This is a genomic window from Pseudomonas sp. YQ_6 (genome assembly GCF_043103245.1).
Classification (GTDB): Bacteria; Pseudomonadota; Gammaproteobacteria; order Pseudomonadales; family Pseudomonadaceae; genus Aquipseudomonas; species Aquipseudomonas alloputida.
This window is the reverse complement of the sequence record NZ_JBICJR010000047.1, coordinates 113,450-170,080: the sequence shown is the minus strand read 5'-3', so window position 1 is coordinate 170,080 and position 56,631 is coordinate 113,450. Positions and strand designations below refer to the sequence as shown.

Annotated in this window: 50 protein-coding genes, 1 tRNA gene and 2 pseudogenes (1 of these 53 running past the window's edge); 29 read left to right on the top strand and 24 right to left on the bottom strand. The window is 61.9% G+C overall.

Annotation, left to right across the window (positions count from 1 at the left end; all coding sequences use genetic code 11):
* Positions 1–32: 32 nt before the first annotated feature.
* Positions 33–179, top strand: a pseudogene (locus ACF8FG_RS15680) (integrase); the annotation flags it as partial.
* Between the two features lie 76 nt (positions 180–255).
* Here the strand turns inward: ACF8FG_RS15680 and ACF8FG_RS15675 are convergent.
* Both ACF8FG_RS15675 and sohB read right to left on the bottom strand, forming a co-directional pair.
* Positions 256–329: transfer RNA gene (locus ACF8FG_RS15675), tRNA-Cys, on the bottom strand.
* Between the two features lie 154 nt (positions 330–483).
* Positions 484–1,503, bottom strand: a complete 1,020-nt coding sequence (sohB, locus tag ACF8FG_RS15670) for a protease SohB (RefSeq protein ID WP_019438253.1) — start codon at positions 1,501–1,503, stop codon at positions 484–486.
* A gap of 197 nt (positions 1,504–1,700) precedes the next feature.
* Here sohB and ACF8FG_RS15665 point away from each other — a divergent pair, with 197 nt between their 5' ends.
* The 4 genes from ACF8FG_RS15665 (at position 1,701) to ACF8FG_RS15650 (ending at position 4,840) form a co-directional block, all read left to right on the top strand.
* Positions 1,701–2,411 (top strand): histidine phosphatase family protein, encoded by a 711-nt coding sequence (locus ACF8FG_RS15665; RefSeq protein WP_010954748.1) that lies wholly within the window; start codon positions 1,701–1,703, stop codon positions 2,409–2,411.
* A gap of 56 nt (positions 2,412–2,467) precedes the next feature.
* Positions 2,468–2,785, top strand: coding sequence for an SCP2 sterol-binding domain-containing protein (locus ACF8FG_RS15660; RefSeq protein ID WP_003251077.1), 318 nt, complete (start codon positions 2,468–2,470; stop codon positions 2,783–2,785).
* Positions 2,786–2,968: 183 nt separating this feature from the next.
* A complete protein-coding gene (locus tag ACF8FG_RS15655; protein WP_134697521.1) occupies positions 2,969–4,036 on the top strand; it encodes a phosphotransferase family protein in 1,068 nt (355 codons plus the stop codon).
* A 36-nt stretch (positions 4,037–4,072) separates the two neighbouring features.
* On the top strand, positions 4,073–4,840 hold the full coding sequence (locus ACF8FG_RS15650) for an SDR family oxidoreductase (RefSeq protein ID WP_021782185.1): 768 nt from the start codon (positions 4,073–4,075) through the stop codon (positions 4,838–4,840).
* Here ACF8FG_RS15650 and ACF8FG_RS15645 read toward each other — a convergent pair whose 3' ends face one another.
* Together ACF8FG_RS15645 and ACF8FG_RS15640 are read right to left on the bottom strand one after the other, a co-directional pair.
* Positions 4,841–5,662 carry a class I SAM-dependent methyltransferase gene (locus ACF8FG_RS15645; protein WP_318078353.1) on the bottom strand — a complete coding sequence of 274 codons (822 nt, stop codon included), beginning with the start codon at positions 5,660–5,662 and terminating at the stop codon, positions 4,841–4,843. It lies immediately after the preceding gene.
* Positions 5,663–5,831: 169 nt separating this feature from the next.
* A complete protein-coding gene (locus ACF8FG_RS15640) occupies positions 5,832–6,182 on the bottom strand; it encodes a hypothetical protein (RefSeq protein ID WP_012051882.1) in 351 nt (116 codons plus the stop codon).
* A 117-nt stretch (positions 6,183–6,299) separates the two neighbouring features.
* On the opposite strand from ACF8FG_RS15640, the gene ACF8FG_RS15635 reads away from it, so the two are divergent.
* The 5 genes from ACF8FG_RS15635 to ACF8FG_RS15615 all read left to right on the top strand — a co-directional run bounded on the left by ACF8FG_RS15635 (position 6,300) and on the right by ACF8FG_RS15615 (position 11,011).
* A complete protein-coding gene (locus ACF8FG_RS15635; protein ID WP_318078346.1) occupies positions 6,300–6,590 on the top strand; it encodes an RcnB family protein in 291 nt (96 codons plus the stop codon).
* A gap of 245 nt (positions 6,591–6,835) precedes the next feature.
* Complete coding sequence (locus ACF8FG_RS15630; RefSeq protein ID WP_318078345.1) at positions 6,836–7,027, top strand: hypothetical protein; 192 nt, start codon at positions 6,836–6,838, stop codon at positions 7,025–7,027.
* 73 nt (positions 7,028–7,100) lie between these two features.
* The gene (locus ACF8FG_RS15625; protein WP_003251091.1) at positions 7,101–7,493 is read left to right on the top strand and encodes a glycine zipper domain-containing protein; all 393 of its coding nucleotides are present in this window, start codon (positions 7,101–7,103) and stop codon (positions 7,491–7,493) included.
* 126 nt (positions 7,494–7,619) lie between these two features.
* Entirely contained in the window at positions 7,620–9,449 is a 1,830-nt protein-coding gene (locus ACF8FG_RS15620) for an SLC13 family permease (protein ID WP_014590423.1), read from the top strand.
* A 137-nt stretch (positions 9,450–9,586) separates the two neighbouring features.
* Positions 9,587–11,011: a GGDEF domain-containing protein gene (locus ACF8FG_RS15615; protein ID WP_014590422.1), complete on the top strand. Its 1,425-nt coding sequence runs from the start codon at positions 9,587–9,589 to the stop codon at positions 11,009–11,011.
* A gap of 1 nt (position 11,012) precedes the next feature.
* Here ACF8FG_RS15615 and ACF8FG_RS15610 read toward each other — a convergent pair whose 3' ends face one another.
* Positions 11,013–11,774 carry a TSUP family transporter gene (locus tag ACF8FG_RS15610; protein ID WP_014590421.1) on the bottom strand — a complete coding sequence of 254 codons (762 nt, stop codon included), beginning with the start codon at positions 11,772–11,774 and terminating at the stop codon, positions 11,013–11,015.
* Between the two features lie 98 nt (positions 11,775–11,872).
* Between ACF8FG_RS15610 and ACF8FG_RS15605 the strand changes: the two genes are divergently transcribed.
* Positions 11,873–12,778: a LysR substrate-binding domain-containing protein gene (locus ACF8FG_RS15605; RefSeq protein WP_392518943.1), complete on the top strand. Its 906-nt coding sequence runs from the start codon at positions 11,873–11,875 to the stop codon at positions 12,776–12,778.
* A gap of 848 nt (positions 12,779–13,626) precedes the next feature.
* On the top strand, positions 13,627–13,812 hold the full coding sequence (locus tag ACF8FG_RS15600) for a hypothetical protein (RefSeq protein ID WP_274147262.1): 186 nt from the start codon (positions 13,627–13,629) through the stop codon (positions 13,810–13,812).
* 170 nt (positions 13,813–13,982) lie between these two features.
* Here ACF8FG_RS15600 and ACF8FG_RS15595 read toward each other — a convergent pair whose 3' ends face one another.
* The 6 genes from ACF8FG_RS15595 to nicC all read right to left on the bottom strand — a co-directional run bounded on the left by ACF8FG_RS15595 (position 13,983) and on the right by nicC (position 20,310).
* A complete protein-coding gene (locus tag ACF8FG_RS15595) occupies positions 13,983–15,275 on the bottom strand; it encodes an OprD family porin (RefSeq protein ID WP_318080683.1) in 1,293 nt (430 codons plus the stop codon).
* A gap of 138 nt (positions 15,276–15,413) precedes the next feature.
* Positions 15,414–16,727 carry an MFS transporter gene (locus tag ACF8FG_RS15590; RefSeq protein ID WP_134697519.1) on the bottom strand — a complete coding sequence of 438 codons (1,314 nt, stop codon included), beginning with the start codon at positions 16,725–16,727 and terminating at the stop codon, positions 15,414–15,416.
* A 208-nt stretch (positions 16,728–16,935) separates the two neighbouring features.
* Complete coding sequence (locus ACF8FG_RS15585) at positions 16,936–17,577, bottom strand: N-carbamoylsarcosine amidohydrolase (protein WP_003251109.1); 642 nt, start codon at positions 17,575–17,577, stop codon at positions 16,936–16,938.
* 15 nt (positions 17,578–17,592) lie between these two features.
* Positions 17,593–18,345: a maleate isomerase gene (locus ACF8FG_RS15580; protein ID WP_003251112.1), complete on the bottom strand. Its 753-nt coding sequence runs from the start codon at positions 18,343–18,345 to the stop codon at positions 17,593–17,595.
* Between the two features lie 13 nt (positions 18,346–18,358).
* The gene (nicD, locus tag ACF8FG_RS15575) at positions 18,359–19,165 is read right to left on the bottom strand and encodes an N-formylmaleamate deformylase (protein ID WP_318080684.1); all 807 of its coding nucleotides are present in this window, start codon (positions 19,163–19,165) and stop codon (positions 18,359–18,361) included.
* On the bottom strand, positions 19,162–20,310 hold the full coding sequence (nicC, locus tag ACF8FG_RS15570; protein ID WP_014590414.1) for a 6-hydroxynicotinate 3-monooxygenase: 1,149 nt from the start codon (positions 20,308–20,310) through the stop codon (positions 19,162–19,164). Before nicC ends, nicD begins: the two co-directional genes overlap by 4 nt.
* A gap of 321 nt (positions 20,311–20,631) precedes the next feature.
* On the opposite strand from nicC, the gene ACF8FG_RS15565 reads away from it, so the two are divergent.
* From ACF8FG_RS15565 to ACF8FG_RS15550, 4 genes are all read left to right on the top strand, one after another.
* Positions 20,632–21,684 carry a 2,5-dihydroxypyridine 5,6-dioxygenase gene (locus ACF8FG_RS15565; protein WP_004577272.1) on the top strand — a complete coding sequence of 351 codons (1,053 nt, stop codon included), beginning with the start codon at positions 20,632–20,634 and terminating at the stop codon, positions 21,682–21,684.
* A 70-nt stretch (positions 21,685–21,754) separates the two neighbouring features.
* A complete protein-coding gene (locus ACF8FG_RS15560; RefSeq protein ID WP_003251120.1) occupies positions 21,755–22,231 on the top strand; it encodes a MarR family winged helix-turn-helix transcriptional regulator in 477 nt (158 codons plus the stop codon).
* A gap of 437 nt (positions 22,232–22,668) precedes the next feature.
* The gene (locus ACF8FG_RS15555; protein WP_014590413.1) at positions 22,669–23,142 is read left to right on the top strand and encodes a (2Fe-2S)-binding protein; all 474 of its coding nucleotides are present in this window, start codon (positions 22,669–22,671) and stop codon (positions 23,140–23,142) included.
* Complete coding sequence (locus tag ACF8FG_RS15550) at positions 23,139–26,702, top strand: molybdopterin cofactor-binding domain-containing protein (protein ID WP_392518940.1); 3,564 nt, start codon at positions 23,139–23,141, stop codon at positions 26,700–26,702. Before ACF8FG_RS15555 ends, ACF8FG_RS15550 begins: the two co-directional genes overlap by 4 nt.
* 3 nt (positions 26,703–26,705) lie before the next feature.
* Here the strand turns inward: ACF8FG_RS15550 and ACF8FG_RS15545 are convergent, their stop codons facing one another.
* A complete protein-coding gene (locus ACF8FG_RS15545; RefSeq protein WP_070383640.1) occupies positions 26,706–27,344 on the bottom strand; it encodes a TetR family transcriptional regulator in 639 nt (212 codons plus the stop codon).
* A gap of 105 nt (positions 27,345–27,449) precedes the next feature.
* Between ACF8FG_RS15545 and ACF8FG_RS15540 the strand changes: the two genes are divergently transcribed.
* Both ACF8FG_RS15540 and ACF8FG_RS15535 read left to right on the top strand, forming a co-directional pair.
* Positions 27,450–28,412: an XdhC family protein gene (locus ACF8FG_RS15540; protein ID WP_070383639.1), complete on the top strand. Its 963-nt coding sequence runs from the start codon at positions 27,450–27,452 to the stop codon at positions 28,410–28,412.
* A 90-nt stretch (positions 28,413–28,502) separates the two neighbouring features.
* Positions 28,503–28,628: pseudogene (locus ACF8FG_RS15535) on the top strand (LysR family transcriptional regulator); the annotation flags it as partial.
* On the opposite strand, the gene ACF8FG_RS15530 reads toward ACF8FG_RS15535, so the two are convergent.
* Positions 28,588–29,316: a FadR/GntR family transcriptional regulator gene (locus tag ACF8FG_RS15530; RefSeq protein WP_014590409.1), complete on the bottom strand. Its 729-nt coding sequence runs from the start codon at positions 29,314–29,316 to the stop codon at positions 28,588–28,590. The pseudogene ACF8FG_RS15535 and the gene ACF8FG_RS15530 sit on opposite strands and share 41 nt — an antisense overlap.
* A 96-nt stretch (positions 29,317–29,412) precedes the next feature.
* On the opposite strand from ACF8FG_RS15530, the gene ACF8FG_RS15525 reads away from it, so the two are divergent.
* Positions 29,413–30,159 carry a FadR/GntR family transcriptional regulator gene (locus tag ACF8FG_RS15525; protein ID WP_012051868.1) on the top strand — a complete coding sequence of 249 codons (747 nt, stop codon included), beginning with the start codon at positions 29,413–29,415 and terminating at the stop codon, positions 30,157–30,159.
* Here the strand turns inward: ACF8FG_RS15525 and ACF8FG_RS15520 are convergent.
* The 8 genes from ACF8FG_RS15520 to ACF8FG_RS15485 form a co-directional block, all read right to left on the bottom strand.
* On the bottom strand, positions 30,144–31,964 hold the full coding sequence (locus ACF8FG_RS15520; protein ID WP_014590408.1) for a glycosyl hydrolase family 28 protein: 1,821 nt from the start codon (positions 31,962–31,964) through the stop codon (positions 30,144–30,146). The genes ACF8FG_RS15525 and ACF8FG_RS15520 overlap by 16 nt on opposite strands.
* Before the next feature lie 28 nt (positions 31,965–31,992).
* Positions 31,993–32,769, bottom strand: a complete 777-nt coding sequence (locus ACF8FG_RS15515) for an ABC transporter ATP-binding protein (RefSeq protein WP_014590407.1) — start codon at positions 32,767–32,769, stop codon at positions 31,993–31,995.
* A gap of 11 nt (positions 32,770–32,780) precedes the next feature.
* The gene (locus ACF8FG_RS15510) at positions 32,781–33,620 is read right to left on the bottom strand and encodes an ABC transporter ATP-binding protein (protein ID WP_012051865.1); all 840 of its coding nucleotides are present in this window, start codon (positions 33,618–33,620) and stop codon (positions 32,781–32,783) included.
* A gap of 11 nt (positions 33,621–33,631) precedes the next feature.
* A complete protein-coding gene (locus ACF8FG_RS15505) occupies positions 33,632–34,546 on the bottom strand; it encodes an ABC transporter permease (RefSeq protein ID WP_012051864.1) in 915 nt (304 codons plus the stop codon).
* 61 nt (positions 34,547–34,607) lie between these two features.
* On the bottom strand, positions 34,608–36,218 hold the full coding sequence (locus tag ACF8FG_RS15500; RefSeq protein ID WP_070383638.1) for an ABC transporter substrate-binding protein: 1,611 nt from the start codon (positions 36,216–36,218) through the stop codon (positions 34,608–34,610).
* Positions 36,219–36,266: 48 nt separating this feature from the next.
* On the bottom strand, positions 36,267–37,280 hold the full coding sequence (locus ACF8FG_RS15495; RefSeq protein WP_017148229.1) for an ABC transporter permease subunit: 1,014 nt from the start codon (positions 37,278–37,280) through the stop codon (positions 36,267–36,269).
* A gap of 68 nt (positions 37,281–37,348) precedes the next feature.
* Positions 37,349–38,959, bottom strand: a complete 1,611-nt coding sequence (locus ACF8FG_RS15490) for an ABC transporter substrate-binding protein (RefSeq protein ID WP_070383637.1) — start codon at positions 38,957–38,959, stop codon at positions 37,349–37,351.
* 69 nt (positions 38,960–39,028) lie between these two features.
* On the bottom strand, positions 39,029–40,183 hold the full coding sequence (locus ACF8FG_RS15485; RefSeq protein WP_014590404.1) for a mandelate racemase family protein: 1,155 nt from the start codon (positions 40,181–40,183) through the stop codon (positions 39,029–39,031).
* Positions 40,184–40,525: 342 nt separating this feature from the next.
* Between ACF8FG_RS15485 and ACF8FG_RS15480 the strand changes: the two genes are divergently transcribed.
* The 3 genes from ACF8FG_RS15480 to ACF8FG_RS15470 all read left to right on the top strand — a co-directional run bounded on the left by ACF8FG_RS15480 (position 40,526) and on the right by ACF8FG_RS15470 (position 43,065).
* On the top strand, positions 40,526–41,251 hold the full coding sequence (locus ACF8FG_RS15480; RefSeq protein ID WP_012051859.1) for an oligogalacturonate-specific porin KdgM family protein: 726 nt from the start codon (positions 40,526–40,528) through the stop codon (positions 41,249–41,251).
* Between the two features lie 75 nt (positions 41,252–41,326).
* Entirely contained in the window at positions 41,327–42,145 is an 819-nt protein-coding gene (locus ACF8FG_RS15475) for an NAD(P)-dependent oxidoreductase (protein ID WP_014590403.1), read from the top strand.
* 26 nt (positions 42,146–42,171) lie between these two features.
* Entirely contained in the window at positions 42,172–43,065 is an 894-nt protein-coding gene (locus ACF8FG_RS15470; protein WP_070383636.1) for an SMP-30/gluconolactonase/LRE family protein, read from the top strand.
* Positions 43,066–43,279: 214 nt separating this feature from the next.
* Here ACF8FG_RS15470 and ACF8FG_RS15465 read toward each other — a convergent pair whose 3' ends face one another.
* A complete protein-coding gene (locus ACF8FG_RS15465; protein ID WP_371923993.1) occupies positions 43,280–43,930 on the bottom strand; it encodes a methyl-accepting chemotaxis protein in 651 nt (216 codons plus the stop codon).
* A gap of 1,905 nt (positions 43,931–45,835) precedes the next feature.
* Here ACF8FG_RS15465 and ACF8FG_RS15460 point away from each other — a divergent pair.
* The 6 genes from ACF8FG_RS15460 (at position 45,836) to ACF8FG_RS15435 (ending at position 52,426) form a co-directional block, all read left to right on the top strand.
* A complete protein-coding gene (locus ACF8FG_RS15460; RefSeq protein ID WP_010954768.1) occupies positions 45,836–46,531 on the top strand; it encodes a 3-oxoacid CoA-transferase subunit A in 696 nt (231 codons plus the stop codon).
* 8 nt (positions 46,532–46,539) lie between these two features.
* On the top strand, positions 46,540–47,181 hold the full coding sequence (locus tag ACF8FG_RS15455; RefSeq protein WP_003251131.1) for a 3-oxoacid CoA-transferase subunit B: 642 nt from the start codon (positions 46,540–46,542) through the stop codon (positions 47,179–47,181).
* 267 nt (positions 47,182–47,448) lie between these two features.
* Positions 47,449–48,903, top strand: coding sequence for a TrkH family potassium uptake protein (locus ACF8FG_RS15450; protein WP_019438240.1), 1,455 nt, complete (start codon positions 47,449–47,451; stop codon positions 48,901–48,903).
* A 104-nt stretch (positions 48,904–49,007) separates the two neighbouring features.
* Positions 49,008–49,958: a TAXI family TRAP transporter solute-binding subunit gene (locus ACF8FG_RS15445; RefSeq protein WP_076402840.1), complete on the top strand. Its 951-nt coding sequence runs from the start codon at positions 49,008–49,010 to the stop codon at positions 49,956–49,958.
* Positions 49,959–49,985: 27 nt separating this feature from the next.
* Positions 49,986–52,013 carry a TRAP transporter permease gene (locus ACF8FG_RS15440; RefSeq protein ID WP_392518939.1) on the top strand — a complete coding sequence of 676 codons (2,028 nt, stop codon included), beginning with the start codon at positions 49,986–49,988 and terminating at the stop codon, positions 52,011–52,013.
* Positions 52,010–52,426 carry a DUF1850 domain-containing protein gene (locus ACF8FG_RS15435; protein ID WP_014590397.1) on the top strand — a complete coding sequence of 139 codons (417 nt, stop codon included), beginning with the start codon at positions 52,010–52,012 and terminating at the stop codon, positions 52,424–52,426. The genes ACF8FG_RS15440 and ACF8FG_RS15435 overlap by 4 nt, the downstream gene beginning before the upstream one ends.
* A 27-nt stretch (positions 52,427–52,453) precedes the next feature.
* On the opposite strand, the gene ACF8FG_RS15430 is transcribed toward ACF8FG_RS15435, so the two are convergent.
* Positions 52,454–54,427, bottom strand: a complete 1,974-nt coding sequence (locus ACF8FG_RS15430; RefSeq protein WP_010954773.1) for a choline BCCT transporter BetT — start codon at positions 54,425–54,427, stop codon at positions 52,454–52,456.
* A 303-nt stretch (positions 54,428–54,730) separates the two neighbouring features.
* Between ACF8FG_RS15430 and nhaA the strand changes: the two genes are divergently transcribed.
* Complete coding sequence (gene nhaA / locus ACF8FG_RS15425) at positions 54,731–56,092, top strand: Na+/H+ antiporter NhaA (RefSeq protein ID WP_014590396.1); 1,362 nt, start codon at positions 54,731–54,733, stop codon at positions 56,090–56,092.
* Between the two features lie 310 nt (positions 56,093–56,402).
* Here the strand turns inward: nhaA and ACF8FG_RS15420 are convergent, their stop codons facing one another.
* Positions 56,403–56,631: the final stretch of a TetR/AcrR family transcriptional regulator gene (locus tag ACF8FG_RS15420; protein WP_076402838.1), read on the bottom strand. It continues 377 nt past the right edge of the window; the window shows 229 of its 606 coding nt (coding positions 378–606); the start codon falls outside the window, past its right edge — the gene reads right to left on this strand; the stop codon is at positions 56,403–56,405.

Sequence of the window (56,631 nt, the reverse complement as noted above, 5' to 3'; positions counted from 1 at the left end):
ACCCGATCTACGAGTCGATGGATCACTCGCTATTTCAGTTCCGCGATATTCGGCCGAAGGCCGCACCGGAGATCAACGACCTGAACGAGACAAGCGTGCTGCTGGGTCATTCGAAAGAGGGTATTACCAAGCATGTTTACCGGCGCGTCGGCGCGATCGCAAAGCCCTCGAAAGGCTGAAGTTTCGGAACTCTTGCCTTTTTTCGACCCATAAAGAAAAACCCCGCAGACGTTAATCTGCGGGGCTTTCGAATGGTGGAGGCCGAGGTCGGAATCGAACCGGCGTAGACGGATTTGCAATCCGGAGCATAACCACTTTGCTACTCGGCCTCAAAGGTCGGATCTAGCTGCTTGCGCTTTGCTATCTCCTTGAAACGCTGAACCTTTTTCAAAGTTTGCTGCGTTTCGATGGGCGCCATTATGTCTTCATTCTTTTAACCTTGCAACCCCCTGAACGAAAAAAAATTTCAACGGGTTCAAGGTGTTAGCGCAGGCGGCTGAGTTTACTCCACAAGCCTACCACCGCGTTCTCCACGGTACCGCTAGCGGCCATGCCAATGCGCTCCTGCAGGCTCTTGCGTTCGGCATAGTGCAGGTGGAACAGGTTGGCGTTGCGCGCGCGCTCGCTCAGGTACTCGTCACTGGTCTGCAGTTCGTCCACCAGCTTGCGATTCAAGGCGGCCACGCCCAGCCAGACTTCGCCAGTGGCCACTTCATCGATGTGCAACTGCGGACGATAGCGGGAGACGAAATCCTTGAACAACTGGTGAGTGATGTCCAGGTCTTCCTGGAACTTCTCCCGGCCCTTCTCGGTATTTTCGCCAAAGATGGTCAGGGTGCGCTTGTACTCGCCAGCAGTCAGCACTTCGAAGTCGATGTCGTGCTTTTTCAGCAGGCGGTTGACGTTGGGCAACTGTGCCACCACGCCAATAGACCCCAGTACGGCGAATGGGGCACTGACGATCTTCTCGCCGATGCACGCCATCATGTACCCACCGCTGGCAGCCACCTTGTCGATGCACACGGTCAACGGGATGCCCGCCTGACGAATACGTGCCAGTTGCGACGCCGCCAAGCCGTAACTGTGCACCAGGCCACCGCCGCTTTCCAGGCGCAGTACCACTTCGTCACGCGCGGTGGCGAGCGTCAGCAGCGCGGTGATTTCATTGCGCAGGCTTTCGGTGGCCGAGGCTTTGATGTCGCCATCGAAGTCCAGTACGAATACCCGGCTCTTGTCCTCGGCCTTGCCCTTCTTCTGCTGTTTTTCCGCCTTGGCCTGCTGCTTGCGCAGGGCCTTGAGCTGGGCCTTGTCGAGCAGGCCGGACTCCAGGCGCTCACGCAGGTCCTTGTAAAAATCGTTCAGGCGGGTGACCTGTAATTGCCCGCCCGGTTTGCGCCGACCTTTGCCACGCAGACCGGCGATGGCCGACAGCACCACCAGGATGGCGATGACCAGGGTGGCGGTTTTGGCGAGAAAGCTTGCGTATTCGGCAAGAAACTCCACGTTGACTCCTTAAATGCCTGCGCCACTACGGCGCGTCACTGTTGCAAGCATACCGTTGCGTCTGTGGTGCTGCCAGCCGGTGTAAACGCTGGCAACATCTTTCAAACAACCTTTTCAAACGCTTGTATGTTTTTTCGTTGACAGCCCGTGAGCCGCATCCTAACCTCGCAGCAACCTCCAACAGGCCGGAACCTTTCGTGGGCAATCTCTACCTGATTCGACATGGCCAAGCCTCCTTCGGTGCCGATGACTACGACGTCCTCTCGCCCGTGGGGGTACGCCAGAGCCAGGCCCTGGGTGAGCACCTGGCCCAGTTGGGCGTGCGGCTGGACCGCTGCGTGGCTGGCGACCTGCGCCGCCAGCAGGATACCGCACGGCTGGCGCTGCAGGCGCTGCACGCCAACGGCTGCCCGGTGCCGGCGGTTGAGACCGACGCCGCATTCAATGAGTTCGATGCCGACGGTGTGATCCGCGCCCTGTTGCCCGACCTGCTGCCGGAAGAGCCCGATGCCCTGCATGTGCTGCGCAATGCTGCGCAGCACCGCAGCGAGTTTCAGCGTCTGTTCGCGTTGATGGTGCAGCGCTGGCACGATGGCGAGCATGCCGATAATGGCCTGGAAACCTGGCATTCGTTTACGTCACGCGTACAAGGGGGCTTGCAACGCGTGCTGGACAGCGCCGGCAGCGGCGATCATGTTGCTATCTTCACCTCGGGTGGCACCATTGCCGCCCTGCTCCACCTGGTTACCGGTATTACCCCCAGCCAGGCGTTCGCGCTGAACTGGCAGATCATCAACACGTCGCTCAGCCAGCTGAAGTTTCGCGGCCGCGACGTGGCACTAGCCTCCTTCAACAGCCAGGCCCATGTGCAGCTGTTGAGGGCGCCGGAGCTTGTCACCTACCGATAAGCCCGGCTTGTTGTGTCCCTGCGGGGACGTGTAAATCACTCTATAAGGAATGCGCCATGACCTCCGTAGCTGATGCCGTCAAAAAGATGCAAGAGAAATTCAACCCATCCGCTGCCGCCGGCCTGGACCTGGTGTTCGGCTTCAACATCACCGACGAAGACAAGCACTACGCGCTGATCGTCAAGGACGGCACCTGCGACCTGCAGGAAGGCGAAAACCCGGATGCCAACTGCACCCTGGTGATGGACGCCGAAACCCTGAAGGGTATCGTCAGCGGCGAAACCGACGGCATGCAGGCCTTCATGGGTGGCAAGCTGCGGGTTGAGGGCGACATGATGCTGTCGATGAAACTCAGCGAGCTGTTCCCGTCCTGAGGGCTGGGAATACCGGATGATCGAAAAACCGAAGCCTGACGGCTTCGGTTTTTTTTGCCCTGCATTCGGTGCAGTGATCCAACAGCAACACCCTCACCTATTTGGCACATGGGACGATTGTTCCAATCCTGACGGGCCATTAGATTACCCAATAGTACTTGCTATCGAGAATAAGGAAGACGCATGACGCTCACCGACCAGTCCACCCAGGTACGCCCCGGCGAAGAACTCGACGCGGCCGTCATCGACCCTTACTTCAAAGCCAATATCCCCGGCCTGCACGGCCTGCCGAGCATTAGCCAGTTTCCTGGCGGCGCCTCCAACCTCACCTACCTGGTCAGCTACCCGGGCCGCGACTTCGTGCTGCGCCGACCACCCTTCGGGCAAAAGGCCAAGTCGGCACACGACATGGGCCGCGAGTTTCGCATCCTCAACCAGCTGAACAGCGGCTTCCCCTACTGCCCCAAGGCCTACGCACACTGCACCGACACCGGCCTGATCGGCGGCGAGTTCTATGTGATGGAACGGGTCAAGGGCATCATCCTGCGCTCGGACATCCCGGCCGAACTGAACCTGGACGCCAGCCGGACCGAAGCCCTGTGCAAAAGCTTCATCGACCGCCTGGTCGAGCTGCACCAGGTGGACTACACCGCCTGCGGCCTGGCCGACCTGGGCAAGCCTGAGGGCTACGTGCAGCGCCAGGTCGAGGGCTGGACCAGCCGTTATGAAAAAGCCCTGACACCGGATGCGCCACGCTGGGAAACGGTAACCGCCTGGCTGCACGAAAAAATGCCCGCCGACCACCCGCGCCCAGGCATCGTGCACAACGACTACCGGTTCGACAACGTCATCCTGGACGCGGACAACCCCATGCGCATCATCGGTGTGCTGGACTGGGAAATGGCCACCCTGGGCGACCCACTCATGGACCTGGGCAACTGCCTGGCCTACTGGATCGAAGCCGGCGACCCGGCGCCAGTGCAGTTGATGCGCCGCCAGCCAAGCAACGCGCCAGGCATGCTCAGCCGTCGCCAGTTCGTCGATTACTACGCCGAGCGCGCCGGCATCCGCCTGGACAACTTCGATTACTACTATTGCTATGGCCTGTTCCGCCTGGCAGGCATCGTTCAGCAGATCTACTACCGCTACTACCATGGCCAGACCCAGGACAAGCGTTTCGCCCAGTTCATTCACATGAACCGCTTGCTGGAACAAATGACCTTGCAGGTCATTTCCAAGTCCAGCCTCTGAGCACAGCCCACGACGACGGATAACAAGGAAAACAGCATGTCCAAGACCCACCTGTTCGACCTCGACGGCAAGATTGCCTTTGTTTCCGGCGCCAGCCGAGGCATCGGCGAGGCCATCGCCCACTTGCTCGCGCAGCAAGGGGCCCATGTGATCGTTTCCAGCCGCAAGCTTGAAGGGTGCCAGCAGGTGGCCGACGCCATCATTGCCGCCGGCGGCAAGGCCACGGCTGTGGCCTGCCATATTGGTGAGCTGGAACAGATTCAGCAGGTGTTCGCCGGCATTCGCGAACAGTTCGGGCGACTGGACGTGCTGGTCAACAACGCCGCCACCAACCCGCAATTCTGCAATGTGCTGGACACCGACCCAGGGGCGTTCCAGAAGACCGTGGACGTGAACATCCGTGGGTACTTCTTCATGTCGGTGGAGGCTGGCAAGCTGATGCGCGAGAACGGCGGCGGCAGCATCATCAACGTGGCGTCGATCAACGGTGTTTCACCCGGGCTGTTCCAAGGCATCTATTCGGTGACCAAGGCGGCGGTCATCAACATGACCAAGGTGTTCGCCAAAGAGTGTGCACCCTTCGGTATTCGCTGCAACGCGCTACTGCCGGGGCTGACCGACACCAAGTTCGCTTCGGCACTGGTGAAGAACGAAGCCATCCTCAACGCCGCCTTGCAGCAGATCCCCCTCAAGCGCGTGGCCGACCCCAAGGAAATGGCGGGCGCGGTGCTGTACCTGGCCAGCGATGCCTCCAGCTACACCACCGGCACCACGCTCAATGTCGACGGTGGCTTCCTGTCCTGATCAGGCTTTGACGGCGACCAAGGTGTAACTCAGGGGCAGGCGTGCAGGCTGCTCGCGCAGGCGATATTCGCCGTCTTCGCCCTTGACCATCTGCCCCGGCAGCGCCTCCCAGGGGATGCTCTGGTGCTCGACCAGCGCTGTCAGCTGCAGGCCGTGAGCCAGCAAGGCGGTGATCACTTCACCCAGGCCGTGGTTCCATTCGTGGGTTTCGGTGTGGGTCAGGCGTTGATCGGTTTCGACGTAGGTCTGGTCGGTGTGCCACACCGTCGGCGCTTCGTGTTCGAAATACGGATATTCGAGCTGCAGGCGGTCCTGATGATCTTCGTTGACAGCCATCAGTATCGGGTGCCCGTCGCGCAGGAACAGCCGCCCGCCCGGTTTCAGCAGTGCCGCGACGGTGCGCGCCCACGGCTCGATGCGGGGCAGCCAGCACAGCGCGCCAATACCCGTGTAGACCAGGTCGAAAGTACCCGCCGGCAGTACCTTGTCGGCGGCATAGACGTCAGACTCGACATACCGGATGGGCAGCGCGCAACGCTCGGCCAATGCCCGTGCCTCGGCCAGCGAAGCCTTGGAATAATCCAGGCCGCAAACCTTGGCGCCAAGGCGCGCCAGCGACAGGGTGTCGGTGCCGATGTGGCACTGCAAGTGGACCGTATCAAGCCCGTCGATGTCACCGAGCAATGGCAGGTCGAAGCGTACGGTTTCGGACAAGTGCCCGTGTTGCTGGACCAGGCGTTCGACCTCGTAGTCCTTCGAAGCGGCGTGCAACGGGGCACGCTCATCCCAGCTGATGCGGTTGAGTTGCAGTGAACGGTCCATGGTGTCGTCCTTGCGTGGAAGCACCTTATGCTAGTCGTCACCGCGCGCCCTGCGACACAACTGCCTTGATAAAAATTGTAAAGCCCGCGCGCCTCTGCTGCGGCAACAACTGCCTTGCTCAATACCCTGAATGTACGGGCCCTTACAGGAGCGGCGATAGCGCCAGCCGTTACAGGCAGGTTGCAGCAGCCGCTCGGCGTTGCAGGGCCACGCCGTCGTTCTGCTTCGCGTAGTAATCCACACGCGTCCCGCCCGACTGCGGGTAAACGTCCACGAACGCTTCGGCCTCACGGGTAAACACGGTGAACCCGCCCTGCTTGCGTGGTTCCAGGTAGCCGCTGGCGTCATCACCGAACACCTTCTCTTCCTGCCAGCTGAACTGGATGCACTGGGCGACCAGCTCTGGCGCCTTGTGCGAGTCGAGCTGCGCAGTCGGCTTGCCGCCACGCGCCGTTTCCATGGTCGCAGAAGCACAACCGGCCAGCATCAGCACCGCAGCCAACGGCAGAATCGCACGCATGTTCCATCCTCGGGGTCGCGAAAAAGAAGGCGACTCTAGCACTGGCAGGCATCCCGAGTGAATTGCCGCGCACTTGCCGCTGTCGCAGATAAAACATGCCATCACGAGGAACGCCTCATGAAACTGCACTATCTGCTACTCGCCGCCCTGCCTTGCCTGCCCCTGAGCGTCAGCGCCACCCCATCAAGCGAAGAAAGCATCACCGCCCCCGAAACCCACAACCGTGAACTGAACGTCGGCGACAAGGCCCCGGACCAGTACAAACGCGATGACCAGGCCATCCAGGACTGGAAAGCCAAGGGCCTGCCCGAACCGGAAAAGGAAAGCCACTGGGTGCGCATGGGCAGGCATTATGTGCTGGTGCAAATCACCAATGGCGTGGTGCTGGCGATTCAACCGGCATCCTGATTCGACACGCCCTGGCCAAGGCGACCCATTGCACAGCACCTCGCCGCCGGCCAAGTGCGCTTGGAACGCGTCGAGACGCCAGGGCTGGTCGATGCCGGTCAGTGCCACAGCCCATTGTTGCAGGCGGGCGCATTGGCGCTGATCGCTGGAACGCACAATTTTTTTTGCCCGCCCGGGAAACCAAATCGATCGGCCCCAGTCTTAAAAGGTGCCCCGTAAACCTATGCGGATCAAGGACCTATATCGTGCTCACGCGTCTTGCAAGCCTTTCCCTGGTTGCTGTTGTTCTGCTGACCGCAGGTTGCCATAGCCATCGCTACCATGATGACGACGGCTGGCGTGACCGCGACCGTGACCGTGACCATCGCCACCACCACCGCCATGACCGCGACGGCGATGACGATCGGCAATACCGCGGTGACCGCTACTACCGCTGAAGCGTCCTTTCAGCCCTGACCTGCCGCCCGTTGCGCGGCAACTTATCCTGATGATTCCTTTGAGGTTCGTATCATGCGTCTGACTCTGCCTTCCCTTGCCCTCGGCCTGCTGCTATGCCAGGGCGCTTTCGCCGGTGACGGTACTGCCGCCATTGGCGGTGGCCTGGGGGGTGTCCTGGGCAACGTTGTTGGTCAACAGCTCGGCGGCAAGACCGGCGCAGCCATCGGTGCCGGCGTTGGCGGCGCAGCCGGCAGCGCTGTCGGTGCGCGCAAAGGCAACCGTACCGAAGCCGCCATTGGCGGTGGCCTGGGCTCAGCCGGCGGCTCGCTGCTGGGCGGCGCAGTAGGCGGCAAGACCGGTTCGACCGTGGGTGCCGGCCTGGGCGGCGCGGCCGGTGGTGCCCTCGGCAACCATCTGGGCGACGACAACCGCGGCAGCAAGAAGCACCACCGCCACCGTCACTGACCCCGTGACCGGAGGGCCGCATAGCGGCCCTTTTTGTTGCAGCACATCAACACCCCCTTCACTACAAGCTGGCACACTGACTGCTACTGTCTATCGTGCCCCCGTGTGAAGGAACACCCCCTATCCATGAACCAAGAGTTGCTCTGGGTCCTCGGCCTGCTGGCCATCGTGATCATCCTGTTCGTCATCAACCGCCCACGCATGGACGTGGTCGCGCTGCTGGTGATTCTCGCCCTGCCACTACTCGGCATCCTGACCGTGGAACAGGCCCTGGCCGGGTTCAGCGACCCCAACGTGGTGCTGATCGCCGCCCTGTTCGTGATTGGCGAAGGCTTGGTGCGCACCGGCATTGCATATCGCATCGGCGAATGGATGAGCGAGCGGGCCGGCAATAGCGAAGCGCGCCTGCTGGTACTGCTGATGGTGGCGGTGGCCGGGCTGGGATCGATAATGAGCTCCACCGGCGTGGTGGCCATTTTTATCCCGGTGGTGCTGAGCATCGCTGCGCGCCTTCAGCTCTCACCCAGCCGCCTGATGATGCCACTGGCTTTTGCCGGCCTCATCAGTGGCATGCTCAGCCTGGTCGCCACACCGCCCAACGTGGTGGTGCACAGCGAACTGGTCCGCCATGGCGAAGCGGGGTTCAGCTTCTTCAGCTTTACCCCGTTCGGCCTGGTGGTACTGGTGCTGGGCATTGGCTACATGCTGCTGACCCGGCACTGGCTCAACGGTGAAGTGCGCAAGGACGGCCGGGTGGAAAGCCGCCGCACCTTGCTGGACCTGGTACTGGACTACAAGCTCAACGGCCGTGAACGACGCCTGCGCATCCGCCCTCAGTCGCCGCTGATCGGCCACAACCTTGGCGAGCTGCAACTGCGCACCAGACACGGCGCCAACGTGATCGGTATCGAGCGCCAACACAAGTTCACCACGCGCGTGATCGCGGCCGACTCGGGCACCGTGCTGCATCAGGGCGACGTGCTGCTGCTCGACCTGTTCGCCAAGCATGACGACCTGCGCAGCCTGTGCCAAACCATGCACCTGGAGCCGCTGCACTTCAAGGCCGCCTACTTCATCGATCAATCCCAGGATTTGGGAATGGCTGAGGTCTCGCTGCCACCCGGCTCGCAGTTGATCGGCAAGAGTATCCTCGAACTGGCGTTTCGCACCCGCTATGGCCTTAACGTGGTTGGCCTGCGCCGCGATCAGGCCGCTATCGAAGAGCAACTGGTGGAAGAAAAGCTGCGCCTTGGCGACACGCTGCTGGTAGTCGGCCCGTGGAAGGCAGTACGCCAATTGCAAAGCAAGCCCAAAGACTTCCTGGTCCTGAGCTTGCCCGCCGAGATCGACCTGGTCGCACCAGCCCGCACTCGCGCGCCGCAAGCGTTGCTTAGCCTGGCGGTAATGGTCGGGCTAATGGTCAGCGGCGCCGTACCCAATGTCATAGCAGCGTTGATCGGCTGCTTGCTGATGGGCGCAGGCCGTTGCATCGACATGAACAGTGCCTACCGCGCCATCCACTGGCAAAGCCTGGTGCTGATCGTGGGCATGCTGCCCTTCGCCCAGGCGCTGCAGAAAACCGGCGGCATCGACCTGGCGGTAGGTGGGCTGGTGAACGTGCTGGGTGGTGCCGGCCCCAGCGCCATTCTTGCCTGCCTGTTCGCCGTCACCGCAGTGATCGGGCTGTTCATTTCCAACACCGCCACCGCCGTTCTGATGGCGCCGGTGGCGGTCAGCACTGCGGCGCAGCTGGGCATGTCGCCCTACCCGTTCGCCATGACCGTCGCACTGGCCGCGTCGGCGGCATTCATGACGCCGGTGTCATCACCGGTCAACACGCTGGTGCTTGGGCCCGGGCAATACCGTTTTGCTGACTTCGTCAAGATTGGCGTGCCGTTCACCGTGCTGGTGATGCTGGTTACCGTCGTGATGGTGCCGTGGTTCTTCGGGCTGTGAGGAAAGTGGCCAGAAATAGAGGCAATTTGACATTATCGCAACCAATCGCGGCAGATTGACATCAGCCACCCTGAGCCAACACACTGCAGGTAATTGCCCCAGGTGCTCTATCGCGTTGTCCTGGATTTCGTTTCCGCTTGCCGGTCGAGTTCATGGTTTTTCCAGCCCAATCGCGCGTGTTGCCTTATGTCGTTGTACTTGGCGTAACCTTCGCCCTTACCCTGGGCGGCATCCTGGCACGCCCGATCGAATCGCTGTCGCTGTTCTGGCCAGTCAATGCGGTACTGGCCGGCGTACTGCTGCGCTACCCCCGTCAAGCCACTTTTACGGGCTTCAGCCTGGTGTGGCTGGCCATGGTCGGGGCCGACCTGCTGTGTGGCAGCGCCTGGGTACCGGCTCTGTGGTTCAACCTGTGCAATCTTGGCGTGGTGGTCACCCTCTGGCAGCTGCTGTCCCGCTTGCCACGCATGCACCGGCGAATGCGCAGCCCGCACGGCGTACTCAGCGTGTTCGCCGCCTGCGCCGTCGCTGCCATGGTGGCGGCCAGCATGGCAGCGGCAATGGCCGCCCCCTGGTTCGAACAGTCGTTGCGCGCCACCTGGCTGGCCTGGTTCAGCGAACAGTTCTCGACCGGCGTGCTGGTGCTGCCGGTGCTGCTTACAGCGCCCTCGGTGCGGGCCTTGATGCGCGGCGGCGCGCAATCCATCCGCCTGGCGCCGTTGCTGGTGCTGATGGCCTCGCTGGCATTCAGCATCGCCTTTGGTGGCCCTGGGGCCATTGCCTTCCCGATTGCCGCGTTACTGTGGTGTGCCTGGACCTACTCACCGTTCCTGGTTTCATTGCTGACGCTTACGGCCGGCAGTACGCTGATCGTGGCCGTGGCGCAAAACCTCATGCACTTCAGCGTGCCGCAGAGCGAGCCTGGGGTTACCACGCTGATGTCGGCGCGCCTGGGCATCGCAATGCTGGTGCTCGGGCCGCTGGTGGTGGCCTGCGTCAGCCAGGCCAACCGTAGCCTCATGGCCCGCCTGGCGCACCAGGCCACCGTCGATCATCTCACCGGTGTGCTCACCCGCAGCGCCTTCACACGCCGCGCCAACGCGTTGCTGGAGAGCCGCCAGCAGCACGCCCAGGCGCTGCCGCTGACCCTGATGATGCTGGACATCGACCACTTCAAGTCGATCAACGATGCCCACGGCCATGCCGTCGGTGACCAGGTGCTGCGCCAATTCGCCAGCACCCTGCAGGACCAACTGCACAACGATGAACTGATCGCACGCCTGGGTGGCGAAGAATTCGTTGTCATCCTGCCCGGACTTGCGCCAGAGCGGGCCAACTTCACCGCCGAACGCCTGCGCCGCGCCATCCAAGACCTTCACGTGGTACAGGCCGATCAGCGCCTGCAGATTACCGTGAGTATCGGTGTGGCAGGCTGCGACGCAGACATGCCGGCCCCCAGCCTGGACGAACTGCTGGCGAGTGCCGACCAGGCGCTGTACCGGGCCAAGGCCCGGGGCCGCAACCGCGTTGAACAGGCCGAAGTACAGCGCCTGGTCATCTGAACTAGCCAACCAGCAAGTCCCACGACAGCTTGGCGATCAGCACACACAACAGCACCAGGAACAGTCCGCGGACAAAACCGGCACCCTTGCGTACCGCCAGCCAGGTACCGGTCAGCGCGCCGAGAATGTTACACACCGCCATGGGCAAGGCTATGGCGTACAGCACGTTGCCCGTCGGCACGAAGAACACCAGCGCCGCAAGGTTGGTGGCAATGTTCACCACCTTGGCCGAAGCCGAGGCGTGCAGGAAGTCCAGGGCAAAGAAGCGGATGAACAGGAAGATCAGGAAGCTACCGGTACCCGGGCCGAACAGGCCATCGTAGAAGCCGATAGCGCCGCCGATCAGCACTGCCAGGCACTGCTCCTTGCGGCCGACCCGCGCAGGTGTGTGCAAGGTGCCGAAGTCCTTCTTGCAGAAGGTGTAGACCGCCATCAGCACGATCAGCACCAGCACTGCCGGGCGCATCACGCTGGGGGGTACCAGTGACACCGTGGCGGCCCCTGCGAACGACATGACAAAGGCACTGAGTGCCGCCGGTACGATCAACCCCCAATCCAGCGTCACTTTACGGATGAACGAGCGGGCCGCGAAGGCCGTGCCGCACACGGACGCCAGTTTATTGCTGCCGAGCAATGCGGCCGGTTGCGCGGAGGGCAATACGTTGAACAAGGCCGGGATCTGGATCAGCCCGCCGCCACCCACCGCAGCGTCGATCAACCCAGCGGCGAAGGCGAACACAGAAAGCACAGCAATATCCATCATGACGCGGTTCCAGGCAGTGAAGACGCCTGCAAGGCTAATCAAAGTGGCACACTTGTGTTGAAATGCCATATTGCGATAACTGCAACGAGGAGCAGGCCATGGCACTGGACATGCTGCGGGAAATCCAGGCGTTCGTCAGCGTGGCGCACAAGCGCAGCTTCGTTGCTGCCGCCCGCGCCCTGGGGCGTTCACCCAGCGCAGTTACACGCGCGGTACAAACCCTGGAAGACAATGCGGGAAGCAAACTGCTCAACCGCAACGCCAACGCCGTCACCCTGACCGAGGCCGGCGAGCGCTTGCTGCCGCATGCCGAACGCTTGCTGGATGTGCAACGCGATGCTGCCGACGAACTGGCCGCGCTCAGCGGCAGCGCCCAAGGCTGGATTCGCTTTGCCGCGCCGCAACTGCTGGGAGAGCATGTGCTACCGCAAGTGCTTGCCGAGTTTTCCCGCCGCCACCCCCAGGTGACCCTGGACGTGCAGTACAGCGACGAAGCCCTTGACCCGCTGCAAGGTAAATTCGACTTCGTGGTGCGCGGTGCCTTCCCGCAATCGAGCGAGCTGATCGGCTATCCGCTTTGGCCCTACCAGCGCCACCTGTATGCCAGCCCGGCATATCTGGCCCTGGCTGGCACACCGCAACATCCGGAAGACCTGGATGGACACACCTTGATCCTGCATACCGCGCCACGCATCCTCAAGGCCTGGCACTTTTGCCACGATGACCAGATCACCAGCCTTCGCCCCAGGCCCAGGCTCCGCCTGGGCTCAGGAGGCGCGGTGTACCACAGTGCCCTGGCCGGCGCCGGCATCGCCCGCCTTGCCGCCTGGGTCGGCGAAGCACAGGTCAAGGCCGGGCGCCTGGTGCGGGTGTGCCCGCAGTACCGCTTGACGTCCAGTAGCGGCCAGGACCCACAGATGCATGCTGTATACCCTGCCGGCGAGTTGCCGACGCGGGTGCGTGACTTGCTGGCCGCCCTGCGCCGTGCCGGCCCGCTACGCTGAAACAGGCCATGAAACGACTGTTCAATTTCTGCTCAATTTAACAGAGCCCGCCGCGGGTCTGGCTTGCAGCACTTTATCCACAGACCTACCCACGTTTTTTGTGGACAGATTTCCCAGCGTAAAGAACGACTTATCGCACAAGGAGAAAGGCGAATTGGCCAACTTGACCAGCTCGATCCGCTCCTGCCCTGAGAATGACTTGCACCTGATGCTGATCCAACAGTGCGATGAAGAAGATGACCGGCCATTGGCCAATAGATTGGGCCCGTCGCTTGAAGTGGACGGGCCGCGCAGGGGAAAACGCAGTTGAACTCAGCTTGGCGGAATGGTGCCAAGAATACCAATCAGAATGGTCAGCAGCAGAAAACCACCCAGGAACAGCGCCAGCTTGCCCATTGGAACCTCTACAGTTGTGATGCGGGAATGGGCATATTGTCGAGCTTGGGCTGATACGGTTACAGATTCAGGTTTATGGAAAAAAAGCGGATCAGATGTGATGCGCAGATGCCGCTGGGCTGGATTCAGCCGCAGTGGTTGACGCTGAGCACGTGTCGCTCGCGGGCCGGCAATTGATACATGAAGTTTCTAAACACGCCTCCAGCTTTGCGCAGTACCTGCGTTGGGTGCGCTGCCCCTCGAAAGCGCCCGAACCCAGCCAATACGGTAGATTGAGCTTGCTTGGGAGGACACGATCTGAAACACGACTTGTAGGATTATTTACCGCACTCCGTAGGAAAGGTCGCGGCAATGAGTATTGCCTGTATGAAACATCAGTTTCTCCGGCAAATTCGAGCTGCTACGGTCCATTTTTCCTACAACGGTACGGAAGCCTACAGCGTGAGAAAAGCATGGACTCGTTCAAAACCTCTGCACTGAAGTTGCAGAAAAATCTGCTTAACCTGCGCGTTGAGCGTGAGCGCTTAAGAGGTGAAGGCAAGGACAAGGAAGCGGATCAACTCACTGGGCCGATCGCGCGGCTTGAGGAGGCCATTCGGCAACTGCCAGATAGCCTGAAGCCCGACACCTTGCAGTGACCTGCAAGAGCCATTGTCATGCTCCACAGCTCAAACCTACCCAGCACGTGCAGGAGCAGCCTTGCGCTGCGAAGAGCGCGGTAAGGCAAACGACTGCCTTAGGCAGTTATTGCTTCTTCGCAGCACAAGGTTGCTTCGGGAACCGAGCTGGCGCCGGGTCACCTACCCCCTCAGAACAACTTGATCGTGTAACTCAGAATCAAGCGGTTCTCATCTATATCTGTCCGGTAGTTGGAGCGCGCCATCACGTTGCGCACCCGTATCCCAAGCCCGGCCAACGGCCCGCTTTGCACCACGTAGGCCAGGTCCAGGTCACGCTCGCGGTCACGCCCTTCAAAGCCCAGCCCTGTTTCCACGTCTCGCCCCTTTACATAACGCAGGGTCGACGTCAGCCCCGGAAGCCCCAAGGCGACAAAATTGTAATCATGGCGCACCTGCCACGAGCGTTCACCCGGCGCCGAGAACTCATAGGTCGGCAGCGTATTACCCATCGGGTTGGTGTTGGCGCCTACCTGGATAAAGCCGTCATCCCCGCCGATCTGCTGATAGCCCACATAGAAGGTATGCCCGCCGGTCTTGGCCGAGAACAGGCTGAACAGCGCATGGTTATCGTAGTCGCCAGCCACCTTGCTCCCGTCCTCGCGGGCATCGAAGTAACCGGCATTGACCCCCAGCGTCCAGCCCCCGATCGGCTCGGCATGCTTGAAGCTATAGAAGCGCTGCTGGTAGATATCCTCCAACTGCGCCTGCCAGACACCGACGCTGGTACGGTTGTCGTTGAAGGCATAGTCGGCACCCACGTAGTTGAACCGGTCGCTGGTAAAGCGCGCCAGCCGCGCCGGGTTGATCGGATCGTTGACCAGCGCGTACATCTTCTGGCTGTTGGACGAGTCGCGCAGGCTGGTGGAGCGGAACTGGCCGGCGCTCAGGGTCAACCCGGCGAACTCGCGCGACTCCAGCATCGCGCCCTGGTAAGTCGGCGGCAACAGGCGCAAATCGCTGAACAGCAGCACCGGCAGGTTGGGCATCAACTCGCCCACCTTCAGCTCGGTTTGCGACACCTTGAACTTGATCGCCGCACCCAGGCGGCTGTATTCGTCCGCCGACTTGCCGCTGTCCAGGCTGGGCAGCAACCCGGACCGGGCATGTTCCGGGCTGCTGTCGAGCTTGAAACCCAGCAGGCCGGTAACATCCACACCCACGCCAACGGTGCCCTGGGTATAACCGGAGCTGGCATTGAGGATAAACCCCTGCGCCCATTCCTGGGTACGCGACTGGGTGCTGGCGCCCTTGATATCGGCATAGTCGCGGCTGAAGAAGTAATTGCGCGCCTGCAGCGTGGCGCGGGCACGTTCGATGAAACCGGGCTCGTCTGCCGAGGCTTCCGCACACAAGGCGGCGGCAATACAACCGCCGGCCAGTCGTGCAGATGAAGAAAAACGCGGCGCAGTGAAACCTTGCATAGGGCTACTCCTGGATTTGGGCAACAGCAACCCGGCGCGGCGGCACTGCATGGCCACCGGCGTGCGGGTTGCATCGAGAGAGGTCGGCAGGCGGGCCCCCGGCCCGCCTGCCCTGCCGTTGCGTGAAGCGCTGGGCCGCTAGCGGTTGACCAGCTTGGCCGGCAAGGCGATGACCAGGAAGCAGCTGAGGATCAGGCAGCCGGCAAACACCCACAGCGCAGCGTGCGAGGTGCCGGTGAGGTCGGTGACCACGCCCATCAGTGAGTTGCTCACCAGGCCGGCGATGTTGGCTACCGAACAGGCCAGGGCAAAACCGGTGGCGGCTGCGGTGCCTTTGAGGAAGGTCGCCGGCAGGCTGAAGAACACCGGCACCGCGCCGATGATCGCCGCCGAGGCAATGGCGAACAGCACCACGGTCATCACCAGGTTCTGGCTGAACAAGGTGCTGCTGGCCATGGCGATTGCACCAATGATGAACGGCACGATGATGTGCCAGCGGCGCTCGCGGTGGCGGTCGGAGCTGGCCCCGATCATGAGCATGCCGGCCAGCGCGGCCAGGCTTGGAATGGCCGTGAGCAGGCCGATATGGAAGGTATCGCTGACGCCCGCATCGCGGATGAAGGTCGGCATCCAGAAGCCCATCGCATAGGCGCTGAGCAGGATCGAAAAGTCGATACCACCGAGCATCCACACCTTAAGGTTGAAGAAGCCATCACGGAAGCTGTGTTTGCTGTCCTTGCCCTCGGCATCGTCCGCGGCCAGGTCTGCCGCCAGTTGTGCCTTGTCGTCAGCCGACAGCCATTTGGCCTGCTGGAAATGGTTAGGCAATGCCCAGAACGTGAGGATGCCGAGTAAAACGCTGGGGATCGCCTCCAGCAGGAACAGCCACTGCCACCCATGCAAACCGTGAACCTGGTCGAAATGCCCCATGATCCAGCCAGAAATCGGCCCGCCAATCACGCTCGACAACGGCAGCCCGATCATGAACAGGGCAATGATGCGCCCGCGGCGATAAGTGGGGTACCACATGGTCAGGTAGAACAGCACGCCTGGCAGGAAGCCGGCTTCGGCCGCACCCAGCAGGAAACGCAGGATATAGAACTGGGTGGTGCTGGTGACGAACATGGTGCAGGCCGAAAGCAGGCCCCAGGTGATCATGATGCGGGCGATCCACAGCTTGGCGCCAACGCGCTGCAGGATCAGGTTGCTCGGCACTTCGAAGATGATGTAGCCGACGAAGAACAGCCCGGCACCCAGGCCATAGGCCGCTGTGCTGAACTGCAGGTCTTCGAGCATCTGCAGCTTGGCGAAGCCGACATTGATGCGGTCCAGATAAGCTGCGAGGTAGCAGAAACACAAGAAGGGGATGAGCCTCCAGGTGATCTTGCTGTACAACGCTTTCGTGCCATGGTCGATGTCACTGTGGACCGTGGTTGCATTCGCAATTGGCATTTCCTGTCTCCTGGCGGGCGACTTTGTGGTTGTTTTAAGGCCAGCAGTTTTCGACGCGCCGGGCACGCCGCGCATTCTACGCGGCGGGCCTGGACAGCGCCTGAAGACCCCGAGTGCTCCTGCGGGGCGACCACCCGGACAGCAGGCGGTCATGGACGGGCTTCCCGCACCGGTCCTTGATTGTTATTGGGTAGGCGCTGCCCGGCGTTCAGCCGGCCAAGTGCCTGAGTTGCTGCATGGCATCCTGCCGGGTGACGACATCGCCGTACTTGCTGTCGATGTCGAACAGGTTGGCTTCGTGCGGGTCGCTGTGGCGGTCACCGACACACTCGCGCACCACGATGGTTCGAAACCCGTGCTGCATGGCATCCACCGCACTGGCGCGGATGCAGCCGCTGGTCGAGCAGCCAGCCAGCACCACGGTATCCACCCCTTGTGCATGCAGCAGCGGGGCCAGGCTGGTGGCAAAGAAGGCGCTGGCGTACTGCTTACTCAGCACCACCTCCCCTGCCTGTGGCGCAACGGCCTCGCAAAAGGCTGCCAGCGGGTTACCTTCGACCATGTCCTTCATCACCGGCGCCTTGCGCACCCACACGCCGCCGTCAGCAAAATGCGGCGGCTGGTAGCGGATGTTGGTATGCACCACCAAGGTACCGCAGTCGCGCGCCAGCGCCAGCAGGCCGGCGGCCTGCTCGACCGCCGCGACCACGCCTGGGGCGTACAGCGGTGCGCCCGGGGTGGTGTAGCCCTGCATGAAGTCGATCATCAGCAGGGCCGGCTTGCGGCCAAAGCCGATGCGCTGGCCCCACACACCCTGGTAGTTGTCACGGGCGCTTTGTGCGTCGCTCATGTCCACCTCCCGATTTCAGTAGGCGCCAGACAGCAAGGCACCGGCGCCCGGTACGATCGGCTCCAGGTCCAACGCCTTGAGCATGGCGTAGGTGGTGGCGATGGCAGCGGTGACCACAGGCTTGCCGGTTTGCGCCTCGACCTTGGCCACTGCCGGCAGCGATTGCATCTGCACGCACGCCGACAGCACCACCACATCGACACCTTCAAGGTCCATGCCGGCGACGATGCCTGGCAGGTTGGCCGGGTCGTGACGGGCCACGGCGAGGTTGTCGGGGATTTCCAGCGCGCGCCAGTCCTGCACCTCGAAGCCTTCCTCGCGGATGTAGTTCACCACCAGCTCGGTCAGCGGCTTCATGTACGGCGCAACGATGGCAATGCGCTTGGCCTTCATCACATGCAAGGCCTCGACCAGCGCCCCGGCGCTGGTGATCACCGGCGCCAGTGCATCATTGTCGGCGGTGGCCTGCTGCAGGCGTTTTTCAGATTGACGGTGATAGCCCAGCCCCATGGCCATGATCGCCACAAGGCAGGCATAGCCCAGCACATCGACCTTGGCGTCGGACAGCTCCACTGCGCAGCGGTCGGACTCGGCGTCCATCGCGGCCAGCTCTTCCTTCTTCACCTGCTTCATGCGCATGCGGCTGGAATGGAAGGTGAACCGCTCGGGGCGGATCGCCTGGCGTGCGTTGAGCATCGCCGGAATTTCGGTTTCCATGGTGGTGTTCGAACTCGGCACGATCTGGCCGATGCGGTATAGCTGGGTCATGTCTCGTGCTCCGTCAGACGAGGGGGTGGTCGAGGAAGTCGCCAAAGGCGGCGAAGAAACCGTCCAGGTCATCCCAGGGGATCATGTGGCCGGCGTTGTCCACGTACGCGACCTGGATATCCGGCTTGAGCTCGCGCATTTCAGCAATGTCACGGGGCTCGATCACCCCACCCCGCCCGGCCACCATCAGCAATGCCGGCTGGCGCACCGCGGGCAGGTACTGGTGGATATCGACCCCGTGGAAATCATCGAAGGCCCGCACGATCGCCGGCTCGTAGCAGGTGTGCAGCCACTCGGCACGCAGGGCCAGTTGCTCGTCGCTCCAGGTGGCGCAGAAGGCGCGCATGTCATCGCCGCTCATGCCAACCGTGGCTTGGCGGATCGAATCTACGTACCACGGCAACTTGCTCGGGTAGGCGCGGCGGCCCGGCCCGGACACCGGTGGGTCGACCAGCACCAGCCGCTGCAGCCCCGGCGCCCCTTGGGCGGCAGCGCGGATGGCAAAACGCGCCCCCATCGAGTGCCCGACAAGATGGTAGCCATCCAGGCCCAGCGCGGCGGCAAAGGCGGGAATATCCGCAGCACAAGCGTCGGTGCCGTAGTCCAGTTCGGGGCCGCTTGAAGACAAGCCGCGCCCGCGCACATCCAGCACATAGGTGTCGAAATACTGCCCAAGGCGCTCGGCGACAAAGCCCCAGGTGATCGCTGGGCTGGTGATGCCTGGCACCAGGATCAGCGCATGGCCCTTGCCGCCATAGTGCAGGTAATGCTGCCGGATGCCATTGGCGCTGACGTTACCACCAGCGACGAAGGTGCTCATGCCGCCTCCCCGCTATTAAGCTGCTGCTCATAGAGGTCGTAGCCGTAAACCCAAGCTGGGTCTTCCTGGGTGTAGAGCCAGGTGTTGGCGTTGGATACCGATTGCACCTGCGATGCCCGCTCTTTACGGTTGGCCTCGTACAGGGCGAACGCCGTGCGGTGGTCCGACACCCCGGTCTCCTGCAGGCAGCGGGTCAGCATGGCCGCGTCCTCGATGGCCATGCACGCGCCCTGGGCCATATGTGGCTTCATCGGGTGGCAGGCGTCGCCCAGCAGCACCAGGCGACCACGGCTCCACAACGGCAACGGGTTGCGGTTGCGCAGCGGCCACTTGGTAATCGATTCGGTAGCGTCGATCAGCTTCTGTACGGTGGGGTGGTAGCCTTCGAAGGCTGCGCGCATTTCTTCCTGGCTGCTGTCGACGAACGCACCCTGGAAGTCCCAGGCCTCATGTGGCACGCCGGTGACGAAGTAATACTCGTCGCGCTTGCCGGTGGTGTAGTAGACCATCATGTGGCGGTCTTCGGACCACCATTTGACGCAGGGCTCGAACACATCGGCATGCTGTGCCAGGTTCACCCCGCGAATCAGTGCACGGTGCGCGACCCAGCCGCTGTAGATCGGCGCTTCAGCCCCCAGCAACTCTTCACGGATCTTCGAATGGATGCCGTCGGCCCCAATGACGATGTCGGCCACGGTGTGGGTGCCGTCGGCGAAGTCCAGGCGCACCTGGTCACCTTCGTCGACGATCTTTTCCAGACGCTTGCCGAAGTGCACGGTGCCCGGCTGGATGGCCTCGATCTGCAGGGCGTGCAGGTCGCCACGGTGGATGGTGATGTACGCGGCGCCGTATTCGCGGCGGGCAAACTCGCCCAGCGGAATGCGCGACAGGTAATCACCGGTATTGCCGTCGCGGCTGAACCAGAAGTCCGGGTGCGAGCCCATCAGCTCCAGCTTCTGCTCCAGCCCCATGCGGCGGAAGATTTTCATCACGTTAGGGCCGATATGAATGCCCGCGCCCAGGCGGGTGAACGCCGGAGCCTGTTCGAATACCTCGACATCGAACCCGGCCTGTTGCAGCAACGTGGCGGCGGCTGCCCCACCCAGACCTGCACCGACGATTGCGATTTTCTGCCTACCCCGCATGGGTATGTCTCCTCTTGTTCTGATAGGTGGCCAGCGGTTCAACCGCCTGACTATTTAGAGCGTATACGCTACAAATGACTTTTGAAAAGAGCCAGCTTAAAATATTTTTCAAACAGCTGAACGAAACGAAAACCGGCTGACTGTTACCGTAAATACTGGACTATGTGTGGATAGGTAACGCTTGAACAGATAACTTGCGCTCGCTGGCAGGATGCGTTTTCATCTGCATAAGTAGGGTGTACACACTATTATTTTGCACCGAGATGAAGCACCAGGCACTGCCATGGTGCGCCCCTGTCAACGCCACCCAGGAGAACCCCGATGCCGGTGAGCAATGCACAACTGACCCAGATGTTCGAGCACGTACTGAAGCTGTCTCGCGTGGACGAAACGCAGAGCGTGGCCGTGCTCAAGAGCCACTACTCCGACCCGCGCACGGTCAACGCCGCCATGGAGGCCGCCCAGCGTTTGAAGGCCAAGGTGTATGCGGTAGAGCTGCCGGCGTTCAACCACCCGACCGCCATGGGCAACGACATGACGGCCTACTGCGGCGACACCGCGCTGACCGGCAACCTGGCGGCGCAGCGGGCGCTGGAAGCGGCCGACCTGGTCGTCGACACCATGATGCTGCTGCACTCGCCCGAGCAGGAGCAGATTCTCAAGACCGGCACGCGCATCCTGCTGGCCGTAGAGCCACCCGAGGTGCTGGCGCGCATGCTGCCGACCGAAGACGACAAACGCCGGGTGCTGGCTGCCGAAACCCTTTTGAAACAGGCGCGCAGCCTGCATGTGCGGTCCAAGGCCGGTAGCGACTTCCATGCCCCGCTCGGCCAGTACCCGGCCGTGACTGAGTACGGCTATGCCGACGAACCGGGGCGCTGGGACCACTGGCCCAGCGGCTTTCTGTTCACCTGGCCGAACGAGGACAGCGCCGAGGGCACGCTGGTGCTGGACGTGGGCGACATCATCCTGCCGTTCAAGAACTATTGCCGCGAGCGCATCACCCTGGAAATCGAAAAAGGCTTCATCACCGGCATACATGGCGGCTTCGAGGCCGAGTACCTGCGTGACTACATGAAGTACTTCAACGACCCCGAGGTATACGGCATCTCGCACATAGGCTGGGGCCTGCAGCCGCGCGCGCAATGGACGGCCATGGGCCTGCACGACCGCAACGACGGCATGTGCATGGATGCCCGTGCGTTCTACGGCAACTTCCTGTTCTCCACTGGCCCCAACACCGAGGTCGGCGGCAAGCGCAAGACTCCGTGCCACCTGGACATCCCGCTGCGCAACTGCGATATCTACCTGGATGACAAGGCGGTAGTGCTGGCCGGCGACGTGGTTGCACCAGAGGAGTCGCGAGCGCGATAGGGGTTATACTGGCCGGGCGCTCCGCTATTGGCGGCCGGCCAGCCTCTTTCCACCCAGCCCAAGCCATCCTATGTCGAAAAAAACCACCCCCAGCAGCGCCCCGCTCGACAACACCCCCTACGACGTTACCGAACAGGTCGGGCACTTGCTGCGCAAGGCCTACCAGCGGCACACGGCGATCTTCCAGCAGCAGGCCTGCGACCCGCAGCTTACCTCGATCCAGTTCGTCACCCTGTGCGCCCTGCGCGACCACGGCCCCAGCTCCCAGGCCGAACTGATCAAGGCCACCGCGGTGGACCAGGCAACCATCCGCGGCATCGTCGAGCGCCTGAAGGCGCGCGAGCTGGTGCAGCTTTCGCCAGACCCGGGCGACCGGCGCAAGGTCATCGTCGAACTCACCGAAAGCGGCGCGGCCTTGCTCGATGCAATGATCCCCTGCGCCCGGCAGATCAGCGAATTGAGCATGGGCAGCCTGAATGCCGGGGAGCGCGTAGCCATTTTGTACCTGCTGCGCAAGATGATCGACAGCGACGAGAACGCGGGCTGAAAATTGTTGTGACTGCCGCGGTGGCCGTCACAGATACGCGGCCTGAGAGATCAAGCACATCGCGAGCAAGCTCGCTCACATTGGACACGCATCGGTGGTTGGACACAGGCCGTCGTAGGAGCGGGTTCACCCGCGAATGGGCCGGTCCTGCTAGCCAATCTCCACCTGCCGATCACCGTTGCCGCCACCACCGTATTCGCGGGTAAACCCGCTCCTACACACGCATCGGGGGTTCGGCACAGCGCGATGCGCCGCGCGGGCGGCGCTCGATTTCTCAGACGCCGACAATCTTCCTCCCTGCCCCCCACCACAGCTCTCTGCAAATTCATCTCTGGCCTGCTTCTTGCTCACTCATTTCATGTAGTGAGTACTTACCGAAACGCTCGCGTCATTTGAGTCCTTTGGTAGCGCAAGCAACCTCCAGAGATGAGCCAACAATGCAAATAACCATCTCCCTGCAGGTCAACGGCCAGCCCGTCGAAGTCAGCGCCATGCCTGACACCCCGCTGCTGCTGATCCTGCGCAACGACCTGTGCCTGAACGGCCCCAAGTACGGCTGCGGCCTGGGCGAGTGTGGGGCGTGTACGGTGATCATCGACGGCGTGGCCGCCCGCTCCTGCGTCATCCCCTTGGCCGGCGCCGCTGGCCGCGATATCACCACCCTCGAAGGGCTGGGCAGCAAGGCCGCGCCGCACCCCGTACAACAGGCGTTCATCGACGAGCAGGCGGCCCAGTGTGGTTACTGCATGAACGGCATGATCATGACTGCCAAGGCCCTGCTCGATCGCATTACCGACCCCAGCGACGAACAGATTCGCAATGAGCTGTCCGGCAACCTGTGCCGCTGCGGCACCCACGTCGAAATCCTGCGCGCCGTGCGCCGCGCTGCCGAGACCCGGAGAAAGCCATGAACCACTCACAACAGGTGCCCAGCCGCGACCAACTGCTGGCCAAGACCGGCGTGTTGCTGATCGTCGACCAGATCACCCCACCCTCAGGCCCTGTGGCCAAGGGCGTGACACCTATAGTCAAGGAACGTGAGCTGGCGTTGTTCATCGCGGTCAGCGACAACGGCATGGTCTACGCCTTCAATGGCCATGTCGACCTGGGCACTGGCATCCGAACCTCGCTGGCGCAAATCGTCGCCGAAGAGCTGGACCTGCGCATGGACCAGGTGCACATGGTGCTGGGCGACACCGAGCGGGCACCCAACCAGGGCGCGACCATTGCCAGCGCCACCCTGCAGATTTCCGCGGTACCGCTGCGCAAGGCCGCAGCCACAGCGCGACGCTATCTGTTGCAACAGGCCGCCCTGCGCCTTGGCTGCCCGCCCGAAATGCTGCGCATTGAAGACGGCACGGTTATCGCCAGTAACGGCAGCACGCTGAGTTTTGCCGAACTGGTGCAAGGCGAGAACCACCGGCTGCACATTGCCGACGACGCCCCGCTCAAGGCCATCGAGAACTACCGCCTGGTCGGGCGCAGCGCCCCTCGGGTAGACATCCCTGGCAAGGCCACCGGCGAGCTGACCTATGTGCACGACATGCGCCTGCCCAACATGCTTCACGGTCGGGTCATCCGCCCACCCTATGCCGGCCATGACAGCGGCGACTTTGTCGGCAACAGCCTGCTGGCGGTGGATGAATCCTCCATCGCCCATCTACCCGGCGTGGTCGCCGTGGTGGTCATCCGCGACTTCGTCGGCGTGGTGGCAGAGCGCGAAGAGCAAGCCATCCGTGCAGCCCATGAGCTGAAAGTCAGCTGGAAGCCCTTTACAGGCAAGCTGCCCGACCTTAGCGATGTCGCCCAGGCCATCCGCGACAACCCGCGCGTGCAGCGCACCGTGCTGGACCAGGGCGATGTCGACGGCGGCATCGCCAACGCCAGCCAGCGCCTGAGCCGCAGCTACCTGTGGCCTTACCAGCTGCACGCATCGATCGGCCCATCATGTGCGCTGGCCGACTTCACCGCAGGGCAGATCCGCGTGTGGTCAGGTACGCAGAACCCGCACCTGCTGCGCGCAGACCTGGCCTGGCTGCTGGCGTGCGATGAAGCACGCATCGAGATCATTCGCATGGAAGCAGCCGGTTGTTATGGCCGCAACTGCGCCGATGACGTGTGCGCCGACGCGGTGTTGCTGTCGCGTGCGGTGCAGCGCCCGGTGCGGGTGCAACTGACCCGCGAACAGGAACACGTGTGGGAGCCCAAGGGCACCGCGCAGCTGATGGAAATCGATGGCGGCCTGAACGCCGATGGCAGCGTGGCTGCCTATGACTTCCAGACCAGCTACCCGTCCAATGGCGCGCCCACCCTGGCCCTGCTGCTGACCGGTGCCGTGGAACCGGTGCCGGCGCTGTTCGAGATGGGCGATCGCACGTCGATCCCGCCTTACGATTACGAACACATGCGCGTCACCATCAATGACATGACGCCACTGGTGCGCGCCTCGTGGATGCGGGGGGTGTCGGCCATGCCCAACAGCTTCGCCCACGAGTCGTACATTGATGAGCTGGCCTTCGCCGCTGGCGTCGACCCGGTCGAATATCGCCTCAAGCACCTGTCCGACCCGCGCGCCATCGACCTGGTCAAAGCCACCGCTGAACGCGCGCAATGGCAGCCGCATACCCGGCCCATGCAGACACAGGCCGAAGGTGATGTGCTGCGCGGCCGGGGTTTTGCCTATGCGCGCTATATCCACAGTAAATTCCCCGGCTTCGGCGCGGCCTGGGCAGCGTGGGTAGCTGATGTCGCAGTGGACCGGCGCACAGGCGAAGTGGCCGTCACCCGGGTGGTGATCGGCCACGATGCCGGGATGATGGTCAACCCCGAGGGTGTGCGTCACCAGATCCACGGCAACGTCATCCAGTCCACCAGCCGGGCGCTCAAGGAGCAGGTCAGCTTCGAAGAGTCGACGGTGGCGAGCAAGGAATGGGGCGGCTATCCGATCCTGACCTTCCCCGAGGTGCCAGCTATCGACGTAATGATGCTGCCGCGCCAGCACGAGCCGCCAATGGGCAGTGGCGAGTCAGCCTCGGTACCCAGCGCAGCGGCCATCGCCAATGCCATTTTCGACGCCACCGGCATTCGGTTTCGCGAGCTGCCGATCACTGCCGAACGCGTGCGCGCTGCGCTCGGTGGCGAAGGCCAAGGGCCAGATGCGCCCGCGCCAGCGCAGCCGTCAACCAAGCGTTCGAAGTGGTGGTTCGGTTCGCTGGCCGGGGTGTTCGGCGCCGCATTGGGCATGCTTGCCACCGCCTTGCCCTGGCGCGCCGAAATCGCCCCGGTAACGCCACCTGCTGTCGGCAGCTGGAGCGCCGCCATGCTCGAGCGCGGGCGCCAGGTGGCGGCGGCGGGCGACTGCGCCGTGTGCCATACGGTCAGTGGCGGCAAGGCCAATGCCGGGGGGCTGGCAATGGATACGCCTTTCGGCACGCTATACAGCACCAATATCACCCCCGACCCGGAAACCGGTATCGGCCGCTGGTCCTTCGCGGCCTTCGAGCGGGCCATGCGCGAAGGTATCAGCCGCGATGGCCGGCACCTGTACCCGGCGTTTCCCTACACCTCGTTTCGCAACATCAACGACGCCGACATGCAAGCGCTGTATGCCTACCTGATGTCGCAAACCCCGGTACGCCAGGAAGCGCCCGCCAACCAGATGCGCTTCCCGTTCAACCAGCGGCCGCTGATGGCCGGTTGGAATGCGCTGTTTCTGCAACGCGGCGAATACCAGCCCGACCCGCAGCGCAATGCGCAGTGGAACCGCGGTGCCTACCTGGTCGACGGCCTGGGGCACTGCACGGCATGCCACTCGCCGCGCAACCTGCTGGGCGCAGAAAAAGGCGGTAGCAGCTACCTTGCCGGCGGCATGGTCGATGGCTGGGAGGCCCCGGCCTTGAACGCCCTGGGCAAGTCATCGACGCCGTGGAGCGAAGACGAGTTGTTCAACTACCTCAGCACTGGCTTCTCCGAAAAACATGGCGTGGCGGCCGGCCCCATGGGCCCGGTGGTCAGTGAGCTTGCCACCCTGCCAACAAGCGACGTGCGCGCCATTGCCCACTACCTCAGCTCCCTGGATGGCGAGCCGCAGACACTGGCCACCAATGCCGCGCCTCAGGTGGACTCGCACGTGTCGCTGAGCAACGGCGAGCGGGTATTCAAAGGTGCATGCCTGGCCTGTCACAGTGATGGGCTGGGGCCGAAGCTGTTTGGCGTCAGCCCGTCGATGGCGGTCAACAGCAACGTCCATAGTGACCTGCCGGACAACCTGCTGCGCGTTGTGCTGCACGGCATTCCGACCCCGGCAACCCGCGACCTGGGCTACATGCCCGGTTTCAAGGACAGCCTGTCGGACCGCCAGGTAGCCGACCTCGCGGCCTACCTGCGCCATCGTTTTGCCGCCGACAAACCGGCCTGGCAAGGGCTGGCGTCCAAGGCTGCGCAGGTACGCGCCAACCCTGGCAGCCACTGAGGCTCAGCGGCGCAAGCCGCGCAGCGCAAGGTCACTGATGAAGGCCAGCCAATCGGCCTTGGCCTGCTTGTCGGCCAGGTCCACGGCCAGGAACGAGCTGAGCGTATGGCGGTTGGAGTTATAGAAGTAGCAGAGCGAGGCAATCATCAGGTAGGCGTGGGTAATGCAGATATCGTCACGGAACAGGCCCTCTGCCTGTCCGGCCTCGATGATCGGCCGCAACACGCCGACCGCCTCGCCGGACAGCGCCCTGAGGTTTTGCGACTTGCGCGCATGCAAGCCCTGGTGAAGGTTTTCGGTGGCGAGGATGGTGACGAATTCGGGGTGGCGCACATAATAGTCCCAGATAAACGCCACCAGTTCGCGCAGGGCCTGCTCAGGGTCGGCGAGGTCGAGGCGCAGCTTCGCTTCGGCCTGGTTGAAGCTGGCATAGATGTGCTCCAGCACACTGATGAACAGCTTTTCCTTGCTGCCGAAGTAGTAATAGATCATCCGGTCGTTGGACTTGGCCAGCGTGGAGATCTGCTCGATGCGCCCGCCAGTGAAGCCTTCCTTGCTGAAGACCTTCACTGCGGCCTTGAGAATATTGTCCCGGGTGCGGTCGGCCTGCTGGGCGCGAACACCGGTTTTGCGAGTTTGCATGTCGGTCCCTGTGGGGCTGGCCAGATACCCAACACTGCCACAGACATTGAGCCATTGCGCGGCTTTTTCGACTGGGCTGACACGATAGACGCGAGGGAGCGGAACATGCAGCATCTCGACCTACAGGTGGTCGACAAGGCACTGCAATGGGCCCGGGCCGGGGATACGGTGTGGCTGTGCACGGTGCTGTCCACCTACGGCTCGGCACCCCGTTCGCCTGGGGCTATGCTGGCTTGCCGCAGCGCGCAGGATTGGGTTGGGTCATTATCCGGCGGTTGCGTGGAAGAGGAGTTCCTTGCCAGCCTGGCACACGGTGCGTTCAGCCAACCGGCACAGGTGGTGCGTTACGGAGACGGCCAGGAACAGAGCCGGCGCTTGCGCTTACCTTGCGGTGGTGTGCTGGTGGTATTGGTGGAGCGGCGGCAGGCGGATGGCGCTTGGCTGAAGCACCTGCATGCGTTGCACGGGGCACTGTTGGGGCAGCAGCGGGTCATGCGCAAAGTCAGTATGCCGGCGGGTGAATTCAGTGTGCATGACGACAACCGTGCTGGCGTGCGCATGCACCACGACGCAATTTACATCGGCATTGGCCCTGCCCTGCGGTTGGTGCTGGCCGGGCTGTCGCCGGTCGCTCAAGCCTGTGCCGATATCGCTCACACGCTGGGCTGCGAGGTCATCGCCTGCGACCCGCGCGAGGAGATGGCGCACGTCGTAATCGAGGGCGCACAGATGCATCGGGTGCTGCCTTCGCTGTTCATTGCTGCGGGTGGTTGCCATGCGGCTACCGCCATTGTGGCGCTGACGCATGATCCGAAAATCGATGACCTGGCATTGATGGAGGCGGTGAATACCCCAGCGTTCTATATAGGCGCCATGGGTTCGGCGGCCACGTCAGCCCGTCGCGCCGAGCGGCTGCAGCGGATTGGCGGGCTGACCGACAAGCAGATAGAACGGCTGCACATGCCTATTGGGCTGGACCTGGGCAGCAAGGCGCCAGCGGAGATCGCGCTGGCGGTGATGGCGGATGTGCTGCGGGTGTATCGGGGCAAGGCGCGGGATGCGCTGTGAGGTTAGCCACCGCCCCAAGCCATCAAGCAGCCTGCGCCTGCCCCGCCAACTGCCGGGCACGGTTCAGTTCGCCCTGCAAATCATCGCTTACTGCCGCCACCCGTGAAGTTGCCGAACATCGAGATCAACCTGTTCTGGCACAGACGGTACATCAAGGACCCGGCCAACCGATGGCTCAGGCAATTGATGTTCGATCTGTTTTCGGACACTCGCTGACCGCGCGCTGGGCACGTGTCAGGCAGTTGACCAAGTGCAGCCGCATGGCAGCGCGGGCAGCACCGGCATCCTTGCGGGTAATCGCGGCATGCACTTGCTCACGCTCCCGCGCCTCCAGTGCCCGTTGCTCGGCATCGCCACCTGGCACTGCTTGCTGGGCCGCAGCCAACAAGGTATGCCCAAGATGGGTCATGGTGTCGATGAAAAAGCTGTTGCCCGTGCATTGGGCTATCTGCAGGTGAAACTCGAAGTCGGTACGCATGCAGGGTGCAGACTGCGTAGCGACACTCCCATCCAGCGCCGCCCGCATGGCAGCCAGTTGCTCTGGGGTGGCACGCTGGGCAGCAATGGCAGCCGCCTCGACTTCAAGGCAAAGCCGCAGCTCGATGATCGCCACCTCGTTGTATGCGCCCCCCATTCCAGGCTTGGCACTCTGGAAGTCACCTGCCGGGATGGCGTCTACAACAAAGGTGCCGATACCACGGCGGGTTTCTACCAGGCCTTCGGCCTGCAACCGTGACATGGCTTCGCGCACCACGGTACGGCTTACGCCACGCGCTTTGGTCACGGCTTCTTCGGTGGGCAATTTGCTTCCCGCTGGCAATTCGCCCGAGAGAATCTGCTGCGACAGGTCATGCACCAGTTGCTGGGCGAGATTCAGGCGTTTTTCCGGGGTGGCAGAAGCCATTGGGCGAACCTTTGCTAAGCGGAAGATCCCGGAGTATACCCGCTGCCCGGGGCCAAAACGCACTATACTGCCCGCTGCCAACACAAGAGCACAGTAATGCCGAACCCGACCGCCAGCCCCCCTCAACAGCCTCGCCGCCTGGCCGAAGCACTGGTCGAGCGCTTCGCCCAACGCATGCGTGAGGGCACGCTCAAGCGTGGTGACAAGCTGCCGACCGAAGCCACACTGATCGAAACCGAAGGCGTCAGCCGCTCGGTAGTACGCGAAGCGTTGTCGCGCATGCAGGCAGCGGGCCTGGTCGAGACCCGCCACGGCGTGGGCACCTTCGTGCTGGACATGCCGGCACCGGAGAGCTTCAACGTGGGGCCGGCAACCATCAGCCTGCTGTCCGATGTGCTCGACCTGCTGGAATACCGCCTAAGCCTTGAAGTGCAAGCCGCCGGCATGGCCGCCGAACGGGCCACGCCACAGGCACTCGAAGAACTGCAGCAAGCCTTGGAAGCCCTGATGCAAGGCCCGGAAAAATCCGGCAGCACGACCAACGCCGACTTCCAGTTCCACCTGAAAATTGCCAAGGCCGCGGGTAACCAGTACCTGATCGATATCATGAAGCACCTGGGCACCAAGATGATCCCCCGCACGCGCATGAACTCTGCCTATACCGGGCAGAGCAACCGCAGTACCTACCTGGCCGGTATCAATGCCGAACATCAGCAGATCTACGACGCCATCGCCAGCCGCCAGGTGGATGCGGCGCGCGCCGCCATGTACCTGCACCTGAGCAACAGCCGTATGCGCCTGCGTGAGGCGCAACGGCTACAGGCATTCTACAGCGAGGCCTGAGGCCCCGGCGCGGGCTCTACGTCCGTATAGACAAGCCCTTGGCTGCCCTGCACCTGCCAAGGGTTGGCACCCCCGGTGTCGGTGAAGCGAAGCCCGTCGAAACGCGAATCCTTGAGGCCATCGATCTTCACCGGGGCTGGCCCGCGAAAGCGCACTCGTTCAAACACCAGGCCCTGATGCCAGGCGCCATGGCTGCTATCGCCCTTGACCTCGATGGCAGCGGTGCGGGCGTTTTCCACGCTTACGTCGCTGACCGTGATATCCCGGAACTGCCCCGCCACCGCCGAGCGCTTGTAATCGAGCTTGGCATTCGGGTCGTTGTAATCCAGGGTGAAGATGAAGGCCTGTTTTGCCGTGTTGCGGATGGCCGAATCACGGAAAGTGACGTGGCGTGCGCCGCCGCCCATGAAGTTGGTGCTTTTCATGCGCAGCCCGGCATCGGTGCCATCGGAGACGTTGTCCTCGGCCAGGATGTTCTGAATCCACGCGCCGGTATGGCTGCCCGCCACGACCATGCCATGGCCTTTGCGGAAATAGTTGTTGAAGATCCAGGCCTCCTCCTGCGCCTTCTGGTGGACCGCATCCGCCCCAGTGCCGGCGGCGAAGTTGACGCAGTCGTCTCCGGTGTCGAAGAAGTTGTTGAACACCAGGGCGCCGCGGCTGTTGGCAAACTCGATACCGTCGCCGTTGTTGGCGTCGTAGGTACGGTGCGTGGTGTTAGCCAGCACCACATTCTGCGTCTCCAGGTTCATGATGCCGTGGTAGGCCGGGTTGACCACCGTGAAGCCACCATAGAACACGTTTTTCACATTGCGCAGGGTAATCAGCGAGGAACGCATCTGACCGTAGGCGTCCTTGACGTTCATGCCCTCGGCAACCGCCCGCTCCACCTGAGCCTTGGCCAGCACGCCATCGTGCATGTAGCGGCTGTTGTCGCTGGGCAGGTAGAAGGGCAAGGCTTGCCCGCGCTCGTCGAGCACATCCGGGTTACGCTTCCAGCCATTGCCGTCGATGGTGCCCTTGCCGACGATGCGGATATTCTCGAAGGCCTGATGCGCACGCGGGTCGCGCGGCAAGGCATTGATCAGCGAGGCCGGACGCACGGTGGTGGAATACGGGTACTGGATATAGCCCTGGCGCGGGTAGTCCTCGGCACGCTCGGAACCTAACAGGGTAGCGCCCTCGGCGATTTCCAGGGTCATGTCGCTCTTAAGGTAAAGCGCCCCGCTCTTGTACGTGCCGGCAGGCAGCAACACCTTGCAGCCCTTGCTGCAAGCATCGATGGCACGCTGAATGGCAGCCGTGTCGAGCGCCTTGCCATCGCCCTTGGCACCGTAGCGCTGCACGTTGAACAGCGCCGGTATGGCCGTGGTTCGCTGCACAACCACGGGGCTGTCAGCAGACTCCTTGCCATTGCGATCGACCGAGCGCACGGTGAAGTGGTACTCGGTATCGGGGGCAAGCCCTTGGGCGGTGAAGCTGTGAATGGCGATGCGGTGGTGGAAGTTGTGCAGGTCCTGCTCGTAAAACCGGTCGATGTACGGTTTGGCCGGTGACACCTGCTCGTTGTTGGCGTTGCTTGCACCCAGCAACCGGCCATTGGCGTACACGTGGTAGTCGACGATCTCGGCATGGCTGGCGGGCTTTTCCCATACCAGGATGATCTGCCGGTCGTCGTAGGCCAGCGTCGGCACCTGGACCTTTGCAGGTGCCTCTACGGCCCACAGCGGCAAGCTGCTGCCCATGGCCAGGGCAACCACGGCAGCACGCACCAGCGAAGCGGGCGCAAGGTTGGCATTCGGCATGTTCTTGTCTTCCTTGTAATTGCCGGGTTCAGGCCGACATGGCCGGGGCACGATCTGCGCTGAAGTCACGGCTGGCTTGCACCAGCATTCGTGTGTAATCGTGGGTGGCCTGGTCCTGGCTCAGTGCCCGGCAGTCCAGTTGCTCGACGATACGCCCCTGCTGCATCACCGCGACCTTGTCACACAGATGGCTGACCACACCCAGGTCGTGCGTCACCATCAGGTAGGTGAGCTTCTCGCGCTGACGCAGGTCGGACAACAGGTTGAGAATTTCTGCCTGCACCGACACATCCAGCGCCGACGTGGGCTCATCGAGCAACAGCACCCTAGGCTCAAGAATCAACGCCCGGGCGATAGCCACGCGCTGACGCTGGCCACCGGACAGCTGGTGCGGGTAGCGGTAACGGTAGCTGTCGTTGAGACCTACCTTGACGAGGATGTCGTTGATGCGATCGTTGCGCTCATCCATGCCGTGGATCACCAGCGGCTCGCGCAGTGCAGTGTCGATGGTATGGCGCGGGTGCAGCGAACCATAGGGGTCCTGGAACACCATCTGCACCTTGCGAAAGTGCTCCTTGGGGAGCTTGTGTTGCAACGGCACGCCGTCAATGCTCAGGGCTCCGCTCCAGTGCCGGTACTGGCCGGCCAGGCAACGCAATACCGTGGTCTTGCCAGAGCCGGACTCCCCCACCAGGCCAAATGACTCGCCATCTTCGACACTCAGGTCGACATTGTGCAGCACCTGGTTGAGCGTGGCGCCAACGCCAAAGCTAAGGTTCAATGCGTGTGCTTGGATCATGGACATGGTCAGTTACCTCAGCAGGAGAGCCACAGTGGGTCGCGTTGCAACACGGGCAAACGCGGGCGGCGGTTGTCCATGCTTGGCAAAGCGGCCAGCAGGCCTCGGGTGTAGGGGTGTTCGGCACGGTGCAGGTCACTGGCAGCCAGCGACTCCACCACGCGCCCGGCATACATCACCAGTACCCGGTCACAGTAATTGCGCACCAGGTTCAGGTCGTGGCTAACGAAGATCAGCCCCATCTGCTGCTCCACCACCAGCTCTTCGAGCACGTTGAGCACCTGCTGGCGCACCGAAACATCCAGCGCCGAGGTCGGCTCGTCAGCGATGATCACTTCCGGGCTGGTGATCACCATCATCGCGATCATGATGCGCTGGCCCATGCCGCCGCTCACCTCATGCGGATAAAGATCGTAGACGCGCTTTGGGTCGCGGATATGCACCTTGTCGAGCATCTGCAGCACCCGCTCACGGGCGTCGTTGCGGCTGGCCTTGTGGTGCGCCAGGTACGCCTCGGCAATCTGGTCACCCACCCGCACCACCGGGTTGAGCGAATACTTGGGGTCTTGCATGATCATCGAGATGCGCTGGCCGCGAATTTTCTGCATGGTCTTTTCGCTGGCACTGAGCAGGTCGACATCGCCGAACTGCAGGGCCTTTGCGGTGATCTGCGCGCTGCCGGGGTGCAGCTTGAGCAAGCTGCGGCCCACGGTGGACTTGCCCGAACCGGACTCACCCACGATGGCGAGCTTTTCCCGGCCCAGGGTGAAGGACACATCACGCACCGCGTGCATCACTTTCTTGCCGTTGACGAAGCGCACATTGAGCGATTCGACATTGAGTTTGACTGCTGACATAAAGCCTCCGGTTACTCGCTACGCGGGTCGAGAATGTCCCGCAGGCCATCGCCCAGCAGGTTGAACGCCAGGCTCACCAGCATGATTGCCGCACCGGGTACGGCTACCAGCCACCAGCACTCGAGCATGTAGCGCCTCCCCGTGGAGATCATCGCCCCCCACTCCGGCAAAGGCGCCTGCGCCCCTAGCCCGAGGAAGCCCAGCGCCGCCGCGGTAAGGATGATGCCGGCCATGTTCATGGTCAGGCGGATGATCACCGACGACAGGCACATCGGTACGATATGGCGCAGGATGATGCGTGTCGAAGACGCGCCCTGCAGTTCGACCGCCACCACGAAGTCGGCCTTGCGCAGCGACAGGGTTTCGGCCCGGGCCAGCCGTGCGATCGGTGGCCAGGAGGTTAACGCAATAGCCACCACCGCATGCTCAAGGCCAGGGCCCAATGCGGCGATGAAGGCCAGCGCCAGCACCAGGCTGGGGAACGAAATGAAAATGTCGGTGACGCGCATGAACACGGTATCGACAATGCCGCCGAAGTAGCCCGATACCGTGCCGATGAACAGGCCGATCGGGCCGACGATGACCGTCACCAGGGCGATGATGTAGAGGGTGATACGCGCGCCATAGACCAGCCGGCTGAAGATATCCCGGCCGTATTCGTCGGTACCGAACCAGTGCGCGGCACTGGGTGCCTGCAAGGCATTGGCGAGGTTCTGGATGACCGGGTCGTGGGTGGCGATCCACGGCGCGAACGCCGCTACCACGACCAGCAGCAAGGCCACCAGCAAGCCCGCCAGGGTCATAGGGTTGCGGACCAGCAGGCGCAACACCCGCAGGCTGCTTTTGCCAAGGGCCTCAAGGCTGGACGCCGGGGCATCGGCCTGCCGCTTGGCGGTAGATTCGGTAGAAGATATGTTGGCAATCATCGGCAAGTTCTCGATGTGGAGTCATGGCCGCTCGGGGTACCCGTGAGCCCCCGGACGGTACTCAACGTTGCTTGTAGACGCCCAGGTAGCGGGTGGCTTCGGCGTCGTCGCCAGTGAAACCCTTGACGTCGGCTGCGCTTACGGCGGTGTCGGTCATCTGCGAAATCATCATGATCGGCCCCACCTCGTCGTCGTACAGTTTCTGCGCCTGCTGGTACATGGCCAGGCGTTTGGCCGCATCGCGCTCGACCCCCACCCGGTCGATCAGGTCATTCAGCGGGGGGCTGAAGAACGACGCTCGCCAGCCCTGGAAGTTGGGCAGGCCAGCGCTGTCACTGTTGTCGGGGTTGTAGACGAAGGTGCGCAGGCTGAAATACGGGTGCGGATAACGCTCGGCGCCCCGCGCCACGATCATCTCAAAGTTGCGCGCGCGCATGGCGCCATACACTTGGTTGCCGGTACCGGTGACGATAGTGGCCTTGATGCCACCTTCAGCCAGGGTCGACTGCATACGTGCAGCGATATCAATGAAGGGAGGTTCGGACAGCGTGCGAATGGTTGTATTGAAACCATGTGGGTAGCCCGCCTCTGCCAGCAGTGCCTTGGCTTTGGCGACATCCAGCTTGTGGCCCGGGTCGGGCAACCGGGCCTCGAGCCCAAGCTGCATCGGCTGCTGGTTGAGCTTGCCGTAATGCGGCATCACCTGCTGGTCCAGGCCCTGGTAGTCGATCAGGTTACGCACCGCTTCACGGACTTTGCGGTTGGCAAACTCCGGCTGCTTCATGCTCATCGCCACGTAGTACAGGGTGCCGCGCTGCAACGCTTGCACCTGGAGTGTGTCGGAACTCTCGATGGCCTTGATATCCGGCGCAGCCATACCGTAGGCCAGGTCCAGGTCACCGCGTTCGAGCATCAGGCGCAGTGACTGCGACTCGGTCATGTGGCGGACCAGCACTCGCTTCATCTTCGCCGGGCCTGCCCAGTACCCGTCGAAACGGGTCATCACCAGCGCATCGTTGGCGCTCCACTTGGTCAGGGTGAACGGCCCGCTGCCTGCCTCATTGGTGACCAGCCAGGCCGCGCCCAGGTCACCGTTCTTCTCATGCTTGAGCACTTGCTGGCGGTCGACCACGACAGCGCTGGGGGACACAGCCAGCGAGTCGATCACCAGCAACGGGTCGGTCGGCTGCGGCAGGTCGATCACCAAGGTATGGCTATCGGTCGCACGGATCAGCTTTTGAATGTTTTCGACACTGTAGCCGTAGGCCTTCCAGGTGGTAGCCAGGCCATAGTTGAGCTTCATCACCCGGTACAGTGACCAGGCCACATCTTCGGCAGTGAGCGGGTTGCCGGAATGGAACAGGACATCACCGCGCAGGTGGAAGGTGATCTGCTTGCCGTCTTCGCTGACGTCCCAGCGTTCAGCCAGTTGTGGCAGGTGCTTGTCCGGGTTGCCCTGGTCGCGCTTGATGAGCGTGTCGTAAAGGTTGGCATTGATGCCAGAGGCATCCAGGCCGGGCGCGTTGGCCGGGTCGATGGAGAACAGGTTGACCATGCTCATGCCGACGATCAACTGGTCGCCAGGGGTTTTCGCCTGCACCACAGCGAGCGGGCCGAGCAGCAGCGCTGCGCCCAGCAAAGCCATACGCAGCGGCGGGAATACAGTCTTCATGGCGCATCCTTTTTTATAGTTATTCAATGTGTTCACGCTGAGCGGGAATTAGCGGGTCCTTGGGTCGAACACCTTGTACAGGGCGTCGCTTATCAGGTTGAGCGCAACGAAAATCAGGCCGATGATCAACACGCAGCCCATCACTGCATTCATGTCACCGAGCATCAGGCTGCTGGTGAGGTATTGGCCGAAGCCAGGCCAGGCAAACACGGTTTCGATCAGCACCGCCCCCTCCAGCAACGAGCCATAGGCCAGGGCGACCACCGTGAGCAACTGCACGAGGATATTGCGGAACGCGTGGTTCCAGACCACCTGGCGCCGCGACAGCCCCTTGACCCTGGCGGTGATGATGTATTCCTGCGACAGTTGCTCGAGCATGAAGCTACGGGTCATGCGGCTGATGTAGGCCACCGAGTTCAGGCCCAGGATCAACGCCGGCAGAACGATATGGCGCAACGCGCTGGTGAAGGCCTCCCAGTCACGCGCCAGCGCCGTGTCGATCAGCAGCAGGCCGGTAACCTCATCGACCATGCCGTCATAGGCCAGGTCGATGCGCCCTGCGCCACCCGCCCAACCCAGCCAGGCGTAGAACACCAGCAGGCCCATCATGCCGACCCAGAAAATAGGCGTGGAATAGCCAAACAATGTAATGACCCGTGCGACATGGTCGCCGACCCGCCCCTGATTGCTGGCAGCCACCACGCCCAGTGGCAGACCGATCAGCACGCCAAACAGAATGGCCAGCGTTGCCAGCTCGATGGTGGCCGGGAACACCCGCTTGATGTCATCGAGTACTGGGTGGCCGGTGAGCAGTGCATTGCCGAAATCACCGTGCAGCAAGTCGTTCAAGTACAGCCCGAACTGGGCCCAGATCGGTTTGTCCAGGCCCATCGCCCGGTATACCTGGTCGTAGGTGGAGCTGTCGGCATCCGGGCCAACTACCGCCAGCACGGGGTCCAGCGGCATGACCCGGCCGATGAAGAACGTCAGCGCCAGCAGGCCAAGCAAGGTCACCAGCACCGTGCTGGCCCGGCGGGCAGTACCCGATACACGGGCACCCATTACAGAGGCAGTCGAAGCAAACATAACAGGCTCCTGAAAAAGCATTCACCAATCTCGCAGGCTTGGCCTCAGCGCGACTTGTAGACGTCTTTGTAACGGGTGGTGGCCGCGGTATGGCCTTGGTAGTCCTGCACATCGTGGTAGAGCACCACGGTGTCGGTCATCTGCGACACAGGCAGGATGGCCCCCACCTGCTCGTCCAAGGTTTTCTGGATTTGCTGGTACTGGGCCAGTTGCTGCGCCTTGTCGGGCTCGACTTCCGCCTGCTCGATCAGGTTGTTCAGCTCGGGGCTGTAGAACGAGGTACGCCAGCCCTGGAAGTTGCTCAGCTTGGCTTCGTCGCGGTTGTCCGGGTTGTACACCAGGGTGCGCAGGCTTGAATGCGGATGCCGTTCAGCACCACCGCCGCCGCGCCCGACCAGGATGTCGAAACTGCGCTCACGCATGGCACCGTAGATCTGGTTGCCGGTACCGGTGACGATGGTGGCCTTGATACCGGCCTGGGCCAAGGTCGACTGCAGGCTGGACGCAATGTTGATGAAAGGTGGCTCGGTGAGCACGCGGATGGTGGTCTTGAAGCCCTCGGGGTAGCCCGCTTCGGCCAGCAGTTTTTTCGCTTCGGCCACGTTCAGGGCATAGCCCGGATCATCCAGCCTTGCTGGCAGGCCAAGCGGTAGCGGGCGCTGATTGAGCTGGCCATAGTGCGGCATCACGGTCTGGTTGATGCCTTGATAGTCGATCAGCGAACGAACCGCCCGGCGTACGCGCACATCGTCGTAGGGTTTGCTCTTCACGCTCAGAGCAACGTAGTACAACGTTCCGCGCTGCACGGTCTGGGTACGAACGTTGTCAGACTTCTCCAGCGCCTCGATGTCTGGCGCGGACATGCCCTTGGCCAGGTCCAGGTCGCCCCGCTCCACCATCAACCGCAGTGACTGCGACTCGGTCATGTTGCGCATGACGATGCGTTTGAGCTTGGCTGGGCCACCCCAGTACCCGTCAAAACGGTTCATCAGGATGACATCGTTGGCGCGCCACTCCTTTAGCACGAACGGCCCGCTACCAGCCGCGTGGGTGGCCAGCCAGGCACTGCCCATGTCATCGCCCTTCTGGTGCTGCTGCACCACCTTGCGGTCGAGGATGAATGCGCTGGGCGAAGTTGCCAGGGTATTCAGCACCAGCAACGGATCAGTCGGCCGTGGTAGCTCGATGACGAAGGTTGAGTCATCAACAGCGCGCATGTGCTGGTCGACATTGCCCGCAGAAAACCCGTAGGCCTTCCAGGTCGACGCCAAGGCCAGGTTAAGTTTGAGTACGCGCTGCAGCGACCAGGCGACATCCTCGGCACTTAGCGGGTTACCGGACTGGAACGTTACGCCCTTGCGCAGGTTGAACGTGAGGGTCTTGCGGTCATCGCTGACCCGCCAGCTTTCTGCCAGCGCTGGCAGCAGCCGGTCCGGCTGACGCACGTCCTGCACCAGCAGCATGTCGTAGAGGTTGGCATTGACCTCGGACACATCCAGCCCGGTGGCCGCCGCCGGGTCGAGGGACAGCAGGTTGATCATGCTCATACCGACGATCAACTGATCCGCCGGGGTTTTCGCTAAAGCAGCAGGTACCGAGGTCAGCGCCAGAGACGCAGCAAAGACCCCCGCCCAGAGTGTGGGGATAACGCTCATGTGAGATCGCCTTCTTATAGTTATTGGACGCTCGGGCGGCACGCAGCGACGCGTGCCGCCATGCACGAATCAGAAGCTTTGCAGCGTATTGGTTTCGACGTAGTCGAAGTCGATGTCTTCCCCAAGGCCAGGCAAGTTCGACAGGTGCACATAGCCGTCTTCGTCCATCGGGTCGACCAGGCGCTTGAGATAGGCAGGTACCTCGTCGTAGTCAAGGAATGGGTGCAGCAGACCGCGCTCGTACCAGGTGCAGTTCTTGATTGCCCCCACGACCGCCAGGTTGGCGGCGCCGTTGCCATGGATCTCGCAATCCATGCCGAACGATTCGGCCATGTGCGCAACCTTCAGACACGGTGCAATGCCACCCACACCGGCAACCCCCGCACGCAGGATGTCGCACACATCGTTCTTGACCCAGCTCGCCCGGCTCAGGTGCTTGCCGCCGAGGCTTTCCGGGCCTAGCACCGGGATATCCAGCTGCCCGGAAAGCCAGGCGTAGGACTCGGCGGAGTCTTCCATCATTGGCTCTTCGAACCAGGCAAAGTCGAGCTTCTCCAGGGCACGGCCGATAGTGAGGGCCTCGGTGCGGCTGTACCAGTGATAGCCATCGATCATCAGCGCAATGTCCGGCCCCACGGCCTCGCGCACGGCGGCGCATGCCTTGATGTCCATGCTCACGCTGGGCGCGAACGACACCGGCGGCATCCAGGTGTGCAGCTTGATCGCCTTGTAGCCACGCTTGACCAGGGTTTCGGCGAAGCGACCGTACTCTTCCGGAGTGGACAGACCGCCGGGCAGCTCATCGCCGCACATGGTCGAGCCATAGGCCGGCACCTTGTCGCGGTAGCCGCCGATCAGCTTGTGCACCGGCAGGTTCAGCTTGCGACCGGCCCAATCCCATAGCGCCTGCTCGACCAGCGCCAGGGCACGGTCGGTCAGCTGGCTGGCGCTACCGCGCTGCCAGTGCGCCAGGTCGTGCCAGATTTTTTCGCGGTCAAAGGCATTGGCGCCAACCAGCACCTTGCGCACGAAATTATCCAGCACATAAGGGCGAATGAGCTCGGGTGCGCCCAGCGCATAGCCTTCGCTGCCGCACTCGGTCCTGATGCGCAGCAGGGCCATCCTGGCCTGGGTCACATCACCTGGGTGGGCATGGCCGGCGCTGTCTACGGCGCGGCGCGTGGGGTAGGAAAATACCTGGACGGTTACAGCAGTAATGATCATGGACGTCTGAGCCTTCTTATTGGATTTGTGGCGAGTGAGTCACGCTCTGGGGGTCATCCTACGTCATCATACAACATTTGAAAAGCGCCAGTTAAAACCCGATAAAACCTCCGATTCATGATGCCTGCAGCAATCATGAGACCCCGAAATAAAAGCAAACACATCCTTGAAACACGCCTAATAGAGCCATCAAGCAGTGTGATCAGACAACATTTCAATAATTCGTAGACAGCTCCACAGTCGTACGATAACTTATTTTAAAAATCACGGAGCACTGACCACCTCGACCACCTTGCTCACCCGCCTCATCACGTCCTCAACAAAAACAAAAAAAGAGATCGCATGAACATCACACTTCGCCGCCTCATCGCCGCCAGTACGCTCGGCCTGTCGTTCTACGCCTGCGCAGACTCCGCCAGCATCAACTACCGGCACACGTTCACCGAAGATGACAGCATTCATTCCGACCGGATAAAGCTGAGTTACCGCAAGGACAGCGGCCTGGGGTTTGCCGCAGAAATCAAATACAAGACTGCCGGCGACCGCGAAGACGTCGCCTACGACAACATGGTCAACAACGGCCATGAGTTCACCGTGGACTACAACTACAAGATGAGCCCCCGGTCGACCTGGACCCCCGCCTTCCAGATGGACAGCACCAAGGATGCGACCACCTACAAGTTCGGCTTGAAGTACAACTACAAGCTCAGCGACACCTGGTACGTCGCCACCCGCGTGCGCCACGACGCACGCAACCTCGACCGCGACCAGATTGACCACAGCAAGCCGGACCGCGCCAAGGACAACCAGAACACCACCCGCCTTGAAGGCTGGCTCGGCTATACCCCCAGCGGCCCGTGGGCATTCGAATACCAGTACATCCACTTCACCACCGACTACATCCGCTACGACAACAAGAAGCGCGACTACGAGCAGAACCTGATCATCAAGTACAAGCTCAACAAACAGTGGGCACCGTTCATGGAGGTGGGCGACATCAAGGTCAACAGTTACACGGACGATCGCCAGGCCCGTTGGCGCCTGGGTATCCAGTACAACTTCCTGTAAGGGCTATCGCCCGCCCATGCCGGTGTCGTTCCTGCACGGCACCTTCATGCAATTTCAGTAAAAGGCCCCAGTACAATGACCACGACCACCCGCAAACCCTTCAACCGCCTGCTGCTCACCGGTGCTGCCGGCGGGCTCGGACACGTGCTTCGCGAAGCACTGCAAGCACACGCCGACATCGTGCGCGTATCGGACATCAGCCCAATGACACCGGCCGAGGACGAGCATGAAGAAGTTATCCATTGCGACCTGGCGGACAAGGCCGGCGTACTGGCCCTGGCCAACGGTGTAGACGCTATCGTGCACCTGGGTGGGATCTCTACCGAACGCGCTTTCGAAGAAATCCTGCAAGCGAACATCATCGGCACCTTCCACATCTACGAGGCTGCCCGCAAGCACGGGATCAAACGTGTGGTCTTTGCCAGTTCCAACCACGTCACCGGCTTTTACCCCCAGGGCGAACAAGTGGATGCGCATTCGCCGCGCCGGCCGGACTGCTATTACGGGCTGTCGAAGGCCTACGGCGAAGACCTGGCAACGTTCTACTTCCACCGCTACGGCATCGAAACCGTCAGCCTGCGTATCGGCTCCTCCTTCCCCGAACCCCGCAATGTGCGCATGTTGTCCACCTGGCTGAGCTATGGCGACCTGGGACACCTGGTGGAGCGCGCATTGCTGGCCGAGAACGTTGGCCACACCGTTGTGTATGGCGTCTCCGCCAACCGCGACCTGTGGTGGAGCAACCGCTACGCCGCGCACCTGGGTTTCAACCCGAAGGACAGTGCCGAACGCTTCCGCCCGGCACTGGAGCAGCAGCCGAAACCCGCCGCGAATGACCCGACTGCTCATCTGCAAGGTGGCGCCTTCACCGCTGCCGGACCTTTTGGCGACTGACCCCCGATAGAGTGCAGAATGCTTCCATGACAGCCGAACTGATTATCGATGCACGCAATGTCACGGGCGAGAGCCCGGTCTGGCACCCGCAGGAAAATGCCTTGTACTGGGTGGACATTCCGGTAGGCCGCCTGCACCGCTGGCAACCGGACGGCCAGACCCACCACTGGACCGCAGACGAAATGCTAGGCTGCATTGCCCGCAGCCACCGAGGCCATTGGCTGGGGGCCCAGGAGAGCGGGATCTTCCACCTCACCCCCCAGGCAGACGGCCGTCTGCTGGCCGGCAAGCGTGCCAGTGTCGAACACGCCAGGCCCGGCATGCGCTTCAATGACGGGCGCTGTGACCGCCAGGGGCGCTTCTGGGCCGGTACGATGCAAACCAGCATGGCCGCCGAGCCGGTGGGTGCCTTGTACCGGTATGACGCGATGGCAGATGGAACGGCAGGGCCATTGCAGGCACGGCTGGGCACATTGTCCGTTCCAAACGGCATGGCGTTCAGCCCGGACGGCAAAACCATGTACGTCTCCGACTCACACCCGAGCGTGCAGATGATCTGGGCTTTCGACTACGACATCGATAGCGGCAGCCCGCACAACCGCCGGGTCTTCGTCGACATGAACCAGCACCCCGGCCGGCCGGATGGGGCTGCGGTAGATGCCGAAGGTTGCTACTGGATCTGTGCGATCGATGCCGGCCAGGTACTGCGCTTTACTCCCGACGGCAAGCTGGACCGCGCCCTGCCGCTACCGGTGAAGAAACCTACCATGTGCGCATTCGGTGGCCCGCAACTGGAAACGTTGTTCGTGACGTCGATTCGCCCGCAAGGCATCGACCTGAGCGACCAGCCCCTGGCCGGTGGCGTGTTCGCATTGACCCCTGGCGTCAAAGGCTTGCCGGAGCCCATCGCCAAGGGCTGAATGAAGCCAGGCTGCGGCTGTTTCAGGGACAATGCGCCCATCGACGAGATGCTGATCAGCGGCGTGAGCTTGCACCCAGCCAACGTTGATCAACAGCAACGCCACGCACAACTGCATCGGCGTGCGGGTATGCCCGGTGAGCATGGCGATGGATGAACACCGCCACCAGCCCCACGGCGATCATCAACTGGCGATGACCGGACAGGTGCGTTACTCAAGCAGCGACGCCTCGTTCGCCATCACCGCTGACTTCGAACTGCCCCACCAGCTTCTGCAACTTGCCAGCATCCACCTTCACCTTCTGCGCACTGCTTTGCAGCACCAGGGCGGTCTGGCGCATCTCGCCGGAGGACTGGTTGACCTGCTCGATCGTCTTGCCGTATTCCACGCTGCGACGGTTGAGCTGCTGGATAATGGCGAACATGCTCTCCACCGCCTGGTGCAGCTGTACATTTTCGGAAGAGGCGTCCTCCGCCAGGCGCAGGCTGTTGTCGACGTCCTGCACGCCCTGCTCCATGAAGCTTACCGCCTGCCGGGTTTCGCCCTGCAGGCTCTCGACCATGTGGCGGATGTCGTCGGCGGCACGCGAGGTGCGTGCGGCCAGGCTGCGCACCTCGTCGGCCACCACCGCGAAGCCACGACCATGCTCCCCCGCCCGCGCCGCCTCGATAGCGGCATTGAGCGCCAGCAGGTTGGTCTGGTTGGTGATTTCGCTGATCAACCCGGTGATGTTGTCGATCTCGACCATGCGGCTGTCGAGCCGTTGCACGCTGGATGATGAGCGCGCCACCACATCGCGGATCGACTGGGTGCCCGCCTGCACCGCCTGGTACTGCGCGCGTGCGCGGCTGACCACTTCGTCCATGGCCTGTTTCATCTGCTCGGCGCTGACCGAGGCCTGTTGCAGTTCGCCGAGTTGCTCTTCCATGATGATCATCATCTGGTGCACGGCGTCGGCCACGTCGGCGGAGCTTACGCTGGCCTCCTGGCTGCGCCCGAGCATCATCTGGTTGGTGCTGCCGACCGTGCGGCTGGCCTTGACCACCTGCCCGACCACCGTGTCCAGGCGGTCGATGAAGCTGTTGATCCAGCGCGCCATGTCGCCGCTCTCATCATTGGCCAAGGTACTGGTATCCAGGCGCTGGCGCAGGTTGCCTTCACCCTCGGCGATGGTGCACAGCACACTGCTCATGCCATTCAACCTGGCGGCCAGGCGCTTGGGCCCGAGCACGCCAAACAACAAGGTGGCGCCCAGCATGCTCACGGCCTCGATCACGTCAGTCAGTCCTTGCGGCAGGCCTGCATAGTGCTGCACCAGGTAATTGCAGCCGAACAGCCCCGCCATGATCGCCACATAGGGTTTCATCAAACCGTAGCTCAGCGAACGCCGGCGGTAGACCTCTTCCAGGTCCGCCTCGCACATCATGCCCCAGCGGTCGGGCGAGCCCGGCAACTGGAAGGTAACGCCCTTGCCCACCACTGGCACATGACGGTAGTCCGAATAGCCGGGGTAGGTCACGAACAGGTTGGCACCGCGCCTGATCGTCTCCCTCACGCCAGGGTGCAGTTCCCGCGTGGAAGGGTCGGTGAAACGAAGCTCCAGCTCGGTATGACGCTGGACCTGCACGGTGGCCCAGGGCGTGTGCACACCGTTCTTGAGGTTTTCGCCATGGGTGAAGGTGGCGTCCTCGAAGCGCGAGCGGGACAACGCGGTACCGGGTTGTATGGTGGGGTCGAAGCGCGATTGCGCCATGAACAGGTAGTTGTCGCCGGACTCGGGGTAAATGTGCCCTGCCTCGCGCTGGATCAGGTCACCCAGCACATCGTTGGGCACCCGCCCACACAGACAACCCAGCACTTTGCCCTCGTGCATGAGGGGCTGGTAGAACATCAACGTGACTTCATCGTGGAAGCGCGAGGAAGACGGGCCGACCTGCAAGGTCAGCGGGTCGCTGTAGGGACCGTGCAGGAAGGGTGCTTTCAGCCCCTGCGCCAGGGCTGCCAAGTACTCGATACGTGGCGTGCCACGCTGGGGCCAGGTCGAAGCGATGACGCTGCCGTGGGCATCGACGACAAACAGTTCGGAAAAGTCCTCCGCCTGGGCCAACGTGTTGCGCAACATCGCGCTATCGACTTGAGCGAGCCCCGGCGCCACCTGCTCGGCCAGGTCGGCCAGGTGTTCCCACTGCTCGCGCACCCACTCATGCAGCAACTGCACGCGGGCCTGGGCGATGGCTTCGAAGGTTTGCTCGACCTGCGGGTAACTGGCCCGATTAAGGCGGCACGCCCAGCCCATGCTGAATTTGCCGGTTTTGCCGAACCACGGCAGCCAGCCCTTTTCACTCGACGATAAATGCATCGAACCACTGGAAAGCGACATTATCTTCACCATACGCGACATCGAATGGCAATCTGATAGCAAGTCGCACGCCAACGGCGGGAGGCGTGATTAATCGGCGATCCAGCGGAGTGGATGCACTTCATCAGTGCAAGATGCCGGCAGGCAACCCCGGAACGCACCAGCCACGGGCAAAAATGAGCGGTTTAAGCATTCCACTGAAATGAGGCAAATAGCCTCCAGAACTGCTCGCAGACCGCACAACAGTTCGATAATCGCACAAATTCAGCCAAACCCTCTCTACTGTTGCCCTATCTTGCGGCACGCTATAGCGAAAGTCAGCAAGCCATTTCAAGTGCTGACAGGCCCCATCGCTTCACGCGCTCCGGCCAGCCCGACAACCACAACTCCAGGAACAACCAGGAGCTCGCCTTGATCAATAAAACGTACGAGTCCATCGCCAGCGCGGTGGAAGGGATTACCGACGGTTCGACCATCATGGTCGGTGGCTTCGGCACGGCTGGCATGCCGTCCGAGCTGATCGATGGCCTCATTGCCACCGGTGCCCGCGACCTGACCATCATCAGCAACAACGCCGGCAACGGCGAGATCGGCCTGGCCGCCCTGCTCATGGCAGGCAGCGTGCGCAAGGTGGTCTGCTCGTTCCCGCGCCAGTCCGACTCCTACGTGTTCGACGAATTGTACCGCGCCGGCAAGATCGAGCTGGAAGTGGTCCCGCAGGGCAACCTGGCCGAGCGTATCCGCGCCGCAGGCTCCGGCATTGGTGCGTTCTTCTCGCCAACCGGCTACGGCACCCTGCTGGCCGAGGGCAAGGAAACCCGTGAGATCGACGGCCGCATGTACGTGCTGGAAATGCCGCTGCACGCCGACTTCGCACTGATCAAGGCGCACAAGGGTGACCGTTGGGGCAACCTGACCTACCGCAAGGCCGCCCGCAACTTCGGCCCGATCATGGCCATGGCTGCCAAGACCGCCATCGCCCAGGTCGACCAGGTCGTCGAACTTGGTGAACTGGACCCGGAACACATCATCACCCCGGGTATCTTCGTCCAGCGCGTGGTCGCCGTCACCGGTGCTGCCGCTTCTTCGATTGCCAAAGCTGTCTGAGGCCTGCCATGACCATCACCAAAAAGCTCTCCCGCACCGAGATGGCCCAACGCGTGGCCGCAGACATCCAGGAAGGCGCGTATGTAAACTTGGGCATTGGCGCGCCAACCTTGGTGGCCAACTACCTGGGCGACAAGGAAGTGTTCCTGCACAGCGAAAACGGCCTGCTGGGTATGGGCCCAAGCCCTGCGCCGGGCGAGGAAGACGATGACCTGATCAACGCCGGCAAGCAGCACGTCACCCTGCTGACCGGTGGCGCCTTCTTCCACCATGCCGATTCGTTCTCGATGATGCGTGGTGGCCACCTGGACATCGCTGTACTGGGCGCCTTCCAGGTGTCGGTCAAGGGCGACCTGGCCAACTGGCACACGGGTGCCGAAGGTTCGATCCCGGCCGTAGGCGGCGCAATGGACCTGGCCACCGGCGCCCGCCAGGTGTTCGTGATGATGGACCACCTGACCAAGACCGGCGAAAGCAAGCTGGTGCCCGAGTGCACCTACCCGCTGACCGGTATCGCTTGCGTCAGCCGCATCTACACCGACCTGGCCGTGCTGGAAGTGACACCGGAAGGGCTGAAAGTGGTCGAAATCTGCGCGGACATCGACTTTGACGAGCTGCAGAAACTCAGTGGCGTGCCGCTGATTAAGTGATCCAGGAAGACTTAGGGCTTTCCATGTTTCTGCGGCACTATCGATAGTGCCGCACAAGCGCCGCGAGCAGGGAGCACGCGGTGCTCGAGACCGCCTTTACAGCCGCTTCGGAGCCGATAGAACTCTCGGAGAGGTCAACCCAATGAGCTATCGAGCGGGAGCCCGATAGCGGCGTAAAAAATTGCCGGCCACGACTTTACGCCTTTTTTACTCGACATTACCGTAAAGCAGGCAATACTGCCGGCACTGTCCCAACGAGCTCCCTCAATGCCGCTTCCTGCATTGCGTTTCATCGCCTTCATTATTGGTGTATTCCTGATCACGTTGGCCGTCAGCATGGTGATTCCAATGCTGACGCTGCTGGTGTACGACCGCAGCGACGACCTCGGTGCATTCGTCTGGTCGAGCCTGATCGTTCTGTGTGTCGGCCTGCTCATGGTGGCCCGCGGCGTACCCGACACACCGCAACTGCGGACCAGGGACATGTATCTGCTCACGACGGCAAGCTGGGTCATCGTGTGCGCATTCGCGGCGCTGCCAATGGTGTTCATTCGACACATCAGTTACACGGACGCGTTCTTCGAAACCATGTCAGGAATCACCACCACCGGCTCGACCGTGCTGACCGGCCTGGACAGTGCATCGCCGGGGCTGCTGATATGGCGTTCGCTGCTGCACTGGCTGGGAGGCATTGGTTTTATCGGCATGGCCGTGGCGATCCTGCCACTGCTGCGCGTGGGCGGCATGCGCCTGTTCCAAACCGAGTCTTCGGATTGGTCTGACAAAGTGACGCCGCGTTCGCATGTGGCAGCCAAGATAATCCTGCTGGTCTACCTGGGCCTGACTGCATTGGGGACAGGGGCATTGTGGGCTGCCGGCATGACCCCGTTCGAAGCCATCAATCATTCGATGTCGCTGGTTTCAACCGGTGGTTTCTCTACCTCGGATGCCTCGCTGGGCCATTGGGAGCAGCCAGCGGTGCACTGGGTGGCTGTGGTCATCATGATACTCGGCAGCCTGCCCTTCACGCTGTATGTCGCCACGCTGCGTGGCCATCGAGGCATCCTGCTCAAGGACCATCAAGTTCGCGGTTTCATTGGTTTTCTCGTCTTCGTCTGGCTCACCGTCGGAACCTGGCTCTGCCTGCACAGCGATCTGGCCTGGTGGGATGCGTTTCGTATTGTTGCGGTGAATGTGACCTCGGTAGTAACCACAACAGGCGTTGCCGTGGGTGATTACACGCTCTGGGGCAGCTTCGCCATCATGCTGTTCTTTTACCTGACGTTTGTCGGCGGGTGCTCGGGCTCCACCGCTGGCGGTTTGAAAATATTCCGTTTCCAGGTGGCCGCTGCCTTGCTTGTCAGCAGCCTGAAGCAGTTGATCCATCCACGGGCAACGATCTCGAAAAAATACAATGGGCACCCCATCGATGAAGAGATCGTACGGTCACTGCTGACGTTCTCGTTCTTCTTCACCGTCACCATTGCGGTCATCGCCCTGGGCCTGTCTTTGATAGGACTCGACTGGATGACGGCGTTGAGCGGGGCGGCCACCGCTGTGTGCAACGTCGGTCCTGGCCTGGGCACGCTTATCGGTCCAGCAGGTAATTTCGCCTCCTTGCCGGACGCAGCGAAATGGTTGCTGACGGTTGGCATGCTGCTTGGCCGGCTCGAGATCCTCACCGTACTGGTACTGGTCTCGCCAGTCTTCTGGCGATTCTAGAGCAGAGGCCATCCAGCCGATCAGCCATAAAATTGGGCAGGGACAGCATATTCGTTCTAGGTTTACTGGCGCAGGAATAACAACAACAAGCGGAGAACGACGCCATGAACCCAGCCCTTCGCCTGGCATTGGCCAGCACCTTGTTTGCTGTCAGCGCGGCTGCCCAGGCCGCACCAACCTTCATCAACATCCTCACAGGCGGTACCAGTGGTGTCTATTACCCGGTAGGCGTAGGCATTTCACAGATCTACAGCCATGGCATCGAGGGCAGCAAGACCACGGTGCAAGCCACCAAGGCCTCGGTAGAGAACCTCAACCTGTTGCAAGCCGGTCGAGGGGAGTTGGCGTTCGCACTGGGGGATTCGGTGACAGATGCCTGGAAGGGCGATGCAGAGGCTGGATTCAAAACGCCCTTGAAGAAACTCCGTGCCATCGCAGGTACCTACCCGAACTACATCCAGATCGTCGCCAGCAAGGAGTCTGGGATCACATCCCTGTCAGACCTCAAAGGCAAGCGTATCTCGGTTGGAGCCCCCAAGTCCGGGACAGAACTGAACGCCCGCGCCATCTTCAAAGCCGCGGGGCTTACCTACCAGGACATGGGAAAAGTTGAATACCTGCCCTATGCGGAGTCCGTCGAACTGATCAAGAACCGTCAGCTTGACGCCACGCTGCAATCCTCAGGGCTCGGTCAAGCGGCTATCCGAGACTTGGCCGCGACCTTGCCGGTAGTGTTCGTGCCTATCCCTGCCGACGTCGTCACCCGCATTGGCAACAAGGCCTACCAACCCGCCACCATTCCTGCCAACACCTATGATGGCCAGAAGGCGGACGTATCAACGGCGGCCATCAACAACATCCTCGTCACCCGCGCCGACATCGGCGATGACCTGGCCTATCAGATGACCAAGCTGATATTCGAGAACCTTCCACGCCTGGTCACGGCCCACGCTGCAGCGAAAGATATCCAGGCAGAAAATGCCGCCAAGAACCTGCCCATTCCGCTGCATCCAGGAGCAGAGAGGTACTTCAAGGAGAAAAACCTGCTCCCCTGATGACATTCTCGAGCCATGGAGCAGCGTATGAGTGATACCGCGCAAGGTCTTCACGCCAGCACCGATCGCTGGCCTGCCGCGCTTTTTGCCGTGGCACTGGTCTTTTCGGTTTTCCAGATCGCCACGGCGGCCTTCCCCCTGATTTCCACCCAAGTACTGCGTGCAATACACGTGGGGTTCCTGTTGCTGGTGGTGTACCTGAGCTATGCATTCGTTGGCCACCATCGGCCGTGGCAACCCCTTGCCTGGCTGCTGGGTCTTGCGGGAATGGCGACGGCCACATACCAGTGGTACTTCGAAGGGGATCTGATTCAACGCTCCGGCGAACTGACCACCAGTGACCTGATCGTGGGGCTGTTGCTTATTGGTTTGGTCTTTGAAGCCGCGCGGCGCGTCATGGGCATAGCGTTGCCCATCATTTGCGCCCTGTTTCTGGCCTATGGGTTGCTTGGCCAACACTTGCCAGGCGAACTCGCGCATCGAGGCTACGCCCTTGATCAGATCGTCAATCAGTTGGCCTTCGGCACCGAGGGGCTGTATGGCACACCGACCTATGTCTCAGCCACCTACATTTACCTGTTCATCCTGTTCGGCGCATTTCTTGAGCAGGCGGGCATGATTCGTCTGTTCACCGATTTCGCCATGGGGCTGTTCGGCCATCGCAGCGGGGGACCGGCCAAAGTGTCGGTGTTCTCCTCGGCACTGATGGGTACCATTACCGGCTCGGGGGTGGCCAATGTCGTCACCACCGGACAGTTCACCATTCCGCTGATGAAGCGTTTTGGCTACAAACCTGCATTTGCCGGTGGCGTCGAGGCGACCTCCAGCATGGGCAGCCAGCTGATGCCGCCGGTGATGGGCGCTGTGGCGTTCATCATGGCCGAGACGATCAACGTGCCCTACGCCGAGGTGGCGAAAGCCGCGCTCATCCCAGCATTACTGTACTTCGGCTCGGTCTACTGGATGGTCCACCTGGAGGCTCGGCGCAGCCATCTGCACGGCTTGCCTCGCGAACAGTGCCCGAGTGCCTGGGACGCATTGCGACAACGCTGGTTCCTGCTGGTACCGCTGATGGTTCTGGTCGCCCTGTTGTTTTCCGGGCGAACACCTTTGTACTCGGGAATGGTCGGCCTGGCCCTGACCGCCATCGTCATCCTAGGCTCGGCGATCATCCTGCGCGCTCGAAAAACCTGGCTGCGCGCGGCTTTCTGGGTTGCACTCGGGATACTGTGTTCAGGTTTTTTCCGCATGGGGATCGGGGTGATCCTGATGGTCATTGCCGGCTTGGCCATTGCGTGCTGCTTTGTCCAGGGCGGCCGTGCCACCCTGCACGCATGCGTCATGGCCCTCGCGGAGGGTGCCCGTCATGCGGTGCCGGTGGGCATTGCCTGTGCGCTGGTCGGCGTCATTATCGGCGTCATCTCGCTGACCGGCCTGGCCACCACCTTTGCCGGATACATTCTTGACTTGGGACGGGACAACCTGTTCCTCTCGCTGGTGTTGACCATGCTCACTTGCCTGGTACTGGGTATGGGCATCCCAACCATCCCCAACTACATCATCACCAGCTCCATTGCCGCCCCCGCCCTGTTGGAGCTCGGGGTCCCGCTGATCGTCTCGCACATGTTCGTGTTCTATTTCGGCATCCTGGCCGACCTGACGCCGCCAGTGGCATTGGCGTGCTTTGCAGCGGCCCCGATTGCCAAGGAAAAAGGCCTGTTGATCAGCTTCTGGGCGGTACGCATTGCCTTGGCTGGTTTCGTGGTGCCCTTCATGGCGGTCTATGACCCGGCGTTGATGATGCAAGGTGACAGCATGGGCTCCACGTTGTACATGGTGATCAAGGCGGCGTTCGCGGTAGCCCTGTGGGGATGTGCGTCGATCGGGCATTTGCGTGCCCCCATGCCCTGGTGGGAACGCCTGTTGGCGTTCGCTGCTGGTGTGTCCTTGATACTTGCCGCGCCCATCAGCGATGAGGTCGGTTTTGCGTTGGGTACGGCAGTGCTGGGTTGGCACTACTGGCGAAGCCGACCAGCCTCTGGACACCTCGCATGATCAGCCTTTGCGTTGGGTTGGCCGGTGTGGTCTGGGTCAGCCTGCCACTGAACGGTTTTACCCTTGCGTGGCAGCACAGTATCGAAAAGGTCCGCTGGGAAGAGGATTACCAAGTGACCCCGGCGGGCCTGGTACTGGTAGAGGCACGGGTCAAAGGCAGCGGGGCCGGCATGGAGATTCCGGACGACGCTCAACTGCGCAACGGCACTTGGCACTATCGTCGTCATCTACCACCGCTGCAGCCCTTGCACGCCGGGCGAACGCCCGAGGCTGGCGACTACCAGGTCTGCACGACAGGCGGGTGCCAGCCGCTGTCCTACTGGTTAGGACCGCCAAGCGAACGCGTTGCTGCAGTAGACTTCTGGGCCTGTGAAAATCCGCCTTTGGACAGCAGGCGAACCGCCCTGCCCTGACGGCGACAGGGCAGGACCGAATCCACTTCAGCCCACCACGTGCAAGTAATGCAGGTGGCGTTCGTACTGATCCAGGATGTCGCCAATCACATCGTCACGGCTCCACCCCATGATGTCGTAGTCCTGGCCCCCTTCTCGCAGATGCACTTCCGCGCGGAAATACTTGCGGGAATCGGCACCGTCTTCGGTGTCCCGCATGACGAAGCTTGGCGTATTGAAGGCCCGTGGCCGCACCTCGTAGAGGAAACGTCCTTCACCGGCATGGGAGAGTTCCAGAGATACCCGCCCATCATCACGCTCATTCACGCTCACCTCGTAGCCTTGCTTGCGCAGCTCCTGGGCGACCTCTTCACAGGCCGGCCTCACCACCTCGGCGATAAAGCGCGTGACATGAACCCGGCGAGGCATCAATGCAATATTGCGCAGCCTCCGCTGCCAGCCGCCGTGTGGGTGGCGGGTATGGCGTGGGCCCGGCAAGGCTTGATTGCGCAACCCGCGGCGAGTCGCATCAAGACTCAGCGCCTTGAACAAGCCCCAAATCGCAACCAGCAGGATGACCGCGAACGGCAAAGCGCTCGCAATGGTCGCGGTCTGCAGCGCCTTCAGACCGTTCGCCAGCAGCAACGCGATCGCGACTGCGCCTATGCAGACTGACCAGAAGATCCGTTGCCACAGGGGTGAATGACCTTGTCCGGAGGAGGCGAGCATATCCACGACCAGCGCACCAGAGTCCGCCGAGGTCACAAAGAACACGACCACCATCAGCACCGCGACCAGCGAAATGATGCTGGAGAACGGAAAATGCTCCAGGAAAGCAAACAACGCGAGGGAACTGTCCTCACTGACCACAGCAGCCAGATCCTTCACGCCATCGTTGAGGATCATATGGATTGCCGAGTCGCCGAACACCGTCATCCACAGCAAGGTGAAACCCGCAGGCACGAACAGTACGCCGCAGACGAATTCGCGGATGGTCCGCCCTCGCGAAATACGTGCGATGAACAAACCCACGAAGGGCGACCAGGACAACCACCAGCCCCAGTACAGCAAAGTCCAGCCGCCGATCCAGTCGGTGGGCTCGTAAGCGTAGAGATTGAAGGTTTTATTGACGATGTCCGAAAGGTAGGCGCCGGTATTCTGTACATAGGTCTGCAGCAGGAACACCGTAGGCCCAAGCAGCAGCACGAACAGCATCAGGATCACCGCCAGGCTCAGGTTGAGTTCGGACAGGATGCGAATACCTTTATCCAGGCCGCTAGCCACCGAAAGCGTCGCCAATGCGCAGGTGGCGGTGATGAGGATGACTTGCACGGTGGTGTTTACCGGCAAACCGAACACATGATGAAATCCGCTGTTGATCTGCAATACCCCATAACCCAGCGAGGTGGCCACACCAAACACCGTGCCGAGGATGGCGAAGACATCCACGGCATGCCCTATAGGGCCATAGATTCGCTCACCGATCAGCGGATAGAGTGCCGAACGCAAGGTTAACGGCAGGCCATTGCGGAAGCTGAAGTAGGCCAGGATCAGCGCGACGATGGCATAGATCGCCCAGGCATGCAGGCCCCAGTGGAAAAAGGTGATTTTCATGGCTTCGCGCGCCGCGGCAACGGTGCCGGGATCGCCCACGGGCGGCGTGGAGAAATGCATGACCGGTTCGGCCACGCCGAAGAACATGAGGCCAATCCCCATTCCTGCCGAGAACAGCATGGCGAACCAACTGCTCTTTCGGTAATCCGGCTCACTGTGGTCAGGGCCTAGCTTGATGTCGCCATAGCGGCTGACGGCCAGAAACACCACGCTGATCAACACCAACGCTACAACAAGAATATAGAACCAGCTGGCATTGGTGATGATCCATCGCTGGACTTGCTCGAACAGCGTTTGGGCGTGCTCCTGAAATGCCGTGGCGTACAAGACCAGCAGAAAAACAAGTATCGCACTGGTGTAGAAGACAGGTGGATTGAGGGTGCTCCTGGGTTTGGGGGCTGCAGTCATAGCGGCAGTTCTCCTTGCAAGGCGATGAGCACAGCGTGCCTGGGCACGACGACATTTACCAAGGCTAGCAGCTGGATAAACTCCCGTTTGCCAAGCTCCGTGTGCTCGAAAACAACTACAAACCCTAACGTCTGCAGGAAAAAATCTCAAACCGACGCCTCATTGGAGTGAATGGTTTGGTGCTTTTTGTTCATCTGCGAGTGGTTATTCGGTAGACTACCGCACGGGTGCCAGCTGCACGGTGCAGTGAGGCAGGTTAAAGAACAGCGCAGGTCGGGCCGCCATGCGGGAGCACCTGTGCCTATGCATAAAGTAGAATTACCTCGCGCCCAGAAACTGGCCGAGCGCGCCTTCGCCAACCTTGAACGCTTTTTGCACATTGAAGCGGTCAGCGGCATCGTTCTGTTGATTGCCGCAGTCGCTGCCCTGATCTGGGCGAATTCCCCGGCTGCCGACAGTTATGAAGCCCTTTGGCATACCCCGTTGACGTTCGGCGTGGGCTCGCATGTCTATTCGCAGTCCCTGCATTTCTGGATCAATGATGGCCTGATGACCATCTTTTTCCTGGTCGTGGGCATGGAGATCCGCCGCGAGATCCACGAAGGTGCACTGTCCAGCCTGCGTCAAGCCACGCTTCCCATGGCAGCCGCTGTCGGCGGCGTAGCGGTACCCGCACTCCTCTACCTGAGTTTTGGTCACGCGCCAGCAGACCAACAAGGTTGGGCCGTGCCAACGGCGACGGATATCGCCTTTGCGGTGGGCGTATTGGCCCTGCTCGGCAAGTCGATACCGTCCAACGTACGTGTATTCCTCCTCGCCCTGGCAATCATCGATGACATCATCGCAGTCCTGATCATCGCGTTCTTCTACTCAGGCGGCCTTGATTACACCGGCTTCGGCGTTGCAGTGATCGGCCTGCTAATGGTGATCGGGCTTCAGAAGATTGGAGTGGGTTCAGCCTACGCCTATGTCATTCCCGGTGCGATCGTCTGGCTGGGCATCTTGTTGACCGGAGCCCACCCGACCCTCGCAGGCGTCGTGCTGGGCCTGATGACACCTGTGACCGCGATGCCGATGCGTGAGCGCCCACTGGACGCCATTACCCGCTTCACCGGCGAATTGCTGGGGCGCGCCAAGGCGCCTGAGCAAGATGCCAGCGACCTCATGGACCCGTTGAAACGACTGCGCCTGGCCCAGCGCGAACTGCTGCCGCCGGTAGTGCGCATGCAAGGCACCCTGCACCCCTGGGTAGCCTTCGGCATCATGCCGGTGTTTGCCTTGGCCAACGCCGGGGTCAGCCTTTCGGGTGTCGACCTGTCCGCAGAAGGCCCCCAGTGGGTCATGATCGCCGTCGCTGTCGCCCTGGTTGCAGGAAAGCCCTTGGGCATCGTCAGCGTCAGTTGGCTGATGGTCCGCCTAGGCTGGTGCGTGCTTCCCGCCGAGGTCAACTGGCGTAGCATTATCCTGGTCGGGCTGCTGGCCGGCATCGGTTTCACCATGTCGATCTTCATCGCCAACCTCGCGTTCGTCGACCCTGGCTCACTTGGGGCAGCGAAACTCGGCGTGCTATCCGCATCGTTGATCGCGGCCGTGCTGGGTTTGACCTGGGGGGTATGGAGCATGCGTAGCGCAGCGTCTGCTACCAAAGCAGGTTCGCCCACCTAGCAACATTCTCGTACTGGCGATCCATTGCATTTGGGCAAGCGGATCGCCACTCCCGACACGACTTCAGTGTCGGGTAGGGCTGCCCGGGAAAACACGCCATACACACGGCTTTCCAAGTCAGCCGTGTGTGAACAATGTCCTAACCTACCCGTCTTGCACCTTCACTCCCCCGCCATTCACGCTGGCGAGACTGGCGTTCTGGATCGGGGCACTGCTGCTGGGGCTCGTTGCGCTGGCATTCGCCTGGCTAGCCGACGCGGCGTTCGCTTCGCTCAAGCGCTTGCCGGAATGGCGGAAATATCGCGCGCGGTCACGCCTCCGCAGAGTCTGTTGGCCGTTTTAGCACGCCGAGCAACAGCAGGTCGAACGCCTTGCCAGCCTGCGCCAGGCGTGCATTGCCGTCTTCGGCCTCCGCGATCCACACGGCCGCCTCAGCCAAGCTGCCGTAGATCAACGCAGCCAGCGCTTGAGCGTGCGCGTCGACGAAAACGCCCTCCAGCACCAGGTTGTCGATCAACTGGCGCATCGACTCTATGCAA

What these genes read in the sequence shown, in the direction of transcription:
- ACF8FG_RS15435 (WP_014590397.1), top strand. Translation starts at nt 52,010, where the DNA reads ATGATCAGCCTTTGCGTTGGGTTGGCCGGTGTGGTCTGGGTCAGCCTG.
- ACF8FG_RS15455 (WP_003251131.1), top strand. Translation starts at nt 46,540, where the DNA reads ATGACCATCACCAAAAAGCTCTCCCGCACCGAGATGGCCCAACGCGTG.
- ACF8FG_RS15480 (WP_012051859.1), top strand. Translation starts at nt 40,526, where the DNA reads ATGAACATCACACTTCGCCGCCTCATCGCCGCCAGTACGCTCGGCCTG.
- nhaA (WP_014590396.1), top strand. Translation starts at nt 54,731, where the DNA reads ATGCATAAAGTAGAATTACCTCGCGCCCAGAAACTGGCCGAGCGCGCC.
- ACF8FG_RS15610 (WP_014590421.1), bottom strand. Translation starts at nt 11,774, where the DNA reads ATGATGGATATTGCTGTGCTTTCTGTGTTCGCCTTCGCCGCTGGGTTG.
- ACF8FG_RS15550 (WP_392518940.1), top strand. Translation starts at nt 23,139, where the DNA reads ATGAACCACTCACAACAGGTGCCCAGCCGCGACCAACTGCTGGCCAAG.
- ACF8FG_RS15655 (WP_134697521.1), top strand. Translation starts at nt 2,969, where the DNA reads ATGACGCTCACCGACCAGTCCACCCAGGTACGCCCCGGCGAAGAACTC.
- ACF8FG_RS15650 (WP_021782185.1), top strand. Translation starts at nt 4,073, where the DNA reads ATGTCCAAGACCCACCTGTTCGACCTCGACGGCAAGATTGCCTTTGTT.
- ACF8FG_RS15475 (WP_014590403.1), top strand. Translation starts at nt 41,327, where the DNA reads ATGACCACGACCACCCGCAAACCCTTCAACCGCCTGCTGCTCACCGGT.
- ACF8FG_RS15430 (WP_010954773.1), bottom strand. Translation starts at nt 54,427, where the DNA reads ATGACTGCAGCCCCCAAACCCAGGAGCACCCTCAATCCACCTGTCTTC.
- ACF8FG_RS15530 (WP_014590409.1), bottom strand. Translation starts at nt 29,316, where the DNA reads ATGGCTTCTGCCACCCCGGAAAAACGCCTGAATCTCGCCCAGCAACTG.
- ACF8FG_RS15495 (WP_017148229.1), bottom strand. Translation starts at nt 37,280, where the DNA reads ATGGGTGCCCGTGTATCGGGTACTGCCCGCCGGGCCAGCACGGTGCTG.
- ACF8FG_RS15640 (WP_012051882.1), bottom strand. Translation starts at nt 6,182, where the DNA reads ATGCGTGCGATTCTGCCGTTGGCTGCGGTGCTGATGCTGGCCGGTTGT.
- ACF8FG_RS15600 (WP_274147262.1), top strand. Translation starts at nt 13,627, where the DNA reads ATGGACTCGTTCAAAACCTCTGCACTGAAGTTGCAGAAAAATCTGCTT.
- ACF8FG_RS15585 (WP_003251109.1), bottom strand. Translation starts at nt 17,577, where the DNA reads ATGAGCGACGCACAAAGCGCCCGTGACAACTACCAGGGTGTGTGGGGC.
- ACF8FG_RS15510 (WP_012051865.1), bottom strand. Translation starts at nt 33,620, where the DNA reads ATGTCAGCAGTCAAACTCAATGTCGAATCGCTCAATGTGCGCTTCGTC.
- ACF8FG_RS15555 (WP_014590413.1), top strand. Translation starts at nt 22,669, where the DNA reads ATGCAAATAACCATCTCCCTGCAGGTCAACGGCCAGCCCGTCGAAGTC.
- ACF8FG_RS15490 (WP_070383637.1), bottom strand. Translation starts at nt 38,959, where the DNA reads ATGAGCGTTATCCCCACACTCTGGGCGGGGGTCTTTGCTGCGTCTCTG.
- ACF8FG_RS15465 (WP_371923993.1), bottom strand. Translation starts at nt 43,930, where the DNA reads ATGGACGAAGTGGTCAGCCGCGCACGCGCGCAGTACCAGGCGGTGCAG.
- ACF8FG_RS15580 (WP_003251112.1), bottom strand. Translation starts at nt 18,345, where the DNA reads ATGACCCAGCTATACCGCATCGGCCAGATCGTGCCGAGTTCGAACACC.
- ACF8FG_RS15485 (WP_014590404.1), bottom strand. Translation starts at nt 40,183, where the DNA reads ATGATCATTACTGCTGTAACCGTCCAGGTATTTTCCTACCCCACGCGC.
- ACF8FG_RS15500 (WP_070383638.1), bottom strand. Translation starts at nt 36,218, where the DNA reads ATGAAGACTGTATTCCCGCCGCTGCGTATGGCTTTGCTGGGCGCAGCG.
- ACF8FG_RS15505 (WP_012051864.1), bottom strand. Translation starts at nt 34,546, where the DNA reads ATGATTGCCAACATATCTTCTACCGAATCTACCGCCAAGCGGCAGGCC.
- ACF8FG_RS15440 (WP_392518939.1), top strand. Translation starts at nt 49,986, where the DNA reads ATGAGTGATACCGCGCAAGGTCTTCACGCCAGCACCGATCGCTGGCCT.
- nicC (WP_014590414.1), bottom strand. Translation starts at nt 20,310, where the DNA reads ATGCGGGGTAGGCAGAAAATCGCAATCGTCGGTGCAGGTCTGGGTGGG.
- ACF8FG_RS15560 (WP_003251120.1), top strand. Translation starts at nt 21,755, where the DNA reads ATGTCGAAAAAAACCACCCCCAGCAGCGCCCCGCTCGACAACACCCCC.
- ACF8FG_RS15450 (WP_019438240.1), top strand. Translation starts at nt 47,449, where the DNA reads ATGCCGCTTCCTGCATTGCGTTTCATCGCCTTCATTATTGGTGTATTC.
- ACF8FG_RS15645 (WP_318078353.1), bottom strand. Translation starts at nt 5,662, where the DNA reads ATGGACCGTTCACTGCAACTCAACCGCATCAGCTGGGATGAGCGTGCC.
- ACF8FG_RS15525 (WP_012051868.1), top strand. Translation starts at nt 29,413, where the DNA reads ATGCCGAACCCGACCGCCAGCCCCCCTCAACAGCCTCGCCGCCTGGCC.
- ACF8FG_RS15540 (WP_070383639.1), top strand. Translation starts at nt 27,450, where the DNA reads ATGCAGCATCTCGACCTACAGGTGGTCGACAAGGCACTGCAATGGGCC.
- ACF8FG_RS15520 (WP_014590408.1), bottom strand. Translation starts at nt 31,964, where the DNA reads ATGCCGAATGCCAACCTTGCGCCCGCTTCGCTGGTGCGTGCTGCCGTG.
- ACF8FG_RS15635 (WP_318078346.1), top strand. Translation starts at nt 6,300, where the DNA reads ATGAAACTGCACTATCTGCTACTCGCCGCCCTGCCTTGCCTGCCCCTG.
- nicD (WP_318080684.1), bottom strand. Translation starts at nt 19,165, where the DNA reads ATGAGCACCTTCGTCGCTGGTGGTAACGTCAGCGCCAATGGCATCCGG.
- ACF8FG_RS15620 (WP_014590423.1), top strand. Translation starts at nt 7,620, where the DNA reads ATGAACCAAGAGTTGCTCTGGGTCCTCGGCCTGCTGGCCATCGTGATC.
- ACF8FG_RS15445 (WP_076402840.1), top strand. Translation starts at nt 49,008, where the DNA reads ATGAACCCAGCCCTTCGCCTGGCATTGGCCAGCACCTTGTTTGCTGTC.
- ACF8FG_RS15590 (WP_134697519.1), bottom strand. Translation starts at nt 16,727, where the DNA reads ATGCCAATTGCGAATGCAACCACGGTCCACAGTGACATCGACCATGGC.
- ACF8FG_RS15515 (WP_014590407.1), bottom strand. Translation starts at nt 32,769, where the DNA reads ATGTCCATGATCCAAGCACACGCATTGAACCTTAGCTTTGGCGTTGGC.
- ACF8FG_RS15660 (WP_003251077.1), top strand. Translation starts at nt 2,468, where the DNA reads ATGACCTCCGTAGCTGATGCCGTCAAAAAGATGCAAGAGAAATTCAAC.
- ACF8FG_RS15470 (WP_070383636.1), top strand. Translation starts at nt 42,172, where the DNA reads ATGACAGCCGAACTGATTATCGATGCACGCAATGTCACGGGCGAGAGC.
- ACF8FG_RS15565 (WP_004577272.1), top strand. Translation starts at nt 20,632, where the DNA reads ATGCCGGTGAGCAATGCACAACTGACCCAGATGTTCGAGCACGTACTG.
- ACF8FG_RS15625 (WP_003251091.1), top strand. Translation starts at nt 7,101, where the DNA reads ATGCGTCTGACTCTGCCTTCCCTTGCCCTCGGCCTGCTGCTATGCCAG.
- ACF8FG_RS15605 (WP_392518943.1), top strand. Translation starts at nt 11,873, where the DNA reads ATGGCACTGGACATGCTGCGGGAAATCCAGGCGTTCGTCAGCGTGGCG.
- ACF8FG_RS15545 (WP_070383640.1), bottom strand. Translation starts at nt 27,344, where the DNA reads ATGCAAACTCGCAAAACCGGTGTTCGCGCCCAGCAGGCCGACCGCACC.
- ACF8FG_RS15595 (WP_318080683.1), bottom strand. Translation starts at nt 15,275, where the DNA reads ATGCAAGGTTTCACTGCGCCGCGTTTTTCTTCATCTGCACGACTGGCC.